The following is a 56,227-nucleotide window of genomic DNA, read 5'->3' as shown; positions in this document are numbered from 1 at the left end:
CCCGTATCAGATCACCATCGCGCACGAAGGCGATGGGACCTGCGTCCACCGCTTCGGGTGCCAGATGGCCGATGCACAGTCCGGTTGTGCCGCCTGAGAATCGACCGTCCGTCAAGAGTAGTACATCTTTTCCGAGGCCGGCGCCCTTGATGGCCGCCGTGATCGCGAGCATCTCGCGCATGCCGGGGCCGCCCTTGGGCCCCTCGTAGCGGATGACGACGACGTCGCCGGCCACGATCTCGCCGGCGGTCAGCGCGTCCATGGCGGCGCGCTCGCGCTCGAACACGCGGGCGGGGCCCTCGAAGGTCGCGGCGTCGAAGCCGGCCGTCTTCACGACCGCGCCCTCGGGGGCGAGCGACCCGTGCAGGATCGTGAGGCCGCCCGTCTCGTGGATCGGGTTGTCGAGCGTGCGCAGCACCTCGCCGTCGAGGGGCGGGAGGTTCAGCTCCTCGAGGTTCTCGGCCATCGTCTTGCCCGTGACCGTCAGCACGTCGCCGTGCAGGAGGCCCGCGTCGAGCAGCGCCTTCATGAGCACCGGCACGCCGCCGCGGCGGTCGACGTCGTTCATGACGTACTTGCCGAACGGCTTGAGGTCGCCGATGTGCGGCACCTTCGCGCCGATGCGGTTGAAGTCGTCGAGCGTGAGGTCGACCTCGGCCTCGCGGGCGATGGCCAGCAGGTGCAGCACGATGTTCGTCGAACCGCCGAGGGCCATGCCGACGGCGATGGCGTTCTCGAACGCCTTCTTCGTGAGGATCTGACGCGCGGTGATGCCGTGCTTCAGGAGGTTGACGACGGCCTCGCCGGAGCGGTGCGCGTAGTAGTCGCGACGGCGGTCGGCGGAGGCGGGCGATGCGGAGCCCGGCAGCGAGAGCCCGAGCGCCTCGGCCACCGAGGCCATGGTGTTGGCGGTGTACATGCCGCCGCAGGCACCCTCGCCGGGTGCGAACGCGCACTCGATGCGGTGGGCGTCTTCGGCGCTCATGGTGCCGGCCTTCACGGCGCCGACCGCCTCGAACGAGTCGATGATCGTGATGTCCTTCTCGGTGCCGTCGGAGAGACGGACCCACCCGGGCGCGATCGAGCCCGCGTAGAGGAAGACCGAGGACAGGTCGAGACGGGCCGCGGCCATGAGCATGCCGGGGATCGACTTGTCGCATCCGGCGAGGAGGACCGAGCCGTCGAGGCGCTCGGCCTGCATGACGACCTCGACGGAGTCGGCGATGACCTCGCGCGACACGAGCGAGAAGTGCATGCCCTCATGCCCCATCGAGATGCCGTCGGAGACGGACACCGTGCCGAACTGCAGCGGGTACCCGCCGCCGCCGTGCACGCCCTCCTTCGCGGCCTGCGCGAGGCGGGCGAGCGAGAGGTTGCACGGCGTGATCTCGTTCCACGAGCTGGCTATGCCGATCTGGGGCTTGTCCCAATCGGCATCACCCATGCCGACCGCACGGAGCATGCCCCTGCTGGTCATGGCCTCGATGCCATCGGTGACGGTGCGACTACGCGGTTTTGGATCGAACTCCGACATGGGTTCGAGTCTATTGCCAGCGGGAGGCGCCGTCGGTCGCCGCCTCCCGTGCCGTCGCCAGACGCTCGAGCAGGTCGGCGACGTCGTCGGGGTTGCGCACCCGGTACGCTGCGATCGACTTGCCCTGGCCGACCTTGACGCCGAGATCGCCGGATTCGAGCGCGGCGAACGCGTCCTCATCGGTCACGTCGTCACCGAGGTAGATCGCCGCGGTCGCGCCCGCGTGCTGGCGGAGCCTCGTGAACGACTCGCCCTTGTTCGTGGAGCGCACCGAGAACTCGAGCACCGACTTGCCGGTGCGCATGGTGATGCCGCCGAGCTCGGCGCCGACCCGCTCGCGGGCGGCGAGCTGCGCGGCGGCCGCGGCGCTCGAGGTGAGCCCTCGGGTGTGCAGGGCGAGCCCGGCGGGCTTGCGTTCGACGCCGACGCCCTCGTGCGCGGCGGCCACCTCGTCGAGGACCCGGGTCAGCTGCGCGAGCTTCAACTGCTCGGCGTCGCGGAGGTCGATGGTGATGGCGCCCGTGTCGAGCTTCAGCTCGACGCCGTGCGAACCGCTGAGCAGCATGCCCTCGCCCGGGTCGGCGACCGCGCCGAGGCTCTCGAGCGCTCGGCCCGACACCAGGGCGACGCGCGTGTCGGGCGACGCGAGCAGGCGCGCCATCGCCGCGTTCGCGCGGTCGGTCGCCCTGGCCTCGTCGGGCCGGTCGACGAGCGGCGCGAGCGTTCCGTCGAAGTCGAGGGCGACGAGCAGCCGCTCGGTCGAGGCGAGCTCCTCGATCGCCCGCTGCAGCGGCTCGGTGATGCCGGCCTGGATGATCCCGGCCCCGGTGAGGGTCTCGAGGAAGTCCGCCGACCACTTCGCCACGTCGTTGTCGATGACCCGGCGCCGCAGCGCCCGCATGCGACGGGCGCGTTCGCGCCGCGGCATCCGCACCGCCTCGACGATGGCGTCCTTCAGCCCCTCGATATCGTGCGGGTTGACGAGGACCGCCTGCCGCAGCTCGTCGGACGCCCCGGCGAACTCGCTCAGCACGAGCACGCCGTCGCCGTCGAACCGGCACGCGACGTACTCCTTCGCGACGAGGTTCATGCCGTCGCGGAGCGCGGTGACGAGCATCACGTCGGCCGCGAGGTAGAGCGCGACCATCTCGTCGCGGGGGTAGCCGTGGTGGAGGTACGCGATGGCCTGGTGCCCGAGCGTCGCGTGGTCGCCGTTCAGGCGGCCCACGGTGAGCTCGATCTCGTCACGCAGCTGCCGGTACGTCTCGACGCGCTCGCGCGACGGGCTCGCGACCTGCACGAGGGTGACGTCCTCGACCTTCAGCCGGTCGTCGCGCAGGAGCTCGCCGAACGCCTTCATGCGGTGGCGGATGCCCTTGGTGTAGTCGAGCCGGTCGACGCCGAGCATGATCGTCTCGGGGTTGCCGAGGCTCTCGCGGATCTCGGCCGCCCTCGCCTGCACCTCGGGCCGCCTCGCCATCTGCTCGAACCCCTCGGCGTCGATCGAGATGGGGAACGCGCGGGCGACCACGCGGCGCACCTCGGGGTCGTCGGACGCGGCGTCCTCCTTCGGCACGTCGATGACGGTGCCGTGGGTGCGGTAGCCGAACAGGCGGCGGACGGCGCGCGAGAAGTTGCCGGCGTCGGCGACCCGCTGGAAGCCGATGACATCGGCGCCGAGGAGCCCGTCGATGACCTGCCGACGCCAGGGCAGCTGCGAGTAGATGCCGTATGCCGGGAACGGAATGTGGTTGAAGAAGCCGATGACGAGATCGGGCCGCACCTCGCGCAGCATCTTCGGCACGAGCTGCAACTGGTAGTCCTGCACCCACACGACCGCGCCGTCGGACGCCGCCCGCGCGGCCGCCTCGGCGAACCGGCGGTTCACGCGCACGTAGGCGTCCCACCACTCGCGGTGGAAGGACGGCGGCGCGATCACGTCGTGGTAGAGGGGCCAGAGGGTGTCGTTGGAGAAGCCCTCGTAGTACTCCTCGAGCTCGGAGGCGCTGAGCGGCACGGGGATGATCGAGATGCCGTCGTGCTCGAACGGGTCGAACTCGCGGTCGGCGACGCCCGCCCAGCCGATCCACGCACCGTCGGCCGCCTTCATCACGGGTTCGAGCGCGGTGACGAGGCCGCCGGGGGAACTGCGCCATCCGGTGCTGCCGTCGGGCTGCTCCTCGTAATCGACGGGCAGGCGGTTCGACACGACGATCATGTCGTAGGCGTGATCGACGTACAGGTCGTCGGCGTCGGTGTGAACGGGGTTCATGCGGTCGGAGTCCCTCCTCGCGTTCGGAATCAGGCTACCGCGGCGCGGCGGACACCGCGGGCCGTGGCGTGCTCGCCGCACGGGGCATCCGTTGTCAAGGGGCGGCGGATGTCTCGCACGCGACCGCTTCCGGACGGTAGCGTTGCGGCATGCGCAAGTACCTGTTCAGCGGAGCCGTCCTCGGAGCGATCCTCAGCGGGGTGGGCGTGGTGCGTGCCACCGCGTCGGGCCCCCGCGACTGGCGGCTCGTGCTCATGTGGGTCTCATGGGCCGCGACCCTCGCCATCGCGATCGGCACGGTGGCCGAAGAGGCGAGCGACGGCGAGCTGACCGACTAATCTCGTGAAGACCGCCGTTCTCGGCGTGTTCACCGGCATCCCGGGCCGCTTGGGCCGACACTTGATGCAGCGCCGCGCGGCCCGAACCGCACGGTCCGATTCCCACGAGAGGGGCCACCGATGTTCCGCCGTTGGCGCAGAGCGAGGCTTGCCGCACAGGCCTCCGCGCACGCCGCCGCCAAGCCGCCGCGCCCCACCGCGGCCGACCTGCGCGGCGAACACCTCTTCGAGCTGTTGAACGCGAAACTGTCGGAGTTCATCGGCCCCAACGGCTCGTGGTCGCTCGTGCGCCGCGCCGAAGGCGACACCGATCGCATCTTCGACGCCGTGATCACGCATCAGATCTCGGCCGAGCTGACCCGTGCGGTGCTCGACGAGCGCGACGCGGTCGCGGTCGTGGTGCCCGCCGAGGCCGAGCCGATCGCGCTCACCTGGGAGCCCGCGCCGCTCGTGGTGTGGGCCGAGCCCGTCACCGGCGAGACCGCCGCGGACTCCGCAGAGGACCGCGAGACCCCGATCTACGCCGAGCACGAATTCGAGGCCCGCGCGGCCTGATCGGTCCGCGCCGCCTGATCGGTCCGCGTGACCGATCGGTGTCATCGGCGACGCCATCGGCATCGGTTCCTCCGGCCTCTCGATGCTCGCGGCGCATCCGACGTACGCCGTCCAAATTCGGCGCCCGATTCTTGTACGACGATCCGCGCGGCGCCCGAACGGTCTTCCCTAGCGTGATGAGTGGGCCGCACGGTCCGACTCCGCCACGATCAGAGGGATGCCGATGACCGCCACCGAGAACGCCGAACGCGTCGAGACGTCGCGCCCGCCGCGCCGCAGCACGGCGACCGACCTCGCCCAGATCGCCGTGTTCGCCGCGCTCATCGCGGCACTCGGCCTGCCCGGTGCGTTCTACGTCGGCGCGGCGGCCGTGCCGATCACGTTCCAGACGCTCGGCGTCATGCTCGCCGGCGCGATCCTCGGCGCACGCAAGGGATTCCTCTCGGTGCTGCTGTTCATCGCGCTCGTGGCGGCGGGGCTTCCGCTGCTCTCGGGCGGACGCGGGGGCCTCGGCGTGTTCGTCGGCCCGTCGGTGGGCTACCTGCTCGGCTGGCTGCTCGGGGCTGCCGTGATCGGCTGGGCCACGGCCCGACTGCTGCCGAAGTACCGCCTGTTCCCCGCCATCGCGTGGACCGCGCTCGGCGGTATCGTCGCCATCTACCTCGTGGGCGTGCCCGTCTTCGCCCTGATCACCGGCACCCCGTTCTGGGCCGCGCTCACGGCCTCGTTCGTGTTCCTTCCCGGCGATCTCGTCAAGGTCGTCGTCACGGTCCTCGTGGCGAAGGGCGTGCACCGGGCGTGGCCCGGACTGATCGCGCCCCGCTCGTGGCCCTGGGCTCGTCGCCGGGCGGCCGAACCGTCGGCATGAGCATTCGGCACGACGGCTCGGGCTGGCTCAACGGCCCGCCGCACGCGACCGCCCTCTCGTTCGGAGGCGTCGACGTGCGGTACGGGGAGCTCTCCGCCGCCGTGGCCGCGACCTCCCTCCCCCACGGCGACCGCCCGGTCGCGTGCCCGCCCGACGTCGACGCCGTGACGCTCGTCACCCGCGTGCTCGCAGCACTCGCGCAGGGGCGACCCGCGCTCATCGGCGTCGGCGAGGAGGACGTCGACGCTGCGGCATCCGACCTGCCCGCCGGAACCGAGCTGGCCCTGCTCACCTCCGGATCCTCCGGCGGCCGGCCGCGTCTCGTCGCCCGCACCAACCGCTCGTGGCTGGCCTCCGCGGGCCCGCTCGCAGGCGTCGCCGGCATCACCTCGGCCGACCGCGTGGCCGTCACCGGACCGCTGCACGTGTCGATGCACCTGTACGCGACGCTGCACGCGCTGTGGGCCGGGGCGACCGCGACCGATGAACTCGACGGCGCGACGATCGCGCATGCGACGCCGACCCGGCTCGCGCGCATGCTCGACGGCGACCGCTGCCCGCCGTCGGCCGTGGTCGCCGGCGCCGTGCTGAGCCCCGGGCTCCGGGCCAGAGCGCACGAACGCGGCATCCGCCTCGTCGAGTACTACGGGGCGGCCGAGCTCTCGTTCGTGCTCGCAGGGTCCGATGGCGGGCTCCGGGCCTTCCCGGGCGTCGAGGTCGAGGCACGACGCCGTCACGCGACGGATGCCGCACGAGAGCTCTGGGCCCGCTCCCCCTACCTCGCCCTCGGCGTCGTCGGCGGGGCCGGGCTCCGTCGCGACGACCGCGGATTCGCGACGGTCGGCGACCTCGTCGAACCCGGACCCGACGGCGGATGGCACGTGCTCGGCCGCGGGGACTCGGCCATCACGACCGCCGGGGCGACCGTGCTCGCCGAACACGTCGAGGAGCGACTGCTCGGACTGCCGGGAGTGCTGGCCGCCGCCGCGGTCGGCGAGCCCCACGAACTGCTGGGCCAACGCCTCGTCGCGGTCGTCGAACTCGACGAGGGCATCGCGCTCGACCAGGTCGCCGCAGCGGCTCGAACCTCCCTCTCCGGCGCGGAACTGCCCCGCAGGTGGTTCTCCGCGCCGGTGCCGCGGACCGACTCCGGCAAGGTCGCCCGCGGGGCGCTGCGCGACGCGATCGCCGCGGGCGAGCTGGGCCCGGGCCGCGTCGATGCGGGCCGGAGCGAGCCGGGCGGGTTCGGCGCAGGCGAAGTCACCGCCGCGACGGCAGCCGGAGGCGCCTCGTGACCCGCATCGCCGCCGACGACGCGACCCCCGTCATCCTCGCGGCGCGGCGCACCGCGATCGGCACCGCCGGCCGCGCGTTCTCGACGCACACCGTCGACGCGCTCGCGGCTCCGGTGCTGGCCGAGACGGCCAGGCTGGTGGCCCCGCTCGGCCTCCCCGTCGACGACGTCGTGCTCGGCAACTGCATGGGTCCCGGCGGCGACATCGCCAGGGTGAGCGCGCTGCGGGCCGGCCTCGGCTCCGAGGTGCCCGCGGTCACGGTCGACCGCCAGTGCGGTTCGGGGCTCGACGCCGTGCTCCAGGCCGCCTCCCGCGTGCGCGCCGGCGATGCCCGGCTCGTGCTCGCCGGCGGCGCGGAATCCGCCTCGACGGCGCCCCACCGCCACTGGCCGGACACCGGCGAGCGCTACTCGCGGGCGCCGTTCGCGCCCGCCGGAATGCCCGATCCCGACATGGGCCCCGCCGCCGACGACCTCGCCGCCGCGCTGGGCATCGGCCGGGCCCGCCAGGACGCGTGGGCGGCGAGATCGCACGCGCTCGCGGCATCCGCCGTCGAAACGGGGGTGTTCGACGACGAGATCGTCGCCGTCGACGGCATCGTCCGCGACGAGCGCCCGCGGGCCGGCATGGACGCGGCGCGGCTCGCCAGGTTCGCCCCCGTCTTCTCGAGCGGCGAGCACGCGACCGTGACCGCCGGCAACTCGTGCGGATTCTCCGACGGCGCCGCCGCGATGGCCGTGACCACTCGGCGTCTCGCGCGCGAACTCGGGCTCCCCGCGCTGCGCATCCTCGCGTCCGCGGTGGCCGGCACCGATCCGGCGCTGCCCGGCCTCGGCGCCGCGCCCGCCGCCGGGGCCGCGCTCCGTCGCGCGGGCCTGACGGCGCGCGACCTCGGCTTCGTCGAGATCACCGAGGCGTTCGCCGCGCAGGTGCTCGCCGTCTCCGACGACCTCGGACTGGACGAACGCCTCATCGGCGCCGACGGCGGGGCCATCGCCCTCGGGCACCCGTGGGGTGCATCGGGAGCGGTGCTGCTCGTCCGTCTCGCGGCGCGCATGGCGGTCTCCGACGACCCCCGCCCCGGCCTCGCCGCCTGCTCGATCGGCGGAGGACAGGGCGTCGCGATGATCGTGGAGCGGCTCTCATGAGCGGCATCGTGTTCGAGGGCGTCTCGCACGACTTCGGCGCCGAGCGGGTCGTCGAGGACGTCTCGCTCGACCTGCGCGAGCGGCGCGTCGGCATCGTCGGGGCGAACGGCTCGGGCAAGTCGACGCTCGCCCGCATGATCAACGGGCTCGTCGCCCCCACCGCGGGACGCGTGCTCGTCGACGGACTCGACGTCTCCCGTGAGGCCAGGGCGGTGCGTCGCCGCGTCGGCTTCGTCTTCACCAACGCCGACAACCAGATCGTCATGCCCACCGTGCGCGAGGACGTCGCCTTCACCCTGCGCCGCCACCGGCTCGACCGGGCGGATGCCGCGACCCGCGTCGACGCCGCCCTCGCGCGCTTCGGGCTGACCGAGCTCGCCGACCGCCCGGCGCACCGCCTCTCGGGCGGCCAGAAGCAGTTGCTCGCGCTCGCGTCGGTGCTCGTGGCCGAGCCCGGGATCGTCGTCGCCGACGAGCCGACGACGCTCCTCGACGCGCGCAACGCGCGCCGGATCGCCCGGTACTTCGCCGACCTCGATCAGCAGCTCGTCGTGGTCAGCCACCAGCTCGAACTGCTCGAGGACTTCGACCGGGTCATCGTCATGGAGCACGGCCGGGTCGTCGCCGACGACGTGCCGGGGGTCGCCCTCGAGGCCTACCGGACGCTGATCTCGTGAGCACGCGGCCATGATCGGCGTCTTCCATCCGGGCACCTCTGTCGTGCACCGGGCCCCCGCGCTCCTGAAGCTCGCCCTGCTCGCGGCATTCGTCACCGCCACGGCGCTCGTCGTCTCGCTCCCCTGGCTCGGCGCGGCATCCGTCGTCGTCGCCCTGCTCTTCCTCGTCGCCCGGGTGCCGGCACGCGCCGCGCTCCGGCAGATCGTGCCGATCCTCTGGCTGCTCGCGTTCGCGATGCCCGTGCAGGTGCTCTTCGGCGGATGGGAGGCCGCGGGCGTCATGGCGCTGCGCCTCGTGATCGCCGTGGCGCTCGCGGCGGTCTACACCCTCACCACGCCGGTGAGCGCGACGCTCGATGCGATGCAGACGCTGCTGCGGCCGCTCCGCCGTTGGATCGACGCCGATCGGGTCGGCCTCGCCCTCGCGCTCGCCATCAGGTGCGTCCCGCTGCTCGCGGACCTCGTCCGCGAGGTCATGGAGGCCAGGAAGGCGCGCGGCTCGGAAGGGTCGCTGCTCTCCCTCGCGGTGCCCGTGATCGTCAGGTCGCTGCGCACGGCCGAGCACCTCGGGGAAGCCCTCACCGCCCGCGGGTTCGACGACTGATCGACCCGCGGCGCGAGGCCGACACGCGCCGGGGACGGACGGCGGGCGCCCGGTTCGCGCGATGTCGGCGGAGCCCGGCAGAATGATCGACGGCCGATCGGCCGAGCACCGCGCCGACCGGAGGAACGCGACGCCATGATGGGCATCACCCACGCGACGAGCGGGGCCGCGGCGTGGATCGCCGTCACCAGCACGATGCCGGTCCTCGGCACCGGCGCCTACCCGCTCGACCCGGTGGGCGTGCTCGCCGGCACCGCCGTCGCCGCCGGTGCCGCGCTGCTTCCCGACGCCGACCACCACAGCGCGACCATCGCCCGTTCGGTGCCGGTGCTCGGCCGTCTCGTCGCCCGCACCGTCGGCACGCTCTCTGGCGGGCACCGTCAGGGCGCGCACTCGGCCGTCGCGGTCATCGTCGTCGCGCTCGCCGCCTGGGCGCTCACGCTGCTCACCGTCACGGTCGATGGAGCCGGCGGGGCCGATCGGGCCGACGGCCCCCACGGCATCTCGATCGGCGCCGGCATCGGAGCGGCCACGCTCATCTGCTTCGGCCTCAAGGCACGCGGCTTCGTGCGCAACTGGCCGGCGGCGTGGGTGCTCGGGGCGGCGACGGGCACGGCGATCGTCGTCTTCGCGCCCGAGCAGGTCGCCTGGTTCCCGCTCGCGGTCACGATCGGGTTCGTCGCCCACCTCGCCGGCGACTTCCTCACGACGGGCGGGGTGCCGGGCGTCCTCTGGCCGCAGGTCGTCCGGCCGCCGGAGCGGTTCCGCGAGATCCCGGTGGTCAACCGCCTCTGGCTCGCGAGCGGGCACGTGTCGCTTCCGCTGCTCGGCGACACGGGCTCGTTCCGCGAGAGCCTGCTCGGCGCTTCGCTCGGGCTCTACTGCCTCGCGAACTTCGCGTACGAGAGCCTTCGCCTGATCGGGTTCGCCGGCTTGGCGGGCACCTGAGCCTGCGGGCGATCCGCACGGCCGCCGGCGGTCCGTGGCAGGATCGCGGTGTGACCGAACGCCTGATGCTCCTCGACACCGCCTCGCTGTACTTCCGCGCCTTCTACGGCGTGCCCGACTCGTTGAAGGCCGCCGACGGCACCCCGATCAACGCCGTCCGCGGACTCCTCGACATCATCTCCCGTCTCGTGACCGACTACGAGCCCACGCAGCTCGTCGCCTGCTGGGACGACGACTGGCGACCCGGCTGGCGGGTCGAGCTCATCCCGAGCTACAAGGCGCACCGCGTGGTCGAGGCTCTCACCACCGGTCCCGACGTCGAAGAGACGCCCGACCCGCTCGTCGTGCAGATCCCGCTCATCCGCGAGGTGCTCGGCATCCTCGGCATCCCCATCGTCGGAGCGGCCGAGCACGAGGCCGACGACGTGATCGGCAGCCTGGCGACCGGGGCGGGCGTCCCGGTCGACGTGGTCACCGGCGACCGCGACCTCTTCCAGCTCGTCGACGACGCCCACGGCGTCCGCGTGATCTATACCGCGCGCGGCATGAGCAAGCTCGAGGTGCTGACCGACGCCTCCGTGGTGGGCCGGTACGGCGTGCTCCCCGAGCAGTACGCCGACTTCGCCGCGCTCCGCGGCGATGCATCCGACGGCCTGCCGGGGGTCAAGGGCATCGGCGAGAAGACCGCCGCGAGCCTGCTGCGCGATTTCGTCGACCTCGACGGCATCCGGGCGGCCGCGGCCGATCCGTCGACGGCGCTGTCCGCGACCATGCGGGCGCGCATCACCGACGCCGCCGCCTACCTCGACGTCGCCCCGACCGTCGTCGAAGTCGTGCGCGACCTCCGGTTCCCCGCGTTCGACGCGAGCATCCGCCCGCTCGACGATGCGGCGCTCGACGCGTTCGGGCGCTTCGCCGAGACCTGGAACCTCGGCGGCGCGGCGCCGCGCGTGCTGACGGCGCTCGGCAACGACTCGTAGCGACCCGCGGCATCCGCCCGACCCTCGCCGCGACACGTCGGATGCCCCGCGCGCGCCTCCTTGTCTGCGGCCGTCGAACGGCGATACAGTGCAGCGACCGCCGATGGGGGCGGTCCTGTCGGGGCATCGTCGAACTGGGGGGTTGCGATGGAGATCGCGCTCGTGGTCTTGCAGGGCATCGTCGTCATCGGGGCGATCGCGATGGGCGTCCGCACCGGCGGTCTGGGGCTCGGCCTCTGGGGCGTCGTCGGCACCGTGATCCTGGTGTTCGGCTTCCAGCTTCCGCCCGGTTCCATACCGATCGACGCCTTCTTCATCATCATCGCCGTGATCACGGCCTCGTCGGCGATGCAGGCGGCCGGCGGCATCGACTACCTCGTCTCGATCGCGTCGAAGATCATCCAGCGCAATCCGAAGCGGCTCACCTACGTCGCGCCGATCGTCGCGTTCGTCTTCACGGTGCTCTCGGGCACCTCGAACATCTTCTTCGCGCTCATCCCGGTCATCTACGAGACCTCGTACCGCAACGGGCAGCGGCCCGAGCGCGCACTCGCGGCGTCCACGGTCACCTCGGGCCTCGGCATCACCGCGAGCCCCGTCTCGGCCGCGATGGCGGCCTATCTCGTGCTCATGGACGGCACCGGTTTCGGGCTGCCGCAGATCCTGCTCATCACCGTCCCGGCCGCACTCGTCGCGTGCGTCGTCACCTCGCTGGTGCAGCAGCGCATCGGCAAGGACCTCCTCGACGACCCCGTGTTCCTCGCCCGGGTCAAGGAGGGCACCGTCGAGGTCCCGGCCGTGCTCCGCGCCGAGTACGAGGCCAAGGTCGGCGTCTCCGCCGGATCGGGCCCGGCCGACGGCGCCCCCGCCGCCCGCCCGAAGCTCATCGAGCACCCGGTTCCCGAGGGCGGCGCGATCTCGGCCTGGATCTTCGTCTCGGGCACGCTGCTCATCGTGCTCTTCGGCCTGTTCCCGGCGCTCCGCCCCGCGTTCCCCGACGAGTCGGGCGAACCCGTGCCGATCGGCATGTCGACCGTCATCGAGATGATCATGTTCACCGTGGCGCTCGTGATCATCCTGGCCCGCAAGGTCAAGCCCGCGAAGGTCGTGGAGCAGCCGCTCCTCAAGGCGGGCTTCGTCGCCGCCGTGGCGCTCTTCGGCATCGCCTGGATGGCCGACACGTTCATCGCGGCGAACCAGGAGACGATCATCGAGCCGCTCGGCGCGATGATCGAGGCCAACCCGCTCCTGCTCGCGGTCGCGCTGTTCGTCGTCGCCGGCCTCACGACCAGCCAGTCGGCGACCACGAACACCCTCATCCCGATCGCACTCGCCGCGGGCCTCGGGCCGGGCGTCATCACGGCCATGTGGCCATCACTCATCGGTGTCTGGCTCTTCCCGGCGAACGGTTCCCAGATCGCCTCGGTCGAGACCGACCTCACCGGTTCGACCAAGCTCACCCAGGTGCCCGTCTGGCACTCCTTCACGATCCCGATGCTCGTCTCGTGGGTCGCGGTCGTGCTGTCGGGCCTCGTCTTCCAGCTCCTCATCCCGGCCTGATCCGTTCGAGCGGAGCGCGCGCCGCCTCGGCTGCGCACTCCCCAGACCCACCCCACAGAGGAGGAAGCACATGTCCGACCCCCAGTCGATCAAGGAGGCCGCCGCGGAGCTCATGCCCGAGGTGATCGAGCGGCTCGAGACGCTCGTCCGCATCCCGTCGGTCGCGTTCCCCGGCTTCGACCCCGAGCCCGTCCACGCGATGGGCGCCGCCGTGGTCGAGCTGTTCGAAGCCGCCGGTGCGACCGGCGTTCGCCTGCTCGACGTGCCCGACGGGTACCCGTGCGTCTACGCCGACCTGCCCGGCCCCGAGGGCTCCCCCACCGTGCTCCTCTACGCCCACTACGACGTGCAGCCCGCGCCGAAGAGCCAGGGGTGGACGAGCGAGCCCTTCGAGCCCGTCACGAAGGACGACGGCCGCATCTACGGCCGAGGCGCGGCCGACGACAAGTCCGGCCTCGTCATCCACTACGGCACGCTGAAGCTCCTCGGCCCCGATCGCCCCTGCCGTGTGAAGATCCTCGTCGAGGGCGAGGAGGAGACGATCTCGCATCTCGAGGCGTTCGTCGAGGCGAACCCCGACCTGTTCGCCGCCGACGCCTACGTGATCGGCGACATCGGACCGCAACGCGTCGGACGCCCCGGCCTGACGACGGCCCTCCGCGGGGATGTCGCGTGCACGGTCACCGTGCGCACGCTCGCCAATCCCGTGCACTCCGGCATGTTCGGCGGCGCGGCCCCCGATGCGATGACCGCGATGATCCGCATCCTCGACACCCTCCACGACGAGAACGGCGACACCGTCATCCCGGGCGTCGACAGCGGGACCTGGGCCGGCGCCGACATGGACGAGGAGGTCTACCGCGACGGCTCGTCCATCCTGCCGGGGGTCGAGTTCCTCGGATCGGGCTCCCTCTCCGACCGGATCTGGATGAAGCCGTCGGTGACGGTGCTCGGCATGGATCTGCCGAACACGGCCGAGGCCTCGAACGTCCTGCTGCCCGAGGTGACCGCGAAGCTCTCCATGCGCATCGTCCCCGGCTCGGACGGCGACGCCCAGCTCGACGCGCTGATGGCCCACCTCCGGTCGCAACGCCCCTGGAACTGCGAGGTCGAGGTCGCCAAGGTCAAGGTCGGCCAGCCGTTCGCGGTCGATGAAGGGCACCCGGCGATCATCGCGGCCAACGACGCGCTGACCGCGGCCTACGGTGCGCCGGTCGAGTCGATCGGCAGCGGCGCGTCGATCCCGTTGGTCGCGTCGCTGAAGAAGGTCGCCCCCGACGGTGCGATCGTGCTCTGGGGCGCCGAGGACACGGCGCAGTCCCGCATCCACGCCTCGGACGAATCCGTCGACCCCGGCGAGATCGAGCGCATGATCGCGGCGCAGACCTTGTTCATCCAGGAGGTCGGATCGCAACGGGACTGAGTCCGTCGCGCAGCAGGACCCCGGCGGGCGCCGCCCGTCGGGAATCGGAGGAAGAGAAGGAACGGAGTACCGCGTGAGCGAGACCAAGACGATGTCGGGCTGGGTGGGATGGGTGGCCTTCGCGGCCGCGATCCTCATCCTCAACGGCGTGTTCAGCCTGTTGCAGGGAATCGTCGCCCTCTGGGGGTCCAACTTCTACTACGTCGTGGCCGACGGGACGCTGTTCCTGTTCGACCTGACCGGATGGGGCTGGTGGAACGTCATCATCGGCGCGGTGCTGCTGCTCGCCGGCCTCGCGCTGCTGACCGGAGCGACCTGGGCGCGCGTGATCGCGGTCATCGCCGCCGCGCTCAGCGCGATCGGGCAGTTGCTCCTGCTGCCGGCCCAACCGTGGTGGGCGATCATCGTCATCACGATCGACGTGCTCGTCATCTTCGCGATCCTCGTGCACGGTCGGGACCTGAAGGCCGAGCGCGACTGATCGATCGCCCCGCTCAGGGCGCACGAACCGATGGAGCCCCGGACCTCGCGCGAGGTCCGGGGCTTCGCCCGTGGCAAGAGAAAAGCCCCGAACCTGGCGAGAGGTTCGGGGCTGATCGTGCACCCCCTGGGACTTGAACCCAGAACCCACTGATTAAGAGTCAGTTGCTCTGCCAATTGAGCTAGAGGTGCATGGCCCCGTGCGATTTTCATCACCCCGGGCCGAGAGACAACGTTAGCAGGAGAGGGCGACTTGCGCGAATCGAGGCCGACGGACGGATGTCGCGCCCGAACGATAGCCTGAATCGCGTGACCGACCCCACGCCCAGCGAGCGCACGCCCCGCCGCGAACTCCTCGACGACCTCGAGCTCGCGCTCGAACTCGCCGACCTCGCCGACCGCATCGCGCTCGAACGCTTCCGATCCGCCGACCTCGAGATCGCGACGAAGCCCGACCGCACGTTCGTGACCGAGTCCGACCTCGCCGTCGAGCGGGCGCTGCGCGACCGCCTCTCCGAGGCGCGCCCGGCCGACGGCATCCTCGGCGAGGAGTACGGCCGCGACGACCGCGGCTCCCGGCAGTGGATCATCGATCCGATCGACGGCACCTCGAACTTCCTCCGCGGCGTGCCGGTGTGGGGTGCGCTCATCTCCCTCGCGATCGACGGCGAGCCGGTGGTGGGCGTCGCATCGATGCCCACCTTCGACCGCCGCTGGTGGGCGGCGAGAGGCCAGGGCGCCTGGACGAACACCGGGGGCGCGAACGATCGGTCCGCATCCGGCCGAGCCGCCGGACACGACTCGGCTGCCCGCCGCATCCGGGTCTCTGGGGTCGCCGACCTCGCCGACGCGTCGCTGAGCTTCCAGAGCATCGCGCAGTGGCGCGACGCGGGCCGCCTGCCCGCACTGCTCGCACTCGGCGAAGCCGTCTGGCGCGACCGCGCCTACGGCGACCTCTGGTCGTACATGCTGCTCGCCGAGGGGCTCGTCGACATCGTGGGCGAGTTCGACGTGAAGGAGTACGACCTCGCCGCGCTCGTCCCGATCGTCGAAGAGGCCGGAGGCGTCTTCACCTCGGTCGACGGCGCACCCGGTCACGCCCACGGCTCGGCGCTCGCGACGAACGGCCTGCTGCACGGGGCCGCACTGAGCACGATCGCCGGCGCCGCGGCATCCGACGCCCCTCGCTGATCCGATCGCGGCACCGACCGTCTGCACCGATCCAGAAGAACCAGGAGCACGCATGACCGATTCGACCGACCGGCGACCGTTCGAGGTCTGCCTCTTCACCGAGCCGCAGCAGGGCGCGAGCTACGACGAACAGCTCGCCCACGCGCAGGCCGCCGAACGGCTCGGCTTCGACGGCTGGTTCCGTTCCGACCACTACCTCCGCATGGGCGGCGGCGACCCGCTTCCGGGGCCGACCGACGCCTGGACCGCGCTCGCCGGGCTGGCCCGCGAGACCCGCCGCATTCGCCTCGGCACGCTCGTCTCCTCGGTCACGTACCGCGTGCCGGGCATCCTCGCGATCCAGGTCGCCCAGGTCGACCAGATGTCGGGCGGGCGGGCCGAACTCGGACTCGGCACGGGCTGGTTCGCCGAAGAGCACCGCGCGTACGGCATCCCGTTCCCCGAGAAGCGCTTCGGCATGCTCGAAGAGCAGCTCGCGATCGTGACCGGGCTCTGGGGCACGGTCGACGGCGGCTCCTTCGACTTCTCGGGCGAGCACTACACGCTCGCGGGCGCCCCCGCGCTCCCCCGGCCCGTGCAGCGCCCCGTGCCGGTCATCGTCGGCGGCGGCGGTCCGAGGCGCACGCCGGCGCTGGCCGCGCGGTTCGCGACCGAGTTCAACATCGGGTTCCAGGGCGAAGACGTCGTCGCCGCGAAGTTCGACGGCGTCCGGCGGGCCTGCGAGGCGATCGATCGCGACCCGGCCACGTTGAAGCTGTCGGTGGCGCTGCCCACCGTCGTGGCCGAGGACGATGCGACCTACCTCCGCCGACTCGCGGCGATCGACGCCGACCCCGACGAGTTCGCCGACGTGAACGTCGCGGGCACGCCCGAGGCCGCCATCGAGAAGATCGAACGCCTGCGCGGGCTCGGCGCCGACCGCGTGTACCTGCAGACCGTCGACCAACGTGATCTCGAGCATGTCGAGCTCCTGGGCACGGCGGTGCTCCCGCACCTCGACGGACGCGCATGACCGGCCCCGCGCCCGACATCGAACCCGGGCTCTACGAGCACTACAAGGGCAACCGATACGAGGTGCTCGAGCTCGCCCGCCACTCAGAGACCGAGGAATGGTTCGTGGTCTACCGGGCCCTCTACGGCGAGCACGGCGTCTGGATCCGCCCGGCCGGGATGTTCGTCGAGTCGGTCGAGGTCGGCGGCGCGGCGGTGCCCAGGTTCAGGCGCATCGACGCTGTGTGAGTCACGGTGACCGGTCGCGGCGACGGGCACGGCGGACCTGCGCCGCGCCGACCCGCACCGGAAACGCGAACGGCCGCCCCGAGGGACGGCCGTTCGCGTTCGATTTGCAACGTGCGACAACGGCCGATGGTGGAGATGGGGGGAATTGGGGCATATGAATGATCGACGTTCGGCATCGAAGACCGCGTAATCCTGTGGCTGCCAAGGGCATGCGCAAACAGGAACATGCACGAGGATTCGCCCACATTCACAGCAGACGCGGGCGACATATGGGCGATCCGACGGAGGCGATTCTCGACATCCAATCGGACGAGATCGGGGACCGGACAGCTCTACGATTCGGCCGCTCGGGTGTCTCGCTCGGCCAAGAGCTACGCCGCTCGGGTCGGCAGCACCAGCAAACTCGCGATGCCGCGCCCGGACCATGGTGCGCGTCGAGGTGCTCGCGCTCGCGGCCATGTCCTGCGCGATGAACTTGAGCGGGGCCAAGTTGACTGTGGATGCGATCCGGTAGAGCACAATGCCATCGTCGCGAGACTCGGTCGGCGTTCGTTCCGTGCTCGCGGACCCTGGCCAAGAAGGAAGCCAAGCCCTCCGGCTCACCGCCCTTGCGCGCCGACTATGAGATCGGATGCCGCGCCAAGCGTTCGAAGTTGAACTCGAGTCCGAGACTGACCGACCTGCCCTCGACCTCAGACGCCCGTCTCGCTCCTAACGCTCGCTCACGGTCGCGTCCCGCTTTGACAGCGCGGAGTCCCGACGGGTCCACGCGACGACCAGCAGCCCGACCGCAAGTACGACCGCGGCGGTCACAGCGACGTAGACGAGCACCCAACCCCAGCCGCCCACCGTGAAGGGGTTGAGGAACGGGTAGGGATACCACGGCCGTTCACCGGTGAGCGGGCTGACGATCAACGGCCCGCGCACAAGCGGGGCGCTGCCCTGAGGGAGTGCCTCGTTGCGCAGGAGGGCGTTGTAGACAAGACCGGTCACAACCATGTAAGTCGTGACACAGGCGAGTGCAATCGAGAGTGAGCGCGGCTGAGCACCTTCGCCCTTGTCGATCAGGCTGTGCACCCCTGCCCAACACAGCACTGCTGCTGACATCGCGTTAGACAGCACGGTGAAGAAGCTCAGAAAATTCGCGACCACCGTACCGACATCGCGACCGAGCTCCTCGGCCTTCGCAATCGAAGCTCCGAGCTGCGCCACGACCGCCGCAATTACGATTAGGGCCGCGAGAATGCGCAACCAGGGCCAGAGAGTGGTCGCAAATGTCGGATGGGCGCGGAGTGACCGCGCAGATCGAGCCGCCTTCATCGTCATCAACTACGCCATCCTGCGCCGGTGGCACCAGCGCGCACGGGCGTTGCCTCCAAGTCGGCGGCGACCTTCTCCCCCAGTTTGGCGACCACCCGCCACTGGCCGTCGACGAAGGCGAGGTTGAGGCAGTCCTGCATGACGCCGCCGAATATCTGAAGTTGGGGCTTCAGGAAGGCGAGGGTCGGCGAAGCCTGGTCGAACAACAAGATGTCGTCCTGGGCGTTCCCGACCAAGTGCCGCCGGCAAGGTTCGTCTCCGCACAATCTCCCGATACTCAGGGAATGGTCGGACGCTGAGTTCTCCGCCCTGGGCGGAGTACAGCAGGCACTTTCGGTGGGACACTCGGTCGACCAGATCGATGTCCTGGGTATGCAGTACGTCAAAATAGCCGTTCATGAGCGTGCGGATTCCTCTTTCCGCCTGGGCGAAGTCCACGGTCAGGCGCCGATTCAGGTGAGATCGTCGACGCGTGCGCCGGCATTCGCGCGAACGGATTCGATGCCATCCAGTGCACTGGCCTTTGCGTTGTATACCTCCGAAGCGGCGATGATTTGTCCATTCCTCGCCTTAGCCGGTAACGGTACTGCCCCGCCACGTCCTTATGGGCCTCGAACTTTCCTGTCATGCTGTCCCCTACCTACGGAGCCGCGCGTGTTGCGACAACAGACACCTCAATCAAAACGGGAAAAGCCTTCTGGCGCCCCCGAGGTGGGCCAATGTGAGCGCAGACTCGGCCAGACGCTCGCGAGGTGTTGAAACTGGCGACCTTTGCGACACAATCGCGGCACGGATGGGTGACGTCGCTCAGCCTTGCAGCTCACCGCGTCGGCGCATCCCGTCCAGCGCACGCAGGACGGAGAAGAGGACTCCGGCCGCGATGAGCGCGATCCCCCAGAGAAGCGCCTGCAGCGGCCACGGCACACCGGTCGGAGGAAGTCCGCTGCCCGCTGGTATCTCGCCGCCGTCGCCGCCGGCGGGCGGTGGGGCACCTGGATCGGGCGGTGGGGTCTCGCCGCCGTCGCCCGCTTCAGGTGCGACCGTGACCGAGATCTCGTCGTAGTTGTCATCGCTTGCGGCGTCGAGCGCCGCAGAGCCGACGAACGCGCCGTTCACGATCTCGGTGACGGTGGCTTCGGGCACCGCAGTGACCACGACTCGAGCCGAGTCTCCGACCGCGAGTGACGCGATCTCGCACGTGACGATCTGGATGCCCTCCGGGGCGGTAACCTGGCAGGTTCCGCCGGCGGCCGTGGCCGATGAGAAGACGAGACCATCGACGAGCGAGTCGCTCACGACGACCCGCGGCGCAGCCTGGGGGCCGCTGTTGACCACGTCGATCGCGAAGGAGATGGGCCGGCCAGCCGTGGGCGTCGGAGTGAGCACTGACTTCTTCACCGCGATGTCGGCGTTGACGAAGACATCGACGGTCGCGCTCGCAGTGTTGCTCGACTCGTCGGGGTCGGGGGTGTCGGAGGAGGCCTCGACGACGTTCGTGACAGGCCCCGGCTCAAGAGTCTCGGGCAGGTCGACGACGATCGTGACGGTCGCGGAGGCACCCGATGGAAGCGTCGCCAGGGCGCACGTGACGGTCGCGCCGTCGTCCGTGCAGACGAGCCCCTCGGATACACCGACCGAGCTCAAGATCGTGCCCGCCGGGACCGTGTCGACGATCTCCACAGCGGACGCGTCCGACGGCCCCGTGTTCGTGACGCCGATCGTGTAAGTCACCGACTCGCCCGCGGCCTGGGATGCGGCATCGGCCGTCTTCGTCACGACCAGGTCGGCCGACTGCACGATCCGCACGGGCGCATCCGACCGGTTGTTGGCGAAGTCGTAATCCCCCGTCGTCGGTGACGAAACAGCCGAGACGTTCACCACCTCGGCGGGCGACTGGGCCGGGTCGATAGAGGCTCCGACCCTCACTGTGCGGGTCTCGCCCGCGGTGAGTGTGCCGATCCCGCACGACACGAACACCGTGCCATCCTGTGTTGCGGGTGTGCAGGTGGGTTCCGACGCCTCAGGTTCGAACGTCAACTCCGCCGGGAAGAGATCTCCGACCTCGATCGTGACCGCGTCGGACGGCCCCGCGTTGGTGACGACGAGGCTGAATCCCGCGGTTCCTCCGGCGGCGAACTCCTCAGCGTCGGCGACCTTCACGATCGACAGGTCTGCGACCGGAACGACGTCGTTCGCGGCCTCCGCGCTCACCGTTGCCGCGATGGAGGAGGCAGCCGAGGCCGTGTTCACCACGCTGGGGGTGCCGGCCAGCGACGGGAGCGTCCTCCCCGAGAGCGTGATTTGCACCGGCGGTGGCTCGGGCATGCGACCGGGGCCCAGCACAGTGCCGAGGTCGCAGGATACCGTGCGGGGCGGGGTGATCGTGCACACCCCCTGGGTCGCTGACGCTGCCTCGACGACGAACCCCTCGGGCAGCGTGTCGGTGACGACGGTGTCGGGTGCATCCGCCGCGCCTTCGCGGGAGATGTCGAGCACGTTCGCGACCTCGATCTCGTAGGCGAAGCTGCCGCCGGGCACGACATCCGCGTCGCCGTCGCCGTCGACATCAGCCATTCCGGTCGCGGTCTTGGTGATCGAGAGCGTGGCGACAGGATCGGTGACCGTGATGGGCGCTTGCGACTCGTTGTCGGACGGGTCGCCGTCGGGGGTCACGGAGGTCACGGTAGCTGTGTTGACGTACTCGCCGGCAACGGCGTCGGATAGCGTCATGCCGTCCACCTGCACCAACCACGACGGTTCACCCGGCGCGAAAGGCGGGATATCGCCGAGCGGGCATTGCAGGTCTCCGCCGCTCGACGAGCACTGCGCGGTGATGTCCTCCGCGACACCATCGCGGATCACCCGCACCTGGTTGACGTGGAAGCGTGTCAACGTCGATGAGTCCACGAGTACGGCGTCACGCGCGACCGAGGGACCGTCGTTGCGCACGTCGATGGCGTAGCCCGACTGGGCGCCGGCCGGTGCAGCCGCGGGCGACGTGACGGTGAACTCGGGCAGATCGAGCGAGTACGTCTGCTTCGAGACGACCAGGTCGGCGTTTACAACCACCGGGTTCGTGCGGGCGGCGACATTGTTGTCGGAGACCGGGTCCACCCGCTCGGGGTCGGTGAGCGTGATAGACGCGGTGTTGGTGAGGAGCGCCCCCGGTTCGAGGTCGGCGTCCAGCCGTACGACGATCGGGAACACGGCCGCGAAGCCGACGGGCACGTCGGGTAGGGCGCAGCTCACCGTCGCAGGAGCCGCGAACGCGCACTCCGGAATCGATGACACGAAGGTGACGCCCACGGGCAGCACGTCGGTCACAACCGCGGTGGACGCATCGGACGGCCCGAGATTTCCCGCCGCGACGTAGTAGGTCACCTCCTCTCCAGCGACGAACGTGCGCGGGGGCTCGGTGGGCGCCTGGGTGGTGTCCCATTTGAGCGTGATCAGATCCGACACGGCACGAGACGTGATGGTGGCCGATGCCTCGTCGTTCGCGGGGGCGGGGTCGGTTGCAGCCGATGCCACGGATGCGGTGTTCACCGCGCCGGCGTCGAGATCGAAATCGGGCGGCACCGTCATCACGATGCCGACCGTCGCAGTCGCGCCGACGTCGAGGCTCCTGGCATCGCAGGTGAGGGTCGTCCCGGCCGCCGAGCAGGCAATGCCCGCACCAGGGTTCACTGCTGCGAGCACCAGCCCCGTGGGCAGAGAGTCGGTGAGCACCACGTCGGCGGCTGCGGAGGGGCCGCGGTTGGTCACGCCGACGGTGAACGTGACATCGGTTCCCGCAGCCGGCTGCACGGGGTCGGCGCTCTTCGTGACGGCGAGGTCGGCGACCGCCTGCACGGTCGCAGTGGCTGTGGAGGCGTCATCGGTGGAATCGGGGTCGGCCGTCGCGGTTTCGATGGATGCCGTGTTGGAGACATCCTCCGCGGGCTGCGTCGGAGAGACATCGGCCACGATCGTGATCGTGGCTGATGAGACCACTCCGGATCCATCGGGGCCGGGAAGATCGCCCAAGTCGCACGTCACCGCGGCGGCGATCTCGCAGGTACCGCGGCTCGAGATCGCTCGCACCGCAGTGAATCCGTCGGGAAGGACGTCTTCGAGGGCGACAGTGGACGCCGTGGAGGGCCCCACGTTGACGACCTCGACCGTGTAGGTCGCCTGGCCGCCGGCGACGATGTCGCCGACGGACTTCTCGACAGCGACGTCGGCCGAGGGCTCGGCGGCGCTGACGGTGGCGGTCGCCACGTTGTCATCGGGGTTGAGGTCGGCAGTCGCCGAGGAGACGGTGGCCGTGTTGAGGAGCGCGAGTGCTCCGGGTGCGTCAGGCGAGAGCCGCGCCTCGACCGTCATGGTGGCGGAGGCACCGGGAGCGAGTGCGGCCAGTTCGCACGTCGCCGCGGACGCCGCGAAGGTGCAGGTGGCCCCAGATAGGCTCGCCGCGGTGAGAATGAGGCGTTCGTCGCCCACCGCGTCGGCGATCACCACGTCGTCGGCCGACGAGGGGCCATCGTTGACGACTGTGATCGTGTAGCTCGTCGTCGCGCCGGGCACGACCTCGGTGTCGGCGGCATCCTTCGTCACGACGAGGTTGGCCGCCCGTGTAAGCGCCACGCTCGCGCCCGAGGTGTTGTCGCCCAAGTCAGGATCCGCTGTGGGCGACGAGACCGAGGCCACGTTGACCAGTGAGGCTGCGGTGGTGTCCGGTTGCGTCGCGAGCACGAGGGTGACGGTGACCACAGCCCCGGTTGCCAGCGACCCGAGCGCACACGTGACGACCGCTGCCCGTTCGTCGCACGAACCTTGCTCGGCGTCGATCGAGACGACCTCAGCGCCGACAGGAAGCCGATCCTCCACCACCACGTCCCGCGCGCTGTTCGGACCGTCGTTGGCCACCACGATCGTCGCCGTGACCTCGCCGCCGGCGAATGCGGGGTCGGGCTCCATCGTCTTGTCGACCGAGAGGTCTGCCTGAGCGGAGATCGCGATCTCCGCAGGCGCGACTACGTACGTGAGGTCGCGATCGAGGGTCTGCGCCGTGTAGTCGAGCACCGCGGCGTTCCGGAGCGTCGTACCGCCCGCATCCGGACCCACGAGCACGCGGACGGTCGCCGACCACACTCCGCCAACGGGAATCGTGCCCACGTCGCACTCCACGACCGAGCCTGCCCCCACACACGAGCCGCTCGACGGCGTCGCGGACACGAAGGTCGTGCCGGGTGGAAGCGTGTCGGTCATGGTCACGTCGACAGCGGGATCTTGCCCAGTGTTGGGGTATGTGAGGGTGTACTGAAGCTCGTCGCCGGGAAAGCCCGGGTTGCGGCCTGCCAGATCGACCACGGTCTTGGTGCTCGTGGTGAAGTCGGGCGCGAACAAGCGGATTGCTGTGGTGGCGACACCGGGGAAGTACCGGTCGCCAGTGCTCTCAAACGAGAGCGTCGCGCTCGTCGCACCGTTCGGGATGCCGTTCGCGGGGAGGTTCTTGACGTCGTAGCCGAGCATGTTCACGTGGGCGGGCGTTCGGGACGCGACGCTCGTGCCGTTGTCGTCATTGGTGCCGTTGAAGAAGTTGCTGCCGCGCGAGAGTGGCGTCGTCGAGAGCAGCGTCTCGTTGAGTCGGGCGTTGTCGCCCGACGTCGAGAAGTCGCCCTCGTAGGCGACCATCCCGAGTTGGGTGTCGACCGGACCGTTCACCGGCACGCGGAAGCCCGAGAGCACGACCTGCTGAGGTTCGTTTCGGCCGACATCGGCGAACCCATCGAACACCGTGAGGTTTCGGAGCGGCAGACTCGGAGCACGGAACACCACGACGAGCGACCATCCGGCGTAGCGGTCCTCCCCTGTCCCCGCCACCACGTTCGCTCCCCAGTACACGCCCTGACCGGCAGCCTGGACCAGGGCCGTGACATCGGCGAACTCCTGATACGCCTGGTCGCCGACTGTCGGGCCGAACCCCACCTGCGACGTGACGGTCTGGTAACTGCCCGCTCCGGGCAGCCGCAGCGACATCTGCTGACGCGCACCGCTGCCGATCTCACCGCCTGTGCCGCGCGACAACCGCGCTCCCCAGTAGAGTCCAGCCCAGAGAACCTCGGAGCCCGCGGGGCCGGCGACCGTCGCCGACGACGAGTTGAACGTTCCTGCCACCCCGTCGGTATCGAGGTTTGTCATCGCGAAGGAATTGTTGTTGAGGCTCGTCGTGCCCGCTCGCGCACCCGCGCACCGGGAGTCGGACGTCGGACACGACAGGAGGTTGTTGCCGAAGATGCGTATCGTGCCGTTGTCATCGGCCGAGAACCGGGCGGCGAAGGGCGCGATCGGCGCGGCCGTGGAGACCACGGGGACCATCGCCGCAATCAGTGCCACGACCACGGCGACGATGACGAACCTCAGGCGTCCGCTTTCTCTCCCCTCGAGCACAGTCACAACCTAGCGAGTCTGGCCGGACATGAAACAGAAGCGAGAGTTCCCGGATGCTTCCTCGTGAAATCCACTCTTTGCCACGGCTTCCCCCAACCGACTATGCGCCGCAGCTCTCGCGATCGCTTCTCAAGCAAAACGGAATGCACAGCGTCGCGGGGGTCGGGTGAGGCCACTTTTAGCGCAGAGACGGCCAACTGTGCTCGTCAGTGCATAGGCTGGCAGCGTGCTCAACGCGATCGCGGTACCCATCGTCGACCAGCTCGCCGTGTTCGAATTCGGAGTGATCTGCGAGGTCTTCGGTGGACGACGCAACGACCCCGATATCCCAGACTTCCAATTCCGCGTGTGCGGAGTTGAAGCCGGCGTACCGCTGACAACTGCGGCCGGACCTCAGATCACGCCGGAGTTCGACTTGTCGATCTTCGATGACGCCGACCTGATCGCCGTGCCCGCAGCATCTCTACGGACGAACTATCCCCCTGAACTGCTCGCCGCTCTCCGGCGCGCGGATGCCGAGGGCAAGACGATTCTGAGCATCTGCTCCGGAGCCTTCATTCTGGGGGCAGCGGGACTGCTTGACGGCAGAGACTGCGCGACGCACTGGAAGTACATCCATGAGCTTCGGGCGCGTCACCCGTCCGCCCGCGTGCACGAGGACGTGCTCTACGTCGAGGACGGCAACCTGATCACTAGCGCTGGCACCGCGGCCGGCGTCGATGCATCGCTGCACATCATCCGCAAGGAACTGGGAACGGTGGCGGCGAACACTCTCGCTCGCCACATGGTCGTCGCGCCGGTTCGAGACGGAGATCAGCGCCAGTACATCGAGCGCCCGGTACCACGAGACACGAAGGACGGCATCGCGCGCGTCCTCGAGTACATGGGCAGCAACCTCAGCACCGACTTCTCCATCACTGAACTGGCCGACCACACGCACATGTCTCGACGTAGCTTCACCCGTCGGTTCGCCCAGGAAACAGGCACCACGCCGATGAAGTGGCTCGCGGGTCAAAGGATGCTCGCCAGCCGGCGCCTTCTGGAGACGACGTCGTTGGACCTCGAGTCGATCGCGCGCGATAGCGGGTTCGGCTCGGCTTCGAGCATGCGCAAGCGCTACAGGGACCAGCTTGGGACCACCCCCACGCTCTATCGACGCGACCACCAGCGCATCCAGCCGCCCGCCTAGGCCCTGAGCGGACCAAACGGGCCGTTCCTCCGGCGGATCCCGCCATCCCTGCCGAATACTCTTCGCGCTGTTCTCGTTCACTCCAGGATCCTCGATGTGACCGATACATCGGTCGAAGGGGGCATCGTGGGCGTGCCAATTCGTCAAGAGGAACTGCAAGCGACTGCGGGCTCCCTTGGGGACGCGGTGTTCCGCAGCCCAAGTTCCTCGATCCTCGACGGACGTTGAAGCCAGGAGAATTCCTGCATTCGACCGACCTGGAGCGCTAGCCCGGCAAGCCCACGGTCTGCAAGCGTCGCCTTTCGCGCGCTCGGCGTGCTCGGCGTGCTCGGCGTGCTCGGCGTGCTCGGCGTGCTCGGCGTGCTCGCTGGCATCCTAGACACGGCTGTGCGCGTCGGACGCATGCCTCGAGCCGTCGCTCGCGGCGCTCAGAATCTACCCCCGAACCGGTCGCAGAAGCCGCGGCGCTACCTGACCCACAGCGAGGTCGTAGGCCTCGCCGAGGCGGCCGACAACGACACGCATAAGACCCTGATCCTCGTGCTCTCGTACTGCGTCCTCCGCTCTAGCGAAGCGTTCGGCGTGCACGTGAGCGACATCCTCCTCCCGAGAAACCGGATCCAGGTGCAGCGGGCGGCGATCGAGGTCGAAGGAACACGTGCTCGGCACCCCGAAGAACCGGGGGCGCCGGCTGGTGCCGTTCCCGACCTTCCTCGAGGACCCGCTCAAGCAGTTGTGTCGCGGCATGCGCGCCGACGATCTGGCCTTCACGACCTGCAGAGCAAGCATCTGCGTCGCGCGAACCCGCAGCCCGGTGGGAACTCGTGATTCACCACGGCGCTCGACGTCGCGGACAGAGTCCTGTTGGCGATTTGTGGGCGATTCGGTCTCGCGCTACCGCTCCGAAGACAAACGAAAGCCCCGCGATCCATACTCTCGTGAGGGATCGCGGGGCTTCAACGTGCGACAACGGCCGATGGTGGAGATGGGGGGAATTGAACCCCCGTCCATCGCTGAGTTTCCACGCCTTCTCCGGGCGCATCCTGTGCAAGCGTTCTGCTCGGCCCCGACCTTTGCCACAGGCACCTAAGTCGACAGGCCCAGCCTGAAGAAAGTCCCGTACGTCGCTCAGGCGACGACGCACAGCGAGTTTCCTAAATGACGCCAGCGACCGGGGCGGAAACGAACCCGGGCTGACGGACTATCGAGCTCGCTTAGGCAGCGAGGGCGAAGTCAGACTGCGACTTATTGGCAGTTATTGTTTTCCAGAGATCGTTTACGAGATAACCCTGGATCCTCGGCCCGCTTCTCGTGGGTACACAGACGATGTCGAAACCGATCATCCCCATGGACACCGCCCGGTCGTACCGGTTCGGCGAGCCGTTGTCGCACGCTGTGGAATTGCCAACTCCCGCGCGAACCCGGAGGTTGCGCGGCCTTACAGACTACAACACCGACGAGGCGGTGTCATTCCCGAGGACGCCGGATGCCACCGACATCCGACCGTCATCATTCATACGCCCGTAACCCACCGACGCGCGGGGCGACGTAACGTCCACACATGAGAACCGAGCAGGGCGACGAGCTGCGGATCGGCGGACCCGCCGACCGTCGGGCAGCCGAGGGGCACGAGTGACGGGCCGCGTCGACCCGTTCATCGGCACCGAGGTGACGACGCTGCCGCCGGCCACCGGGCTCGCGGCGAGGTGGTGGTGGCCGAAGCCGCAGGTGGGCAACACCCACCCCGGTGCCACGTACCCCCTCGGGATGGTCTCGGCATGCGCGTACTCGGGCGCCTACCCGACCGGCTACGGCCGCTACGACCTCATCACCGAGGGGGTGCCGACAATGATCCACGACCGGTCCGTGGCATCCGGATTCACGCACTTCCAGCAGTCGGGCACCGGGGCCATCCGCAAGTACTACAACTACTTCCGCGTGACCCCGATGCTCGAACCGCTCGACGTTCTGGGGCGCACCTGGGAGATCGGCGAGGAGTCGGCCGAACCCGGGTACTACTCGGCGACCCTCGACAGCGGCGTGCGCGGCGAGCTCACCGTGGGGCCGAAGTCGGCGGTCCACCGCTACACCTTCCCGCGCCACCGCGACGCCCGTATCGTGATCGACTTCTCGCTCGGCGGGCTCGGCATCCCCCACGGCGAGACGATCCCGCTGCGCGCCAGGCTCGAGTCGATCGGGCCGGGCATCGCCCAGGGCGAGATCGTCGTCGAGGGCACCCCGCTCGCCGTCTACATCGAGTGCGACGCCCACTCGTGGCGGCAGATGCTCTGGTACGACCGGCGGCTCATGCCGGGCGGCACCCGGCTCGCGTTCGATCACATCCGCCCGACCACGCTGCGCCCGTTCGGCCTCATGTGGGCGGGCCCGAGCGAACCCGGCGAGACCGTCGAGCTGCGCATCGGCTTCTCGCTGCGCGGCATCGATCAGGCCAGGGCCAACCTGCGCGCCGACCTCGGCGAGGGCCGCGAGCGGTTCTCGGTGCGGCGCGAACGCACGCGCAAGGTCTGGCGCAAGCAGCTCAAGTCGATCACGGTCGACACACCCAGCACCGACCGCGAGACCGTCTTCTCGACCGCGCTCTACCACTCGCTCATCAAACCGTGCCTCGCGCTCGACGAGAGCCCGTTCTGGCCGGCCGACGGTCCCTTCGTCTTCGACCTGTCGACCATGTGGGACATCTACCGCACCCAGTTGCCGTTGCTCACCGCGCTGGTGCCCGAGCGCGCCGTCGAACTCGGCAACGCACTGCTCACGATCTGCGAGGAGGAGGGCAACTTCCCGATCGGATACCGGATGGCGCGAGGAAGCGACCGCTTCTCGCGGCAGGGCAGCGCCCTCGCGCAGACCTTCCTCGCCGATCTCTGCCAGCTCGGCCTGCCCGGCATCGACTGGGACTGGGCGCTCGTGAACATGCACGCCGACCTCCGCCGCACCTACGGGGAGGATTTCCTGCTCCGCGGCTTCGCCGAGCCCATCAGCCATACGCTCGACCTCGCGCACGGGTACTGGTGCACGGCCAAGGTCGCCGAGCGAGTCGGCGACCGGGCGCTCGTCGAACAGTTCGGCGCGCTCGCCGCACAGTGGATCAACGCGTTCGACGTCGCCACGGGACTCCTGCGCGACTCGACGTTCTACGAGGGCAGCAAGTTCAACTACTCGTTCCGGTTGCTGCACGACATGCGATCGCGCATCGACCTCGCGGGCGGCGACGACGCATTCGTCGGCATGCTCGACGCGTTCTTCGGCTTCGGCGCCGAACCCGTGGTGCAACCCGGCATCCGCCCCTCGCTCGAGGAACTCGCGGCGGGGTACGCGCTCGGCCGGTTCGAGGGGCTGAACAATGAGCCCGACATGGAGGCGCCGTGGGCGTACCACTACGCCGGGCGCCCCGATCGCACGGCCGAGGTCGTGCATGCGGCGGTGCACCAGCAGTTCGGCACGGGCCGCGGCGGGCTGCCGGGCAACGACGACTCCGGCGGGCTGAGTTCCTGGTACGTCTGGGCGTCGCTCGGGCTGTTCCCCGTGGCCGGGCAGAACCGGTTCCTGCTGAACGCCCCGGCCTTCGCCGAGAGCCGCATCGCGATGGGCGGGGGCGAGCTCGAGATCGAGACGACCGGATTCGTCGAGCCGCGACGCGACGGCCCGCCGCAGTACGTGCAGGCCGCGACCCTGAACGGCGACCCGATCGACCGCACATGGCTGCGCGGCGACGAGGTGCATCGTGGGGGCCGATTACGCATCGAGCTCGGACCCGAGCCGAGCGCGTGGGGCACGAACGCCCGCCCGCCCTCGTTTCCGAGCTGACCCGGCATCGCTCCAGCACCGAAGGAAGGATTCGTCATGGGCAGCACGCCTCGCAACCGCCTCGTCATCGTCAACCGCGCCGACCCCGTGATCTGCGGCCACTCCGTCGAGGGGCGCAACCTCGCCGAGGTCGCCATCCGTCGCGGGTTCGACGAGGTGCGCATCGTCACCTGGCCGATCGAGCGCCTCGAGGCGACCGGCCTGCCGCTGAAACCGCTCGACACGATGCTGCCGTACAGCGACGGCATCATCGTCGAGCGGCCGGCACCGGTGGGCGACTACAAGGTGCCCGACGGTCGGTACGTCGCCGGCCTCACGGGCCGCCTGATCGAGCTGTTCACCGACGGCGTGCCGACGGTGTGCCTGTCGCTCTACCTGAGCCCGCACACGATCGCCGTGGCTGACGCGGTGCGCGCCGCGTGGAACACCGGCCTGCCGGTGAACGTCACGACCATCGCCGAGGCGGTGGGGTCGGATGTCACGAACGTGGTGCGCTCCTGCGTCGACGAGGGCCGCTTCGGCGCCGCGGCGCACGTGCTCTCGAGCTACCTCTCGCAGGACCACCTCGTCGCGGTGTCGCAGTACACGAAGGACCTCATCGTGTCGTCGTCCGCCGAGATCGACGCTGCGCACGGCACGGCGTTCGCCGAGCAGTGCCGTGCCCGCATCGGCATCTCGTACCCCGCCATCGACACGTCGGCGTACCTCGACCTCGACGACGCCGTCATCGAGGCCACGCTCGGGCTGCGCGGCCTCGAACGCGACGGGTACGTGCTCTTCCTCTCGCGCCTCGTCCGCGCGAAGGGCGTCGACGACCTGATCCGCGGGTTCGAGCGCGCAGCCGTCGACGCCTGGGTGAAGCTCGTGATCGTGGGCCGCGGGCCCGAGGCCGAGGAACTGCGGGAGCAGGCGGCGGCGTCGCCGATGGCCGACCGCATCGTGTTCCTCGACGACGTCGACGACGCCGAGAAGCCGTTCCTCATGGCCGGCTGCGCCGCCTACGCGCTGCCGAGCAAGCCTCGACCCGAGTTCGTCGAGACGTTCGGCATCGCGCTGGCCGAGCAGATGCTCGCGGGCGGCGGCACCGTCATCACGACCGACACGGGCGGCATCCTCGAGGCCGTCGGCGAGCATGCGACGATCGTGCCCGTCGAAGACCCCGACGCGATCGCGCACGCCATCGAGTCCGCGCTCGCGCTCTCGCCCGGCGAGCGGGCCGAGCGTGCGGCGGCGGCCCGCGCCCACGCCCTGCAGTTCGACCGGAGCATCGTGTTCGAGCGTCTCTTCGATCGCGCGAGTGCGCTGCCCGAGCGGATGCCGGTCTGACGGCCGCCCGGTTCCCGGCCGGATCCACGGGTGGATGCGGTGGACGCAGTGCGGACCGTCGACCGCGCCTCGCCCTCCGCGGTCAGTTCGCGGATGGGCTGATGAGCAAGCCTTCGAGGGCGGACAACTCGGCGAGCGTGAGGCCGTTGGCGAGCAGGTACTCGCGCGCCGACCCGTTCGCACGCTCGACGGACTCGATGACGCCCTCGATGGCCTCACGGGGGCTGCCGCCCATGAGCGTGCGGAGCGCCGGGGTGTCGGGAACGCCGTAGCGGCCGATCAGGCCGACCATCTCCTCGAGCCACTCGCCCGCGAGGTTGGCTTCGGTGCGCGCGTAATCGGCGATGACGGACTCGCGATCGACGCCGACCGCGAGCAGTGCGAGCGCGACGACGACGCCGGTGCGGTCCTTGCCGGCGGTGCAGTGCACGACGACGGCCCGATCGCCGGCAGACGCGATCTCGCGCACCGCGGCCACCACGACGGACGCGTGCTTGGTGACGATGCGCTCGTAGAGCTCTTCCAGCGAGACCCCCGCCGCACCCTGCGAGGCCCCCGAGCCCTCGAAGACCGGCAATCGCAGCACCTCGAGGCCGAGGCCGTCGATGTCGTCGGGCATGCGCTCGACCTCCTGCTCGTCGCGCAGGTCGATCACGATGCCGACGCCCAGCTCGGTGAGCTTGCGGCGGCCTGCCTCGCCGAGGCGGGAGAGACCGTCGGAACGGAAGAGCACGCCGTCGCGCACGGTGCCGGAGGCGGCGGGCAGACCGCCGACATCGCGGAAGTTGAAGGTGCCGGGCACGGGGATTCGAGTCGCGATGTCCATCGCGACGAGCCTACTCCGCGGCTCGCGCGAGCCGTCTGGGAGACTGCCGCGAACGGCGCCCCGGGTCAGTCGCCGAGGTTGCGCCGGCTCGAGATGGCCCGGTCGGCCTCGCGCTTGTCCTGCTTCTCGCGCAGCGCCTGCCGCTTGTCGTACTCGCGCTTGCCCTTGGCGACCGCGATCTCGACCTTGGCCCGGCCGTCGGAGAAGTAGATGCGCAGCGGCACGAGCGTGTAGCCGCCCTGCGCCGTGCGGTGGCTGATCTTCACGATCTCCTGCTTGTGCAGGAGCAGCTTGCGCTTGCGGCGGGGCGCGTGGTTGTTCCACGTGCCCTCGGTGTACTCGGGGATGTGCACCGCGTCGAGCCACATCTCGCCGCCGTCGATGAACGCGTAGCCGTCGACGAGCGACGCCCGGCCCTCGCGCAGCGACTTCACCTCGGTGCCCCAGAGCACGATGCCGGCCTCGTAGGTGTCCTCGATCGTGTAGTCGTGGCGCGCCTTGCGGTTGGTCGCCACCACCTGCTGACCGCGTTCCCTGGGCACGGCGCACTCCTTCTCGTCTGCGGATCGGGCTCGGACCGACCACCGGGTGCCCCGGGGCATCCGGAGCAGCCTTTCACTCTAGTGCACTCGGGACGGTTGCCGACGCGCGGCTCAGACCCGCAGATACCTCGTGATCGCGATGCCCGCGGAGACGGCGGCGAGCAGCACGCCGACGACCACGAGCAGCGGCACCACGAGCAGCGCGTCGCCCACGTCGACGAACGTGAACGAGAGGTTGTCGGCGAGGTAGCCCTGCACGAAGAAGTGCACGATCGCCACGACCGCCCCGCCCGCGAGCAGGGAACCGATGAGTCCGGCGAACACGCCCTCGAGCACGAACGGCGTCTGGATGAACCGGTTCGACGCGCCGACGAGTCGCATGATGCCGAGCTCCCGCCGGCGCGAGAACGCCGACAGGCGGATCGTCGTCGCGATCAGCAGCGCCGCGGCGACCAGCATGATGGCCGCAACGGCGATCGCCGTGTAGCTCGCGGCATTGAGCGCGTCGAAGATCTGGTCGAGATAGCGTCGCTGATCGACGACCCCCTCGACGCCGGGCATGCCTGCGAGCGATTCGACGAGCACATCGGACTGCGACGGATCGACGAGGTTGACCCAGAAGGTCTCGTTGAGCACCTCGGGCGTGACGTAGTCGGCCGCGGGCGTGCCCTCGAACTGCTTCTGGAAGTTCTCGTACGCCTGATCGTGATCCTCGAAGTAGAACTCGTCGATGTAGGGCGCGAGGGTGTCCGAGTTCAGCTGCGCCTCGATCGCGTCCTTCTGCTCGGGTGTCGCCTCCCCGTCGGCGCAGCTCGCCGTCGAGGAGAGGCCGGTGCAGAGGTAGACCGCCACCTGGGCGCGTTCGTACCAGTAGTTCTTCATCTGGCCGATCTGCAGCTGCAGCAGCGCCGCGGTGCCGACGAAGGTCAGCGAGATGAAGGTCACGAGCACGACGGAGATGACCATCGTGATGTTCCGGCGAAGGCCGTTGCCCGCCTCGGCGAGCACGAGTCCGAACCTCATCGCGTCGGACCCACTTCCTGGTCCTCGTCGCCCTCGCGCGGCCCGCCCGGGGCGCGGAGCCCCAGTCGCTCGGCGAGCGTCAGGTGCGCCGTGGCGTCGGCGGCCGCGGGCGCGGTGTCGGCGTCGTCTCCGTCGGATGCCTCGGCCCGGTCGCCGTCGGCGCCGCCCGAGCCTCGCGGGATGTCGATCGACGCCGTCGCGGCGGCGGTGATCTCGGCCGCGGCATCCGTCACCTCATCGGATGCCTCGGGCTCGACGTAGAGCGGCTGGCTCTGCTGCATCATCTCGGGCGTCACCTTCGGCGCTGCGGCGGTGACGGGCTCGCGCGGTTCGGTCTCGGGTGCCACGACGGGCACCGCCTCGGACTCGGCGCGCTTCTTCGCGCGGGCGGCGCGCTTGGTCTTCGCGGGCTTCGCCGAGGCCGCTTCCGAGGGCGCGTTCGCAGCGGCCGTCGCGGCCGCCGCAGTCGCAGCTGCCGCTGCGTCGACGTCGGTCGAGCCCACGCCTGCCGTGTCGACGGCGGCGGCGATCATGTCGTCGGGCACGTCGGCCGCCTCGTCCTCCGCGGGCAGCGTGCCGTCGACGGAACCGTAGCCGGCGGAACGCTCATCGCGCACGATGTCGCCGCCCGAGAGCTCGATGACGCGTCGGCGCATCTCGTTCACGATGCCGGCCTCGTGCGTGGCCATCACCACGGTCGTGCCGCCCGCGTTGATGCGTTCGAGGAGGGTCATGATGCCCGCGGAGGTGACGGGGTCGAGGTTGCCCGTGGGCTCGTCGGCGAGCAGGATCTGCGGCTTGTTCACGATCGCGCGTGCGATCGCGACACGCTGCTGCTCGCCGCCCGACAGCTCATGCGGCATCCGCTTGCCCTTGCCGTCGAGGCCGACGAGCTTCAGCGTCTCGGGCACCGCTGAGTGGATGTATCCGCGGGACTTGCCGATGACCCGCAGCGTGAACGCCACGTTCTCGTAGACCGACTTGTCGCGGAGGAGCCGGAAGTCCTGGAACACGACGCCGAGATCGCGCCGGAAGTAGGGCACCTTTCGGGTCGAGATCGAGCCCAGGTTCTGCCCGAGCACGTGGATCGTGCCCTTCGACGGCTTCTCCTCTTTGAGGATCAGCCGCAGGAAGCTGGACTTGCCGGAGCCCGAGGCGCCCACGAGGAACACGAACTCGCCGCGGAGGATCTCCACGCCGATGTCGTTCAGCGCGGGCTTCGCCTGCCCGGGGTAGGTCTTGGTGACGGAGTCGAAGCGGATCATCGCGTTCGAGCCTAGGCAGCCGCCACGCAAAAGCGGGCAGCGACACCGCGAATCGGTATCGCTGCCCGCGGATCGGGACGCGTGGCCCTCGGCGCCGGGTGGCTCAGCGGTTCAGTCGTCGTCTTTGCGCTTGCGCCACTTGATGCCCGCGGCGATGAGGCCGTCGAGGTCGCCGTCGAACACGGAGGCCGGGTTGCCGACCTCGTACCCGGTGCGCAGGTCTTTCACGAGCTGCTGGCCGTAGAGGAAGTAGGAACGCATCTGGTCGCCCCAGCTCGCGGTGATGGTGCCGGCGAGCTCCTTCTTCTTCGCGGCCTCCTCTTCGCGCTTGAGCAGCAGGAGCCGGGTCTGCAGCACGCGCATGGCGGCGGCGCGGTTCTGGATCTGCGACTTCTCGTTCTGCATCGAGACGACGAGACCGGTCGGGATGTGCGTCAGTCGCACCGCGGAGTCGGTCGTGTTCACCGACTGGCCGCCGGGGCCGGAGGAACGGAACACGTCGACGCGGATGTCGTTCTCGGGGATCTCGACCTCGACCGCCTCTTCCATCACGGGGATGACCTCGACGGCGGCGAAGCTGGTCTGGCGCTTGTCGGCGGAGCCGAACGGGCTGATGCGCGCGAGGCGGTGCGTGCCGGCCTCGACCGAGAGGGTGCCGTAGGCGTAGGGCACGTCGATCTCGAACGTCGCGGACTTGATGCCGGCGCCTTCGGCGTAGCTCGTGTCCATGACCTTGACCGGGTACTTGTGCCGTTCGGCCCAGCGCAGGTACATGCGCATGAGCATCTCGGCGAAGTCGGTGGCGTCGTCGCCGCCGGCGCCCGAGCGGATCGTGACGACGGCGCCGCGCGGGTCGTACTCGCCGTCGAGCAGGGTCTGCACCTCGAGTTGGCCGATGACCTCTTCGAGCGAGGCCAGCTCTTGCCGGGCTTCGGCGGCGGAGTCTTCGTCGTCCATCTCGAGGGCGAGCTCGATGAGCACGTCGAGGTCGTCGAGGCGCTGCTCGATCTCGGTGATGCGCTTCAGCTCGGACTGCCGGTGGCTGAGCGCGCTCGTCACCTTCTGCGCGGCGGCGGGGTCGTCCCAGAGGTCCGGCCTGCCGGCCTCTTCGGACAGACGGGCGATGTCGGCCTGGACGGCTTCGACGTCGACGACGGCGCTGATATCGCGGAAGGTGGAGCGCAGCGCGGCGATCTCCTGCGTGAGGTCAAGATCCAACATGGCCCCCCTAGCCTAGTCGGGCGCACGTCGGGCCGCCGCCGCGCCGGCACGGCGGGGTCGCCGGTGTAGCGTCGAAGGCGATGACCGTCACCACGCCCTCGTTCAGCTGGCGTTCGATCGTCCTCCCGGCCTACCTGCCGACGCTGCTCTTCTCGATCGGCGAGGGCGCGATCATCCCGGTCATCCCGGTCGTGGCGACCGAGCGCGGCGCCTCGATCGCGCTTGCCGGGCTGATCGCCGCGATGATCATGGTCGGCGAACTCCTCGGCGACCTGCCGGCGGGCTGGCTCGTCGCCCGCATCGGCGAGCGTGCGTCCATGATCGGCGCGTCGGCGCTGGCCGCGATCGGCGTGCTCGTCGCCCTGCTCTCCCCCACGCTGCCCGCGCTCGGCATCGGGATCCTCCTCGTCGGGCTCGCGACGGCGGTGTTCGGCCTCGCGCGGCATGCGTTCCTGACGAGCTATGTCCCCGAGCGGGTGCGGGCTCGCGCGCTCTCGACCCTCGCGGGCGTGTTCCGCGGGGGCTGGGCCGTGGGCCCGTTCATCGCAGCGGCGCTGCTCGCCACGACGGGGGCGAGCGAGAACGTCTTCTGGGTGCTCGTCGCGGCCTGCCTCGTGGTCGTCGTCGTGCTGCTCGTGCTTCCCGATCCCGAGCGCGTGTTCGGCTCCGCCAGGCAGACGCGGGCAGAAGCGTCGGATGCCGCGGCCGCGTCCCGTGCTCCCGGCGGCGCCGAGGCGACCGAGAGTCCCGGTCGCCGCGAGGCCGATGCGGCGTCGCACGGCGTCTTCCGTGCGATCGCGACGCATCGTGCGGTGCTCGCGCGCATCGGCACGGGGGTCGGGCTGCTCGCGGCGTTGCGCGCGAGCCGCATGGTGATCCTGCCGCTGTGGGCGGTCTCGATCGGCATGGCTCCCGAGGCGGCGGCTCTCGTGATCGGCGTGTCGGCGACGATCGACTTCGCGCTCTTCTACGTCAGCGGGCAGGTCATGGACCGGTTCGGGCGTCTGTGGAGCGCGATCCCGGGCCTGCTCGGCTTGGGCGTCGGGCATCTGGTGCTCGCGTTCACGCGTGATTCCCCGGCCGCCGGGGTGTGGTTCACGGTGATCGCGCTGCTGTTCGGCGTCGCGAACGGGCTGTCGAGCGGCGTGATCCTCACGCTCGGGGCCGATCTGGCGCCGAAGGCGAACCCGGCGCCGTTCCTGGGTGCGTTCCGCACCATCGCGGATGCCGGTCAGGCCGGCGCTCCGCTCGCGATCGCGGCGCTCATCTCGGCGTCGTCGATCATGGTCGCGAGCGCGACGATGGGTGTGCTCGGCTTCGTCGGCGCGGCGATCCTGTGGCGCTACGTGCCCCGGTACGTGCCGCACGCCGGTGCGCGGCCGCCTGGGAAGCCGGTCAGTGGAAAACCGAGCGCGCCGTCGCCGTGACCTCGATGGGCACGCTGAGCGGCAGCAGGTCGGTCGAGATCGGCGAGTGCCATTCGCCGCGCAGGGTGACCGTGGAGCTTCGTCCGTCGTGCGAGACGGCGGTGACGAGTTCGACGCCGTCGGCGCCGGCCGCGTCGCCGAGGTACGTCGCGGCGGCCTGCCGAACCGCGTCTGATCGGAGCTCGAGGTCGAGGGTGTCGTCTCGGAGGGAGACGGCATCGAGATTCCAGGCCTCGGCCCCGGCGAGCGCTGCGGCGTCGGCGAGCGTGAAGAGGCGTTTGCGCTCGAGATAGAGCGAGGATGCGGCGACGACGACGAACACGATAAGAATCGCGAGGACCGACAGGAAGATGGCGATGAGCAGGGTCGAGCCCTCTTCGTCGGCGGCGGAGCGGCCACCCCCGCGCCGCCTCATCGGGCCACCGCGAATCGCGACACCTGGGCTGTCGCCGTCGCCTCGACCGGAACGCTCGTGAGCGTCGCACCGAACATCTCGGGCGCGAGCGGGAGCGGGATGCGTGCCCGCACCGAGACCTCGACGCGTTCGCCGGCCTGATCGCAGGTCGCCGTCTCGCAGTCGATGGTGACGGCGGCGGAACTCGCGTCGACGCCGTAGTCGTCGAGGATGATGCGGACCGCCGATTCGATCGAGCCCGGACCCGCCGAGGAGGCGCCGCCGGCCGACAGGCGGGCGGCGTGCCGCGCAGCGCCCTCGACCGCGAATGCTCCCGCCTGGATCGCCGACATGCTCAGGATCAGGTAGACGATCGGCACGAACAGGAGCAGACCGACCGTGAGGAACTCGAGGGAGGCCGAGCCCGCCTCGTCTGCCGCCGCTCGCAGGCCGTCTCGCGCGGTTCGGCGCACCTCAACCCACGGATTCGAGCGGCGCATGCCCCTCGACCTCCAGTCCGTTCGCGACGCCGATGAGGCCGATGACCGGGAGCGTGGCCCGCACCGTGATCTCGACGCCGGGGACGCCGCCGATCGAGGCGGTCGCGCCGGTGACGTCTTCGGCGTACGTCGACGAGATCGCCGCGGCGATGAGGTCGCGTGTGCGCTCGGCGCCCTCGGCGGGCGACGCTCCGGCGAGCGCGGCGAAGCGAGCCCCCTCTGCGGCCGCGTCGAGCAGGGTGTTGCGCACGTGCAGTGCGAGCGCGAGCTGCACGACGGCGAGCGCGAGCACGACCAGGAGCACGCCGACGAGGGTGAACTCGGCGATCGCCGAGCCGCGTTCATCGCGCATGGGACCGGCCAGCCCCCGGAACCTCCCGCGCACGCCCGCCGGGCCGGGCCTGGCAGTCAGATTCCGCTGACCCGATCGATCGCCTGCTGGAAGACGCCCTCGAGCGCCGGACCTGCGAGACCCCAGATCAACAGCACCAGCCCGGCGGTCATGAGCGTGATGAGCACCCAACCGGGCACGTCTCCACGCTCCTCGTCGAGGCGGGCGAAGGTTGCGAGCAGGGAGCGCATGGTGAGTCCTTTCAGCGGCGATCGACGAGCGCCGCGGGGTATCGGGATGGATGAGGTGCATCAGAAGCCCGTCTGCAGCACGAGGTAGCCGGGAAGCAGGGCGAAGGCGATGGTGATGGGGAGGATGAGGAACACGAGCGGCACGAGCATCGCGATCTCTTTGCGTCCGGCGAGCTCGATGATGGTGCGCTTGGCCTGTTCGCGGGCGTCACCGGCCTGGGCGGCGAGCACCGACGCGAGCGGGGCTCCGCGGTCGAGGGCGCCGAGCACCTGGTCGAGGGCACGGGAGAGCGCGGCGTGATCGAGGTCGTCACGGAGTTCGCTGATCGCCGTCGTCATCGGCACACCGGCACCGACGGCCGCGACCACCGCCGCGAACTCGCGCGAGAGCTCGCCGGAGCCGGTGCGGGCGACCCTTCGGATCGCGTCGAGCATGCTCTCTCCGGCGGTCAGGCTCAGGGTCAGGAACTCGAGCACGGTCGGCAGTTCGTCGGTGATGCGCGCCAGTCGTTGCCGCGCCCGACGCTGCAGGACCCATTCGCGGGCCAGCACTCCGCCGACGGCCGCGAGGAGCGGAGTCGCCACGCGGACGGAGGCGGGCAGCATGGCGAGACCGGGCGCCCAGAGCGCGAGGCCCGTCGCGACGGCGAAGGACGTCGCGCCCCACGCGAGCTGCTCGGCCCGGAAACGCTCGACGCCGATCGACTCGCCGGCCTGTCGAAGTCGACGGGCGATCACGTCGCCGCCGCCCAGCCAGTTCGCCACGAGCCCACGGATCCGTCGCTCGAACGGACCGAAGACGACGCCGAACACCGGGCCGGGATCGGCGGGACGACGCGCGAGCATGGCTCGCGCCTCGTCGGAGACGTCGGCGACGTAGGGCGCGACGCGTTCGGCCAATCGCGGCCGCCCGATGCGCGGGATCGCGCTCACCACGAGCCAGGCACCGACGCCGAACACGACACCGATGAGCAGGGCGACCGCGGCGGTCGCGTTCAGCGGAACCATCGCCGCTCCTCGGGGAGACGACCGAGCGCGGTCATGGACAGGTATGCGACGACCGTGACGATGACGCCGACGACGATGAGCACGGCACCGGCCGGCGAACTGTAGGCGACGAGCGTCTCGGGCCGCGACGAGAGCACGACGAGCAGCGCCCACGGCGCGGCCACGCCGAGCCGCGCGGCATTGCGGATCCAGGACTGCCGCGCGACCACCTCGGCGCGCAGCGCCGCGTCTTCGCGGAGGTAGCCGGCGAGACTGCGGAGAACGGCGGTCAGCTCAGTTCCGCCGACCTCGCGGGCCATGCGGAGCGTCTCGAGGATGCGGTCGCTCACGGGATCGGCGAGCGTCGCCTTCAGCGCGTCGAGACAGCGGCCGAAGTTGCCGGTGCGCTGGTACTCGGCGTCGAACTTCGCGAACGCCGGCCGGGTCGACGCCGGACCGAGCGAGCCGAGCGAGCCGACGCTCTCGGGAAGCGGCATGCCGGAGCGGACGGAAGCCACGAGGTGGTCGACCACGTCGGGCCATACGGATCGGTTCGTCGCCCGCCGCCGGTCTGCGCGCGCCTTGATCGCGAGCGGCGCGGCAGCCGCCCCGAGCAGGGCGGCGACGACGGTGATGGTGGGGACCTGCATGACGGCATGCGCGATCGCGCCGAGCGCGACCGAGATCACGACGCACACGATCAGGATGACGGGAAGCGGCACGTCGGCGAGCCCGGCGAGCGAAAGGTCGTCACGCAGCCGCCTGCCGATCGCCGACGGGCGTCGCTCGACGGCTCCGGCGTTCGCGGGCCACAGGATCGGTGCGACGACGAGGAGCAGGCCGACGCCGAGGAGCGCCCCCACGACGAGGCTCATGCGCTCACCCCGCCGACCGCACGCCCGGGTTCGGCGACGACGAACTTCTCTGCGCGTCGAGGTCGGAGGCCGGTCGGCCGGAGCTCGCCGTCGACGGTCGTGAACAGCGGATCGGCCTCGACGGCGCCGAGCGAGGTCTCGCCCGTCGGCGCGACGATCTCGACGACCCGGCGTCGGCCACGCGCATCGATGCCGAGATGGACCACGAGGTCGATGCACCCGGCCACGGTCGGCACGACGAAGGAGGCGTCGATGTTGCGGCCCGCGAGGAGGGGAAGCGTGCAGAGCTTCGTGAGCGCGTCACGCGCCGAGTTGGCGTGGATCGTGCACATGCCGGGCAGGCCCGAGTTGAGGGCGATGAGCAGATCGAGGCTCTCTGCTTCGCGCACCTCGCCGACGATGAGGCGGTCGGGCCGCATGCGCAGCGACTCCTTGATGAGACGCCGTAGCGAGATCTCGCCGGTGCCTTCGAGACTCGGTTGCCGGCACTGCAGCGAGACGAGGTCGCGCACATCGAGATCGAGTTCGAACGTCTCCTCGATCGTGATGACGCGTTCGTCGACGCGAGCCGCCGACATGAGGGCGTTCAGCATCGTGGTCTTGCCCGTGTGGGTCGCCCCGGAGACGAGCGTGTTCGCACCGGCGACGACGCTCGCGCGAAGGAAGTCGGCGGCCTCGGCGGTGAGCGAGCCGAGGCCGACGAGCGCCTCGAGCGTTCGGATGCGCCGCTGGAACTTGCGGATGTTCACCGCCCAGTGGGCGCGGGCGACATCGGGGATCGCGACGTGGAGGCGCGAACCGTCGGGAAGCGACGCGTCGACGAACGGCGAGCTCAGGTCGACACGTCGGCCGCTGTGCTGGAGCATGCGCTCGACGAGCTCGCGCACTTCGCGATCGCCGAGCACGACCGTCGTGAGTTCGGCGACGCCGTTGCGCGCGATGAAGACGCGGGTGGGGCCGTTGATCCAGATCTCTTCGACGCCCGGGTCGTCGAAGTAGGGTTGCAGCGGCCCGTAGCCCGTGATGGCCGCCTCGACCTCTCGCACGGTGGCGAGCTCGTCGATGGGCTGCGAATGCGTGCCCGCCAGTGCGCGCTCGCTGTAGCGCCGCACCTCTTCGCGCGTGAATCGTGCCGCCGCGGTGCCGTCGCGCGTGAGGTCGACGCCCTCGCGCAGCACGCGGGTGCGCACGCGGTCGGTGATGGTGCGCACGGCGTCGGTCATGCCCACCATCTTGGATGACCCCTGCACGGGAGCCGCGGAGTTATCCACAGACCTCGCGCGGCGGCATCCCCTCACGGCATGCCCGACCGCTCAACCCGGGTCGGCCCGGCCCCGCCCGGCCCGCTCCGCCGCCCGTGCGTCGCCCGCCCGCGCCTAGACTGAACGGGCACTCGCGGGAGTGGTGAAATCGGCAGACACGCAGGATTTAGGTTCCTGTGCCTTCGGGCGTGAGGGTTCAAGTCCCTCCTTCCGCACTCGTTCGACGTCGCCGCGGCCCCGGTCAGTCGAGCACGGGCGGATGCCGCGCCGTCGGGCTCGAGGCCAGCCAGCCGACCTCGGCACCGCGTTCGAAGAAGTGGCGAAAAGCGTAGACGATCGGATTCCACAGGGTCGGGTCGATGTGCTCCCCCGTCGGGTCGAGGATCGCCGGATCGGCGTGCACGCGCAGCACCTCGGCCTCGACCATGAGGTAGCTGCCGTCGAGTCCGGGCGTGGTGCGTCGCACGCGCGCCTCGAACTGCAACCGGCACTCGAGCACTCTCGGCGGCACCACGAGCTCCGACGGCTGGGGCGTCAGACCCGCCGCGGCGAACTTGTCGCGTTCGAACCGGTAGCGGCGCCGCTTGCCCTCGGGCACGGGGTCGCGCCCGGTGAGGCTCGACAGCCGCACGAGCGAACGCCACAGGTCGCCCGACGGGAAGTTGACCGTGATGTCGGGCCGTTCGCGCAGGTTGGCCGCCGTCTGCCCGTCGACCTCGATGCCGAGCACGAGCATGCGGCCGAGCGCCCAGTACGACGAGGCCGGCGCGAGGTTCGGCGTCCCGTCGGGGTTGCCGGTCGCGATCAGGTAGGCGGGCGTGCCGACGTAGAGCACGCTCGGCTCGACGACGACGTGGCGTTCGGAGGTCACCAGCTGAGACTATTGGGGCGTGTCTGACGCCCCGTCGAATGTGACGCCGCCCGACGGCGGCGACGCCGTGTGCTGGCTCTCGCGGGTCTGCGACGAGTGCGGCGCCCTCGTCGAAGGCGTCGGCTCGACCCCCTGCTGGCGGTGCGGCACCGTGCTCGCGCGCGACTGACGCCGAGGAGGCGTCGAGGCGCGGCTCAGACCGACGGCGGGCCGGCCTCGAGGCGTGCCCGTGCTCGCTCCTCGATCTGCGCGGCGGGCACGCTCCAGTCGGACTCGAGCCACCAGGTGACGCCCGCCTCGGCCCATGGCCGGACGGTGTCGGCCGCGGCCGCGGCATCCGTGCTGCTCGTCGTGCCCTCTTGGGTGATGGCATACGGGCGGTCGGCGATGCCCGCCGCCTCGCGCTCGCGTCGGATCCAGGCGATGGCCTCGGCCGCGACCTCGGGGGTGTACCCGGATGCCTCGGGCGTGATCTCGACGCCGGGCGGCGCGTAGTTCGGGATCCACCCGTCGGCGAGCGCGGCACGCCGCATCGACTTCGGCCGGGGCCACACGCCGACGACCCAGGTGGGGATGCCCGGCCGCTGCACGGTGGGCGGAGGGAGCATGCGGTCGGTCTTCGCCGCGCGGTAGTGGGCGCCGTCGTAGGAGAACGGCTCGCCGCGCCAGAGGTGCCCGAGCAGGTCGAGCGACTCGTCGAGCCGTTCGGCGCGCTCGCGGCGGCCGGGATCGGACTCGAAGAGCCAGAACCGCGGCTCGACGGCCTCGGGAACGCCGAGCCCCGCCGAGAGGACGACCCGACCGCCCGAGAGTCGGTCGACCGTCATCGTCTGGCCTGCGAGCTCCCACGGCCGGCGGCGGGGAACGGGCGTGAGCATGGTGCCGAGCCGGATGGCCGTCGTCGTCACGGCGGCGGCCGCGAGGGTCGCCCACGGATCGGTCGCCCAGATGCCCTCCCACACGAAGAAGCCGTGCCAGCCGTGCCGCTCGGCGAGCGCGGCGAGGTCGACCGCAACCACGGGATCGTCACCGGTGTAGATGAACCCGAACTCCATGCGGGTGACGCTACCCGCGACGTCCGACATCTCGTGACACGCGAGCAGGCGGCGGCTACGCTGTAAGGTAAGCCTTACCTCCGAACCCGATGAAGGATCCGCCCGATGACCATCGCACCCCCCGCCGAGACCGCATCGGCCACCGAACCGCTCGACGTCGCTGCCCTCGTGCGCGCCGCGACCGCCGAAGACCACCGCAACGCCGAGACGCGCGGGTTCATCACCAGGCTCATGGGCGGCGAGCTCTCCCTCGACGACTACACGCGCTACCTCGCGCAGTTCGCCTGGGTCTACGAGGCGCTCGAGGCGCGCGGGAGCCGCGAGGGCGATCCCGAGGTCTTCGACCCGACGCTCGCACGCCTCGACGCGATCGAGGCCGACCTCGCCGCCCTCGGCGCCGCAGACTGGCGCGAGACCCACCCGCCGCTGCCGGCGACGACGGCCTACGTCGCGCATCTGCACGAGGTCTCCGACGACGACGTGCGCTACCTCGCGCACCACTACACGCGCTACCTCGGCGACCTCTCGGGCGGCCAGGCGATCGCCGCGCTCGTCGGCCGGCACTACGGCGCGACCCCCGAGCAGCTCAGCTTCTACGACTTCGACCTCGGCGACGAGGGGCCGGTGCGCTACAAGCGCCGCTACCGCGAGGCCATGAACGCCCTCGCGCTGCAGCCCGGTCAGGTCGACGTGCTCATCGACGAGGCCAAGGCCTCCTTCCGCTTGAACGGGGCGATCTTCGAGGCCCTCGCGGCCTGACGCCGAGCCCGTCCGGGGCTGCGCGAAGACGCGGCGCCGGGGCATCCGTTCGCCGAGCGGATGCCCCGGCGCCGCGTCTCATCCTCCGGGATGATTTCAGGGTTCTCCCCCAGTCGGCAGGCGGATCGGGCCGGTAGACTTCAGCGACACCACGCCGCCGGCGACCTGGCATCCGCCGTGTCCGACGACAGGAGCACGTTCCCCGTGATCAACACCGCACTCATCCCATGGCTCGATCCCGAGACCATCATCGGCGGCGCCGGGCCGTGGGCGCTGCTGGTCGTGTGCGCGATCGTCTTCGCCGAGACCGGGCTCCTCGTCGGGTTCCTCCTCCCGGGCGACACGCTGCTCGTCATCTCGGGCCTGCTCACCCACACGTCGCTCGTGTTCGGCGTCGACATCTGGTGGGTGTGCCTGGCCATCGGATTCGCGGCCTTCCTCGGCGGCGAGGTCGGCTACCTCATCGGCCACAAGGCGGGCCCGGCGGTCTTCGAACGCAAGGAGTCCGGCGTCTTCAGCGTCAAGAACGTCGAGCGCACGAACGCCTTCTTCGAGCGCTTCGGCGCCCTCGCCATCATCCTCGCCCGCTTCGTGCCCGTCGTGCGCACCTTCGCCCCGGTCGCCGCGGGCGTCGGCCACATGAACTACCGCAAGTACACGCTGTACAACCTGATCGGCGCGCTCATCTGGGGTGCGGGGCTCACCTACTTCGGCTTCCTCCTCGGCTACATCCCGCCCGTCGCCGACTTCGTCAAGGAGTACATCGACCTCATCCTGCTCGCCGCGGTCGGCGGCACGGCGCTCATCACGCTGTGGCACTACCTCCGCGAGCGGTCGAAGGCCCGCAAGGCCGAGTCCGCGGGCGAAGACGTCATCACCGACGAAGACGAGGCCGAGCACCTCGTGCTCGATGCCGATGTCTTCGAGCGCGGGCCCGAAGACCACCGCGAGCGCTGAATCGAGCGGATGCCGCGAGCTAGCGGTGCGAGCCCTGTTCCTGCTCCGCACGGCCGGCCGGTTCGAGCTGGAATGTCGAGTGCTCGACGTCGAAGTGCTCGCTGAGGCATCCGCCGAGTGCGTCGAGCAGGGCTCCGGTGCGTCCTGAGGCGAACACGTCGGGCTCGACCTCGACGTGGGCCGAGAACACCGGCTGGCCCGAGGTGATCTGCCAGACGTGCACGTCGTGCACCGCCACCACGCCGGGCGTGCCGAGCAGGTGCTCGCGGATCTCGGCGACATCGGTGTCGGCCGGGGCCGATTCGAAGAGCACGTGCACGACGTCGCGCAGCAGCGAGATGGCGCGCGGCACGATGAGCACCGCGATGCCGATCGAGGCGATGGGGTCGGCCGCGTCGAACCCGGTGAGCACGATCACGACCGCGGCGGCGATGACGAGCACCGAGCCGATGAGGTCGCCGAGCACCTCCAGGTAGGCGCCGCGCAGGTTGATCGAGTCCTTCGCGCCGCCGCGCAGCACGAGCATCGCGGCGATGTTCGCGACGAGCCCGGCGATGCCGACGAGCAGCATGCCCCCGCCCGCGACCTCGTGCGCCTCGCCCGAACCCCCCTCGACGAGGCGCGTGATCGCCGAGACCGCGACCGTGACCGCGACCACGGTGAGGATCACCCCGTTGACGAGCGCCCCGAGCACCTCGGCCCGCCGGTACCCGTAGGTCTGGCGGTCGGTCGCGGGTCTGGACGCGACGAACGCCGCGACGAGCGCCACGACGAGTCCGATGAGGTCGCTCGACATGTGGCCGGCGTCGGCGAGCAGCGCCAGCGAGCCGGTGAGCACGGCCCCGACGACCTGCACCACCAGGAACGCGCCGATGATCGCGATCGCGATCCAGAGCCTGGTGCGATTCGCCGCGCCGTGCGCATGGGAGTGATCGTGCGAATGAGCCATCACGTCCAGCGTAGGCGCGGATGCCGCGTCGTGCCGGTGATGGGAATGAGTCGCGTTCTCAGCGACGCCGGGCTGGACGGAATCAGGAGGTCGGCTCGCCGATGAGTGCGGCCACCCGCTCGAGCTCGGGCAACAGCTCGACGAACGCGAGGGCGCGATGGCTCATCGCGTTCTTCTCCTCGGGCAGCAGTTCGGCCGCCGTGCGTTCGAGGCCGTCGGGCTCGAAGACGGGGTCGTAGCCGAATCCGTGGGAGCCGCGCGGCTCATAGGTGATCTCGCCGCGCCAACGCCCCTCGGCGACGAACTCGGAGCCGCCCGCGATGAGCGGATCCGGCACGACGAGCGCGATCGTGCACCGGAACTCGGCCCCGCGATTCGGTCGGGCGATGTCGCTCAGCTGATCGAGGAGGAGTCGCCGGTTCGCCTCGTCGCCGGCCCGGTGCCCCGCCCAGCGCGCCGAGAGGATGCCGGGGGCTTCGCCCAGCACGTCGACCACGATGCCCGAGTCGTCGGCGAGGGCGACGCGCCCGGTGTGCGCCGCCGCCGTGCGCGCCTTGATGAGGGCGTTGGCGGCGAACGTCACGCCGTCTTCGACGGGCTCGGGCCCGTCGTACGAGACGACGACGGCCTGCGGCATCCGCTCGCCGATGATGCGCTGGAACTCGGCGACCTTGTGCGCGTTGTGGGTCGCGAGCACGAACTCGAGGCTCATGCGCGGGAGAGCGACTCGGCGAGCACGGCCTGCTGGATCTCGGTCAGCGACGCGGTGCCGGCGAGCGCGAGGTCGAGCAGCGCGTCGAGCTCGCGGCGGTCGAACGGCGCGCCCTCGGCGGTGCCCTGCACCTCGACGAAGAGCCCGCGACCCGTCGCGACGACGTTCATGTCGGTCTCGGCGCGCACGTCCTCGACGTACGCGAGGTCGAGCATGGGCGTGCCGTCGATGATGCCGACCGACACGGCCGAGACGGTGTCGATGAGCGGCGTCGCCTTCTGGCCGATGAACTTCTTGCCGCGCGCCCACTCGATCGCGTCGGCCATGGCGACGTACGCGCCGGTGATCGCCGCGGTGCGCGTGCCGCCGTCGGCCTGGAGCACGTCGCAGTCGATCTGGATCGTGTTCTCGCCGAGCCCCTTCATGTCGACCACGGCGCGCAGGCTCCGGCCGATGAGGCGGCTGATCTCGTGCGTGCGGCCGCCGATGCGGCCCTTCACGGCCTCGCGGTCGTTGCGCGTGTTCGTGGCGCGCGGCAGCATGGCGTACTCGGCGGTGACCCAGCCCTTGCCCTTGCCGGCCAGCCATCGCGGGACGCCGTTCGTGAAGCTCGCCGTGCAGAGCACCTTCGTGCGGCCGAACGAGATCAGCGCGCTGCCCTCGGCGTGCTCGCTCCAGCCGCGCTCGATGCGCACCTCGCGCAGGTCGTCGGGGGCGCGGCCGTCGGCGCGGACGATGGGGGCGGATGCCTCGGTCATGCGTTCTCCTGTCGAAGTCGGCCGCGCTCGATGACGGCGCGGTCGGGGATGGTCACGGCACCCGTGTGCACGAGCTCGACGCTCGGGATCTCGGGGGCGATGAGTCGGTGGGCGAGGTCGAGGAACGCGCTCGTGGAGCCGCCCGTCGCCTCGTAGCGGTAGGTGGGCGGTGTCGCGGCGCGGCGCTCCATGCCGGTGCTCACCAGCACGCGGTAGACGTCGTTGGCGGTCTCGACGTCGCTCGACACGAGCGACACCCGCTCGCCCATGACGTACGAGATCGCACCCTTCAGGAACGGGTAGTGCGTGCAACCGAGCACCAGGGTGTCGACGTCGGCCGTGCGGAGCGGCGCGAGGTACTCCTCGGCGACGGCGAGCAGTTCGTCGCCGCTCGTGACGCCCGCCTCGACGAACTCGACGAACCGCGGGCAGGCGACCGTGTGCAGGTCGAGGTGGGGCGCGGCCGCGAACGCGTCGTCGTAGGCGCGCGACGAGATCGTGCCGGCCGTGCCGATGACCCCGACCCGGCCGTTGCGGGTCGTCGCCACGGCACGGCGCACGGCCGGCTGAATCACCTCGACCACCGGCACCTCGTAGCGTTCGCGCGCGTCGCGCAGCATGGCGGAGGATGCCGTGTTGCAGGCGATGACGAGCATCTTCACGCCCTGCGCGACGAGGTCGTCGAGGACCGCGAGCGCGTAGCCGCGGACGTCGGCGATGCGCTTCGGGCCGTACGGCGAGTGCTCGAGGTCGCCGATGTAGAGGATCGACTCGTTGGGCAGCTGGTCTTTCACGGCTCGGGCCACCGTGAGCCCGCCGACGCCGGAGTCGAAGATCCCGATCGGTGCATCCGTCACAACTGACCAGCTTAGGCGAGGGCGGCGTGACCACGCCCACCGGGCAAGTAGGCTGACCGGGTGACCGGGTCAGCTGCGTTGTTCACCGATCGATACGAGCTCACCATGGTGGATGCCGCGCTCCGCGACGGCACCGCGCATCGGGAGAGCCTCTTCGAGGCCTTCGCGCGCCGCCTGCCCGACGGTCGCCGCTACGGCGTCGTCGCGGGCACGGGCCGCCTGCTCGAGTTGATCGATCGCTTCCGCTTCGAGGACCCCGAGCTCGACTGGCTGCGCGAGCACGAGGTCGTGCGGCCCGAGACGCTCGACTGGCTCGCCGACTACCGTTTCAGCGGCGACATCCACGGCTACCGCGAGGGCGAGGTCTACTTCCCCGGGTCCCCGCTGCTCAGCATCGAGGCGAGTTTCGCCGAGGCCGTCGTGCTCGAGACGCTCGTGCTCTCGACCCTCAACTTCGACTCGTCCGTCGCGAGCGCCGCGGCCCGCATGGCGTCGGTCGCGCTCGGCAGGCCGATCGCCGAGATGGGGTCGCGGCGCACCAACGAGCGTTCGGCCGTCGCCGCCGCGCGTGCCGCGTACATCGGCGGCTTCGACGCGACCTCGAACCTCGAGGCGGGCCGCACCTGGGGCATCCCGACCATGGGCACCGCCGCGCACGCGTTCACCCTGCTGCACGACTCGGAAGAGGATGCCTTCCGGGCGCAGGTCGCGGCATTCGGCCCGAAGACCACGCTCCTCGTCGACACCTACGACATCCGCGAGGGCGTCGAGCTCGCGGTGCGCGTGGCCGGGCCCGAGCTCGGCGCGGTCCGCATCGACTCCGGCGACCTGCCCACCGTGGTCGCCGCGGTGCGCGAACAGCTCGACGACCTCGGTGCGGTGCACACGAAGATCACCGTCACGAGCGACCTCGACGAGTTCACCATCGCCGGCCTCTCGGGGGCACCGGTGGATTCCTACGGCGTGGGCACCTCGGTCGTCACCGGATCGGGCGCGCCCGCCGCGGGCATGGTCTACAAGCTGGTCGCCCGCCGCGACGACGCGGGCGAGTGGGTCGCGGTCGCGAAGGCCTCGACGGCGAAGGCGAGCGTCGGGGGGCGCAAGAACGCGGCTCGACGGCTCGATTCCACGCGAACCGCGCGCGAAGAGCTCGTCTTCGTCGGAGACGGGCCCGGCGGTGCGGCCGAGTTCGAACCGGGCTCGCGTCTGCGCGCGCTCATGGTGCCGCTCATGCGCGACGGCGTCGCGGATGCCGCCCACCTGGGCACCGCCGGCACCGCGGCCGCGCGGGCGCATCGCGCGGAGGCGATGCAGGAACTGCCGATCGAGGCGTTCCGTCTGGGCCGCGGCGAGGCCGCGATCCCGACCAGCTACCGGTGAGGCACAGCCTGGCGGCCGTCCGGTGACGCGTCTGCCGAGGCCGGAGCCGAGTCGGGCTCAGCCCTTCTTCATGCGCTCGTAGATCTCTTTGCAGGTCGGGCACACCGGGAACTTCTCGGGGTCGCGGCCCGGGGTCCACTTCTTGCCGCAGAGCGCCTTGACCGGCTTGCCGGTCATCGCGGACTCGAGGATCTTCTCCTTCTTCACGTAGTGCGAGAAGCGCTCGTGATCGCCAGGCTCGATCGCCTCGTCTTGCAGGAGCTTCTCGAGCTCGCGGTCGAGGACCGAGGTGCCGCCGCCCGTGGAGTCGGGGTCGGCGATGCTGGCGGAGACGGGCGCGATCATGACCCGATTCTACGTGCTCCGGGCGCAGGCCCGGCCGTGCCCGATCAGGCGCGCAGCGCCGAACCGAGGATCTCGGGCCCACGCCGATCGAAGATGCGCCCGCCCGCGAGGATGCCGACGACGAGCACCAGCAGGCCGGCACCGGTGCCCGCCATGAACGAGAGCGCGTGCCAACGGACGTCGTCGGTGAGCCCGAGGTAGGCGAACCAGACCGCGGGGGCGGCGACGAGCGCCGAGCCGAGCATGGTGAGCGACTGCACGAGCGCCGAAACGGTCCCGGTCGACTGCGGCTGTTGGAACGGCGAGTCCCCCGGCTTGACCGCGGGATACGGGAGCCAGGCCGAGCCGATCGATCCGATGCCGAGCCCGCCGAGCAGCAGCGCGGTGCTCACGCCGATGAGCGAGGGCAGCACGGTGTCGTCGTCGAGGGCCAGGAGCGTGACCGCCGACCCGACGCCGATCACGAGGACGCCGCCGACGAGCACGGGCACGAGACGGCCGAGCCGGTCGGCGGAACCCCGCACGCCGGAGACGATGTGCAGCCAGACGGCGGTGCTGTCGTAGGCGGTGTCGTTGTGCAGGGTCCAGCCGAGCAGCAGGCACACCAGCGGGACGGGGATGAGCGCGGTCACCCCGATGGGGAACCCGGCGAGCGTCAGCGGCACGAGCACCAGCAGCGGCACCAGCGGGAGCATCACGAGCGAGACCCAGTACCGTGCGTCGCGACCCCAGTACGTGAAGCTGCGCGCGGCCACGGCTCCGGCCGGCGTGTGCGGCATGCGGTCGAACCAGCCGAGCCCGCGGTACTGTCTGGCGGACGCCTCCCGACCCGGGGTGACGAGCATGCGCGAGACGAGCGCGCGCCATGCGAGCCACAGCACCCAGAGGCTCGCACCGGCGATCAGCAGTTTCAGGACGGCGGGGCCCCACAGGCCGGAGGCCGCGTCACCGGGCACGGCGAACGCGGCGCCGAGCGGCGTCCAGCCGAGCAGTCCGGCGATGCCCTCGAGCACCAGCAGGCCGTTCTCGGCCCAGTCGATGCTCAGCAGCACCACGATCACAGGCGACAGGGCCACCACGACGACGAGGCCGAGGACCCCGCCGATCTCCTTCGCACGCCGCGTGGACAGCAGCAGGGACGCGATCGAGGTCGCCACCCGGCTGAAGAGCAGGCACGTGGCGAAGGCGAGCGCGGCGCCGACGATCGCGAGCAGCGTCTCGCCGATGCCGCGCGACCACGTCACGACCGTGCCGAGCAGCACGATGCCGAGCGCCGTCGCCGGGATGCCGATCGCGGCGGACAGCGCGAGGCCCAGGGCGAGCGTGCGGTCGGGGATCCCGAAGAGGGCGAAGCGCCGCGGGTCCATCGTGTCGTCGATGCCGAAGAGGAGCGGGAACACGATGAATCCGAGCATCGTCGCACTGCCGGCGACGATGAGCACGTCGCGGATGACCGCGACCTCCTCGACGGTGCGAAGGCCCACGAGCGCGGCGAACAGCAGCGCCGCGAGGCCCAGCCCGTAGACGAGTCCCAGCGAGACGCCCACGACCTGCCATGGGCTGCGCTGGAAGATGTTGCCGAGCAGGCGCAGTTTCAGTCGGAGAAACTGTGCAACCATTCCATGCCTTCCGCTGCCGAGCGCCCGCCGGCGAGTTCGACGAATCGATCTTCGAGGGTCTGTCCGGCGCGGACCTCGTCGAGCGTTCCGGATGCCAGCACCCGGCCGCCCACGATGATGGCCGCCGAGTCGCACACCCGCTCGATGAGGTCCATGCCGTGGCTGGAGAGCACGACCGTGCCGCCGCCGCCGACGTACCGCTCGAGGATGTCCGTCAGGTTCGCGGCCGAGACCGGGTCGACCGACTCGAACGGTTCGTCGAGCACGAGCAGCCGGGGCGCGTGGATCATGGCGCAGGCGAGCGCGATCTTCTTCGTCATGCCCGCCGAGTAGTCGGCGACGAGCCGGTCGACGGCGTCGTCGAGTCCGAAGGCCGCGATGAGGTCGGCGCTGCGCTCGCGGACGGTGCGGTTGTCGAGCCCGCGCAGCGTTCCCGAATAGGAGAGGAGCTGGGCGCCGGTGAGCCGGTCGAAGAGCCGGAGCCGGTCGGGCAGCACGCCCGTGGCGCGCTTGGCCGCCTGCGGGTCGGCCCACGCGTCGACGTCGTTGATGCGCACGGTGCCCGCGTCGGGTCGCAGCAGGCCGGTGACCATCGACAGCGTCGTGGTCTTGCCCGCGCCGTTCGGTCCGACGATGCCGTAGAAGGAGCCTGCCCGCACGTCGAGCGAGATGTGGTCGACCGCCGTGTTGCCGCCGAACTGCTTGACGAGTCCGTCGACCGCGAGCACGCGCGGGGCGTCGGCGGGCGGCGCGGCCCTGGCGACGCGGAGCGTGCGCTTCTTGCGCGGCGAGGACTTCTTCACGCTCGACTTCGACGTCGCCGCGATCACGGCGACCGCGACGTCGTGCGATCGGTCGGCCTCTGCCTCCCGGACCGCATCCGCCGTGGGAGCGGCTGCGACCGCGGCCCGGTCTTCGGCTGCGGGCTCGGGTCGGGCCTCGGCCTCGGGTGCGGCGTCGGCGTCGGCCGCCGACGCGGCCTCCGCCGCGAGCGCGACCTCGGGCACGACGACGACGGGCTCGGGCTCGGGCTCGGGCTCCGGCTCCGGCTCCGGCTCCGCCGCGATCACGGGTTCGGAGGCGACCTCGACCTGCGGGGCGGCATCCGCCTCGGGTGCGGCCTCGGCCGTCGGTGAACCCGTCGAGGCCGCAGCATCCGCCCCGGCCGTCGCCGCTGCAGCGGTCGCCGCTGCACCCGAACGCGAGGAGAACCGGGACTTCTTCGCCTCGGGCGCCACGGTGCGCTCGGTCGTCGTCTCGTCGACGGCATCGACCGCGCCGGCATCGGCCACCGCCGGGGGCACGGTCTCGACGACAGGCGCGGGGGGCGCCGGGGGCGCGGGAGCCGCAACGGGCTTGCGCGCCGGCCGCTCGGCCGCCGTGGTCTCGGTGGCCGTCGAGGCCGCGACGCGCTGCGTCTGCCGCTTCTTCGCGGCGTCGGACGCCGCGCGGCTGCGCGCGCTCGGCGCATCGGTCTTGACGGTCGCGCGCGTCGAACGCGCGGATCTCGCCGAGGTGCTGCGCGCGGATGCCGCACCCGCCGACGCCTCGCGGGATGCCGCGGTGCGCTTGGAGACCTGCTCGGGCTCGGGGCTCTGCGCGGCGTCGCCGGTCGGCTTGTCGGAAGCGGTGCCGGAGGTGCGCTTCGCGGGCGCGCGCTTGACCGGCGGCTTCTTCGCGGGGGCGCGCTTCGCGGGGGGCTTCGCCGCGGACGCGCCGGCGGGGGCATCCGCGTCGGAGCCGTCGGATGCGGCATCGGGCGCCGGGGCGGCGGCCGTCTTCTTCGCGGCCGGACGGCGTGCGGCGGGGCGCTTGGCCGGCGTCGACGCACCGGAGCCGCCCCCGCCGGGGCGCGCGCCGGTCGCTCCCCCCTCGGCAGACACCCCCGTGCCCGTGCCTTCGGGAGTTTCGTCGTCGTGTTCTGAGCGCGAAACGGAAGTCACCCAGACAACCTACCAACCTCAGTGCTCGCGGCGCGCCCGAGAGCGGCTCGGCGCGCCCTCGGCCGCTGTGCATTCCCTGTGCACCGCATCACGATCCGACTACGACCGAGAACTCGTTCAGCGCGATCCACCCCCCGCCCGCTACGCTGGAGATCGGCATAACGGTGTGTCTTCAACAGATCTTCCGGATGAACCGCACGTAAATTCTCGTCACGAGCCACGCTCGATCGGGGTTTCGCGGAGTCCGAACCATCGAAGGAGAAGCAATGACCACCCAGATCGTGATTCTGGCGGCCGGCATGGGGAGCCGGCTCGGGCGATCCCTCCCCAAGCCGCTCACCGAGCTCAGCGACGGCCGCACCATCATGCGCCAGCAGTTCGACAACATCGAGCACGCGTTCGGTTCCGCCGCCAACGTGACCATCGTCGTGGGCTACAAGCTCGAGCACATCATCGAGGCGTTCCCGCAGGCATCCTTCGTCTACAACGAGGAGTACGACCAGACGAACACGTCGAAGTCCCTCATGCGCGCGCTGCAGGCCTCGCAGTCGGGCGGCGTGCTCTGGATGAACGGCGACGTCGTCTTCGACCCGCGCATCCTCGACCGCGCCCTGCCGTTCATCGCACGCGACCAGTCGTTCGTCACGGTGAACCACGCCAAGGTCTCCGACGAAGAGGTCAAGTACACGATCAGCGCCGAGGGCTACGTCAAGGAGCTGTCGAAGACCGTCAAGGGCGGGCTGGGCGAGGCCGTCGGCATCAACTACATCTCGAGCCGCGACAAGGCGGCGTTCCTGGCGCACCTGCGACGCGTGGGCGACCAGGACTACTTCGAGCGCGGCCTCGAGCTCGCGATCGAGAAGAACGGGCTGCTCGTCGAGCCGATGGACATCTCCGACCTGTACGCCGTCGAGATCGACTTCGCCGAAGACCTCGAGCGGGCCAACCACTTCGTGTGATCACGAGGCGCTGCGTCGCAGCACCACAGCAGTGAAGAGCGGATGCCACGCGGCATCCGCTCTTCGCATGTCTGCGGCGACCCGGCGCGGTCGAGGGCTCAGGGCGCGTCGGCGCCGGCCTGCGCGACGCCCGCGCGGGCGAGCCTCGCCGCGATGACCCGGCCGATCCAGGTGAACAGCACGGGGCTCAGCACCCAGAGCGGCAGGGCGATCGCCCACGCCCACACCGTGTAGTGCTCGGCCCCCAACGCGAAGAAGACGCCGACGGCGAGCACGAGGCCCGAGAACACCGCGGCGATGTAGAACATCCACGGCTGCCACCGGCGGTACGCCGTGATGAGGAACGGCAGTTCGACGAGCGCGCCGACGAGCAGGCCGGTGCCGACGAAGCGCCCGATCCACCAGGGCGCGAAGACCGCGCCCACGAGTCCGGCGATGACGCCGGCGAGCACCGCGGTGCCCGGGCGCTTCAACAGGGCGAGCGCCACGATGCTCGGGAGGAAGTGCGCGCCCACGGTGATGCCGTAGAACAACGGCCCGAACGCCGCGAAGGCCGCGGCGAGGTAGCCGGACGCGCCTGCGACGAGCCCGCCGCCGACGCCGATGGCCGCGCAGCTCAGCAGGACCCGGGTGGTTGTTCGCCGCACGGCGCTCCTCTCAAACGGCGCCTCGAGCGGCGCCGCTACAAACCTACCGCCGCGCGGCATCTACGATGAGATCGTGATGAGCACCGCCTCGGTCGCCTACGGCGACGCCCACCCGCTGCAGCGCACCAGGTGGTCGCGCTACCGGCATTCCCTCTGGCTGCTCACGACGCGCGACCTCAAGGTGCGCTACTCGACCTCGGCGCTCGGCTACGTGTGGTCGGTGCTCGACCCGCTCGTGATGGCCGGCATCTACTGGTTCGTCTTCACGCAGGTGTTCGACCGCCCGGTCGGCGCCCAGCCCTACATCG

The 56,227-nt window shown here is 70.6% G+C and carries 54 protein-coding genes, 2 tRNA genes, 1 other RNA gene and 1 pseudogene (2 of these 58 running past the window's edge); 27 read left to right on the top strand and 31 right to left on the bottom strand.

Annotated features, from left to right (window positions below; all coding sequences use genetic code 11):
- Positions 1-1,534, bottom strand: partial view of a dihydroxy-acid dehydratase gene (gene ilvD, locus GQQ92_RS02300; RefSeq protein WP_156997604.1) — the 5' portion only. 161 nt of this gene lie to the left of the window's left edge; the window shows 1,534 of its 1,695 coding nt (coding positions 1-1,534); it begins with the start codon at positions 1,532-1,534; its stop codon lies off the left edge, out of view.
- A 10-nt stretch (positions 1,535-1,544) separates the two neighbouring features.
- Positions 1,545-3,806 carry a bifunctional alpha,alpha-trehalose-phosphate synthase (UDP-forming)/trehalose-phosphatase gene (locus GQQ92_RS02295; protein WP_197738039.1) on the bottom strand — a complete coding sequence of 754 codons (2,262 nt, stop codon included), beginning with the start codon at positions 3,804-3,806 and terminating at the stop codon, positions 1,545-1,547.
- A gap of 149 nt (positions 3,807-3,955) precedes the next feature.
- Between GQQ92_RS02295 and GQQ92_RS02290 the strand changes: the two genes are divergently transcribed.
- From GQQ92_RS02290 to GQQ92_RS02235, 12 genes are all read left to right on the top strand, one after another.
- Positions 3,956-4,144 carry a hypothetical protein gene (locus GQQ92_RS02290; protein WP_156997603.1) on the top strand — a complete coding sequence of 63 codons (189 nt, stop codon included), beginning with the start codon at positions 3,956-3,958 and terminating at the stop codon, positions 4,142-4,144.
- Positions 4,145-4,264: 120 nt separating this feature from the next.
- On the top strand, positions 4,265-4,699 hold the full coding sequence (locus tag GQQ92_RS02285) for a hypothetical protein (protein ID WP_156997602.1): 435 nt from the start codon (positions 4,265-4,267) through the stop codon (positions 4,697-4,699).
- 223 nt (positions 4,700-4,922) lie between these two features.
- Complete coding sequence (locus GQQ92_RS02280) at positions 4,923-5,567, top strand: biotin transporter BioY (protein ID WP_156997601.1); 645 nt, start codon at positions 4,923-4,925, stop codon at positions 5,565-5,567.
- A complete protein-coding gene (locus GQQ92_RS02275) occupies positions 5,564-6,862 on the top strand; it encodes a class I adenylate-forming enzyme family protein (protein WP_156997600.1) in 1,299 nt (432 codons plus the stop codon). The genes GQQ92_RS02280 and GQQ92_RS02275 overlap by 4 nt, the downstream gene beginning before the upstream one ends.
- Positions 6,859-8,010 carry a thiolase family protein gene (locus GQQ92_RS02270; protein ID WP_156997599.1) on the top strand — a complete coding sequence of 384 codons (1,152 nt, stop codon included), beginning with the start codon at positions 6,859-6,861 and terminating at the stop codon, positions 8,008-8,010. Before GQQ92_RS02275 ends, GQQ92_RS02270 begins: the two co-directional genes overlap by 4 nt.
- On the top strand, positions 8,007-8,687 hold the full coding sequence (locus tag GQQ92_RS02265; protein WP_156997598.1) for an energy-coupling factor ABC transporter ATP-binding protein: 681 nt from the start codon (positions 8,007-8,009) through the stop codon (positions 8,685-8,687). Before GQQ92_RS02270 ends, GQQ92_RS02265 begins: the two co-directional genes overlap by 4 nt.
- A gap of 10 nt (positions 8,688-8,697) precedes the next feature.
- The gene (locus tag GQQ92_RS02260; protein WP_156997597.1) at positions 8,698-9,291 is read left to right on the top strand and encodes an energy-coupling factor transporter transmembrane component T family protein; all 594 of its coding nucleotides are present in this window, start codon (positions 8,698-8,700) and stop codon (positions 9,289-9,291) included.
- 135 nt (positions 9,292-9,426) lie between these two features.
- Positions 9,427-10,239, top strand: a complete 813-nt coding sequence (locus tag GQQ92_RS02255; protein WP_156997596.1) for a metal-dependent hydrolase — start codon at positions 9,427-9,429, stop codon at positions 10,237-10,239.
- A gap of 50 nt (positions 10,240-10,289) precedes the next feature.
- On the top strand, positions 10,290-11,219 hold the full coding sequence (locus tag GQQ92_RS02250; protein ID WP_156997595.1) for a 5'-3' exonuclease: 930 nt from the start codon (positions 10,290-10,292) through the stop codon (positions 11,217-11,219).
- 147 nt (positions 11,220-11,366) lie between these two features.
- Entirely contained in the window at positions 11,367-12,779 is a 1,413-nt protein-coding gene (locus tag GQQ92_RS02245; protein WP_156997594.1) for an anaerobic C4-dicarboxylate transporter, read from the top strand.
- Positions 12,780-12,849: 70 nt separating this feature from the next.
- Positions 12,850-14,202, top strand: coding sequence for a M20/M25/M40 family metallo-hydrolase (locus tag GQQ92_RS02240; protein ID WP_156997593.1), 1,353 nt, complete (start codon positions 12,850-12,852; stop codon positions 14,200-14,202).
- Between the two features lie 73 nt (positions 14,203-14,275).
- Positions 14,276-14,683 carry a DUF7144 family membrane protein gene (locus tag GQQ92_RS02235; protein WP_156997592.1) on the top strand — a complete coding sequence of 136 codons (408 nt, stop codon included), beginning with the start codon at positions 14,276-14,278 and terminating at the stop codon, positions 14,681-14,683.
- Between the two features lie 118 nt (positions 14,684-14,801).
- Here the strand turns inward: GQQ92_RS02235 and GQQ92_RS02230 are convergent.
- Positions 14,802-14,874: transfer RNA gene (locus GQQ92_RS02230), tRNA-Lys, on the bottom strand.
- 87 nt (positions 14,875-14,961) lie between these two features.
- On the opposite strand from GQQ92_RS02230, the gene GQQ92_RS02225 reads away from it, so the two are divergent.
- Genes GQQ92_RS02225 through GQQ92_RS02215 form a run of 3 tightly spaced genes read left to right on the top strand, consistent with a single transcriptional unit; the run spans position 14,962 to position 17,112 of the window.
- Positions 14,962-15,873 carry an inositol monophosphatase family protein gene (locus GQQ92_RS02225; protein ID WP_156997591.1) on the top strand — a complete coding sequence of 304 codons (912 nt, stop codon included), beginning with the start codon at positions 14,962-14,964 and terminating at the stop codon, positions 15,871-15,873.
- A gap of 52 nt (positions 15,874-15,925) precedes the next feature.
- On the top strand, positions 15,926-16,885 hold the full coding sequence (locus tag GQQ92_RS02220) for an LLM class F420-dependent oxidoreductase (RefSeq protein ID WP_156997590.1): 960 nt from the start codon (positions 15,926-15,928) through the stop codon (positions 16,883-16,885).
- The gene (locus tag GQQ92_RS02215; RefSeq protein ID WP_156997589.1) at positions 16,882-17,112 is read left to right on the top strand and encodes a DUF1653 domain-containing protein; all 231 of its coding nucleotides are present in this window, start codon (positions 16,882-16,884) and stop codon (positions 17,110-17,112) included. The genes GQQ92_RS02220 and GQQ92_RS02215 overlap by 4 nt, the downstream gene beginning before the upstream one ends.
- A 711-nt stretch (positions 17,113-17,823) precedes the next feature.
- Here GQQ92_RS02215 and GQQ92_RS02210 read toward each other — a convergent pair.
- From GQQ92_RS02210 to GQQ92_RS02195, 5 genes and pseudogenes are all read right to left on the bottom strand, one after another.
- Complete coding sequence (locus tag GQQ92_RS02210) at positions 17,824-18,438, bottom strand: Pr6Pr family membrane protein (RefSeq protein WP_232057437.1); 615 nt, start codon at positions 18,436-18,438, stop codon at positions 17,824-17,826.
- Positions 18,438-18,641: a hypothetical protein gene (locus GQQ92_RS16720; RefSeq protein WP_232057436.1), complete on the bottom strand. Its 204-nt coding sequence runs from the start codon at positions 18,639-18,641 to the stop codon at positions 18,438-18,440. Before GQQ92_RS16720 ends, GQQ92_RS02210 begins: the two co-directional genes overlap by 1 nt.
- 25 nt (positions 18,642-18,666) lie before the next feature.
- Positions 18,667-18,870 (bottom strand): annotated as a pseudogene (locus tag GQQ92_RS16980) (nuclear transport factor 2 family protein); the annotation flags it as partial.
- Between the two features lie 14 nt (positions 18,871-18,884).
- Positions 18,885-18,983 (bottom strand): DUF1508 domain-containing protein, encoded by a 99-nt coding sequence (locus tag GQQ92_RS16715; protein ID WP_232057509.1) that lies wholly within the window; start codon positions 18,981-18,983, stop codon positions 18,885-18,887.
- 256 nt (positions 18,984-19,239) lie between these two features.
- The gene (locus tag GQQ92_RS02195; protein ID WP_197738038.1) at positions 19,240-24,615 is read right to left on the bottom strand and encodes a DUF11 domain-containing protein; all 5,376 of its coding nucleotides are present in this window, start codon (positions 24,613-24,615) and stop codon (positions 19,240-19,242) included.
- Between the two features lie 475 nt (positions 24,616-25,090).
- On the opposite strand from GQQ92_RS02195, the gene GQQ92_RS02190 reads away from it, so the two are divergent.
- Positions 25,091-26,053 carry a GlxA family transcriptional regulator gene (locus GQQ92_RS02190; protein WP_156997586.1) on the top strand — a complete coding sequence of 321 codons (963 nt, stop codon included), beginning with the start codon at positions 25,091-25,093 and terminating at the stop codon, positions 26,051-26,053.
- Positions 26,054-26,368: 315 nt separating this feature from the next.
- Entirely contained in the window at positions 26,369-26,881 is a 513-nt protein-coding gene (locus GQQ92_RS02185) for a site-specific integrase (protein ID WP_156997585.1), read from the top strand.
- A 149-nt stretch (positions 26,882-27,030) separates the two neighbouring features.
- Here the strand turns inward: GQQ92_RS02185 and ssrA are convergent.
- Positions 27,031-27,400, bottom strand: a transfer-messenger RNA (tmRNA) gene (ssrA, locus tag GQQ92_RS02180).
- A 285-nt stretch (positions 27,401-27,685) separates the two neighbouring features.
- Between ssrA and GQQ92_RS02175 the strand changes: the two genes are divergently transcribed.
- Entirely contained in the window at positions 27,686-29,878 is a 2,193-nt protein-coding gene (locus tag GQQ92_RS02175) for a glycoside hydrolase domain-containing protein (protein ID WP_156997584.1), read from the top strand.
- Between the two features lie 36 nt (positions 29,879-29,914).
- Positions 29,915-31,204, top strand: a complete 1,290-nt coding sequence (locus tag GQQ92_RS02170) for a glycosyltransferase family 4 protein (protein ID WP_156997583.1) — start codon at positions 29,915-29,917, stop codon at positions 31,202-31,204.
- Between the two features lie 82 nt (positions 31,205-31,286).
- On the opposite strand, the gene GQQ92_RS02165 is transcribed toward GQQ92_RS02170, so the two are convergent.
- The 5 genes from GQQ92_RS02165 to prfB all read right to left on the bottom strand — a co-directional run bounded on the left by GQQ92_RS02165 (position 31,287) and on the right by prfB (position 36,081).
- Positions 31,287-32,030, bottom strand: a complete 744-nt coding sequence (locus GQQ92_RS02165) for a tyrosine-protein phosphatase (protein ID WP_156997582.1) — start codon at positions 32,028-32,030, stop codon at positions 31,287-31,289.
- A 65-nt stretch (positions 32,031-32,095) separates the two neighbouring features.
- On the bottom strand, positions 32,096-32,572 hold the full coding sequence (smpB, locus tag GQQ92_RS02160; protein WP_156997581.1) for an SsrA-binding protein SmpB: 477 nt from the start codon (positions 32,570-32,572) through the stop codon (positions 32,096-32,098).
- Between the two features lie 111 nt (positions 32,573-32,683).
- Positions 32,684-33,595: a permease-like cell division protein FtsX gene (gene ftsX, locus GQQ92_RS02155; protein ID WP_156997580.1), complete on the bottom strand. Its 912-nt coding sequence runs from the start codon at positions 33,593-33,595 to the stop codon at positions 32,684-32,686.
- Complete coding sequence (ftsE, locus tag GQQ92_RS02150) at positions 33,592-34,860, bottom strand: cell division ATP-binding protein FtsE (protein WP_156997579.1); 1,269 nt, start codon at positions 34,858-34,860, stop codon at positions 33,592-33,594. Before ftsE ends, ftsX begins: the two co-directional genes overlap by 4 nt.
- A gap of 111 nt (positions 34,861-34,971) precedes the next feature.
- Complete coding sequence (gene prfB, locus GQQ92_RS02145; protein ID WP_156997578.1) at positions 34,972-36,081, bottom strand: peptide chain release factor 2; 1,110 nt, start codon at positions 36,079-36,081, stop codon at positions 34,972-34,974.
- Between the two features lie 80 nt (positions 36,082-36,161).
- On the opposite strand from prfB, the gene GQQ92_RS02140 reads away from it, so the two are divergent.
- Positions 36,162-37,508, top strand: coding sequence for an MFS transporter (locus tag GQQ92_RS02140; RefSeq protein ID WP_156997577.1), 1,347 nt, complete (start codon positions 36,162-36,164; stop codon positions 37,506-37,508).
- Here GQQ92_RS02140 and GQQ92_RS02135 read toward each other — a convergent pair.
- From GQQ92_RS02135 to GQQ92_RS02110, 7 genes are read right to left on the bottom strand one after another with little or no spacing between them, the layout of a single operon-like run.
- Positions 37,477-37,923: a pilus assembly protein TadG-related protein gene (locus GQQ92_RS02135; RefSeq protein ID WP_156997576.1), complete on the bottom strand. Its 447-nt coding sequence runs from the start codon at positions 37,921-37,923 to the stop codon at positions 37,477-37,479. The genes GQQ92_RS02140 and GQQ92_RS02135 overlap by 32 nt on opposite strands.
- Positions 37,920-38,375, bottom strand: coding sequence for a hypothetical protein (locus tag GQQ92_RS02130; protein WP_156997575.1), 456 nt, complete (start codon positions 38,373-38,375; stop codon positions 37,920-37,922). The genes GQQ92_RS02135 and GQQ92_RS02130 overlap by 4 nt, the downstream gene beginning before the upstream one ends.
- 1 nt (position 38,376) lies before the next feature.
- On the bottom strand, positions 38,377-38,754 hold the full coding sequence (locus tag GQQ92_RS02125) for a TadE/TadG family type IV pilus assembly protein (RefSeq protein ID WP_156997574.1): 378 nt from the start codon (positions 38,752-38,754) through the stop codon (positions 38,377-38,379).
- Between the two features lie 56 nt (positions 38,755-38,810).
- The gene (locus tag GQQ92_RS16480; protein WP_197738037.1) at positions 38,811-38,984 is read right to left on the bottom strand and encodes a hypothetical protein; all 174 of its coding nucleotides are present in this window, start codon (positions 38,982-38,984) and stop codon (positions 38,811-38,813) included.
- A 60-nt stretch (positions 38,985-39,044) separates the two neighbouring features.
- The gene (locus GQQ92_RS02120; RefSeq protein WP_156997573.1) at positions 39,045-39,992 is read right to left on the bottom strand and encodes a type II secretion system F family protein; all 948 of its coding nucleotides are present in this window, start codon (positions 39,990-39,992) and stop codon (positions 39,045-39,047) included.
- Positions 39,980-40,846 carry a type II secretion system F family protein gene (locus tag GQQ92_RS02115; protein WP_156997572.1) on the bottom strand — a complete coding sequence of 289 codons (867 nt, stop codon included), beginning with the start codon at positions 40,844-40,846 and terminating at the stop codon, positions 39,980-39,982. The genes GQQ92_RS02120 and GQQ92_RS02115 overlap by 13 nt, the downstream gene beginning before the upstream one ends.
- The gene (locus GQQ92_RS02110; protein ID WP_156997571.1) at positions 40,843-42,069 is read right to left on the bottom strand and encodes a CpaF family protein; all 1,227 of its coding nucleotides are present in this window, start codon (positions 42,067-42,069) and stop codon (positions 40,843-40,845) included. The genes GQQ92_RS02115 and GQQ92_RS02110 overlap by 4 nt, the downstream gene beginning before the upstream one ends.
- Before the next feature lie 172 nt (positions 42,070-42,241).
- On the opposite strand from GQQ92_RS02110, the gene GQQ92_RS02105 reads away from it, so the two are divergent.
- Positions 42,242-42,323, top strand: a tRNA-Leu gene (locus tag GQQ92_RS02105).
- A 26-nt stretch (positions 42,324-42,349) separates the two neighbouring features.
- On the opposite strand, the gene GQQ92_RS02100 is transcribed toward GQQ92_RS02105, so the two are convergent.
- Complete coding sequence (locus tag GQQ92_RS02100; protein WP_197738036.1) at positions 42,350-42,979, bottom strand: flavin reductase family protein; 630 nt, start codon at positions 42,977-42,979, stop codon at positions 42,350-42,352.
- Between the two features lie 19 nt (positions 42,980-42,998).
- Here GQQ92_RS02100 and GQQ92_RS02095 point away from each other — a divergent pair, with 19 nt between their 5' ends.
- The gene (locus GQQ92_RS02095; protein ID WP_156997569.1) at positions 42,999-43,148 is read left to right on the top strand and encodes a hypothetical protein; all 150 of its coding nucleotides are present in this window, start codon (positions 42,999-43,001) and stop codon (positions 43,146-43,148) included.
- A 25-nt stretch (positions 43,149-43,173) separates the two neighbouring features.
- On the opposite strand, the gene GQQ92_RS02090 is transcribed toward GQQ92_RS02095, so the two are convergent.
- Positions 43,174-44,034, bottom strand: coding sequence for an LLM class flavin-dependent oxidoreductase (locus tag GQQ92_RS02090; RefSeq protein ID WP_156997568.1), 861 nt, complete (start codon positions 44,032-44,034; stop codon positions 43,174-43,176).
- 105 nt (positions 44,035-44,139) lie between these two features.
- Here GQQ92_RS02090 and GQQ92_RS02085 point away from each other — a divergent pair, with 105 nt between their 5' ends.
- A complete protein-coding gene (locus tag GQQ92_RS02085; RefSeq protein ID WP_156997567.1) occupies positions 44,140-44,793 on the top strand; it encodes a biliverdin-producing heme oxygenase in 654 nt (217 codons plus the stop codon).
- Between the two features lie 204 nt (positions 44,794-44,997).
- Positions 44,998-45,750 (top strand): DedA family protein, encoded by a 753-nt coding sequence (locus GQQ92_RS02080; RefSeq protein ID WP_156998125.1) that lies wholly within the window; start codon positions 44,998-45,000, stop codon positions 45,748-45,750.
- A gap of 19 nt (positions 45,751-45,769) precedes the next feature.
- Here the strand turns inward: GQQ92_RS02080 and GQQ92_RS02075 are convergent, their stop codons facing one another.
- From GQQ92_RS02075 to murI, 4 genes are all read right to left on the bottom strand, one after another.
- Positions 45,770-46,699 (bottom strand): cation diffusion facilitator family transporter, encoded by a 930-nt coding sequence (locus tag GQQ92_RS02075; protein ID WP_156997566.1) that lies wholly within the window; start codon positions 46,697-46,699, stop codon positions 45,770-45,772.
- Between the two features lie 82 nt (positions 46,700-46,781).
- Complete coding sequence (rdgB, locus tag GQQ92_RS02070) at positions 46,782-47,411, bottom strand: RdgB/HAM1 family non-canonical purine NTP pyrophosphatase (protein ID WP_156997565.1); 630 nt, start codon at positions 47,409-47,411, stop codon at positions 46,782-46,784.
- Positions 47,408-48,169: a ribonuclease PH gene (gene rph / locus GQQ92_RS02065; protein WP_156997564.1), complete on the bottom strand. Its 762-nt coding sequence runs from the start codon at positions 48,167-48,169 to the stop codon at positions 47,408-47,410. Before rph ends, rdgB begins: the two co-directional genes overlap by 4 nt.
- Entirely contained in the window at positions 48,166-49,026 is an 861-nt protein-coding gene (gene murI, locus GQQ92_RS02060) for a glutamate racemase (RefSeq protein ID WP_156997563.1), read from the bottom strand. The genes rph and murI overlap by 4 nt, the downstream gene beginning before the upstream one ends.
- Positions 49,027-49,086: 60 nt before the next feature.
- Between murI and GQQ92_RS02055 the strand changes: the two genes are divergently transcribed.
- The gene (locus tag GQQ92_RS02055) at positions 49,087-50,406 is read left to right on the top strand and encodes a nicotinate phosphoribosyltransferase (protein WP_156997562.1); all 1,320 of its coding nucleotides are present in this window, start codon (positions 49,087-49,089) and stop codon (positions 50,404-50,406) included.
- Positions 50,407-50,463: 57 nt separating this feature from the next.
- Here the strand turns inward: GQQ92_RS02055 and GQQ92_RS02050 are convergent, their stop codons facing one another.
- The 3 genes from GQQ92_RS02050 to GQQ92_RS16710 are packed head-to-tail and all read right to left on the bottom strand — an operon-like array spanning position 50,464 to position 54,253.
- Positions 50,464-50,751 carry a DUF3039 domain-containing protein gene (locus GQQ92_RS02050; protein WP_156997561.1) on the bottom strand — a complete coding sequence of 96 codons (288 nt, stop codon included), beginning with the start codon at positions 50,749-50,751 and terminating at the stop codon, positions 50,464-50,466.
- A gap of 44 nt (positions 50,752-50,795) precedes the next feature.
- Positions 50,796-52,370, bottom strand: coding sequence for a hypothetical protein (locus GQQ92_RS02045; RefSeq protein ID WP_156997560.1), 1,575 nt, complete (start codon positions 52,368-52,370; stop codon positions 50,796-50,798).
- Positions 52,346-54,253, bottom strand: coding sequence for an ABC transporter ATP-binding protein (locus tag GQQ92_RS16710; RefSeq protein WP_232057435.1), 1,908 nt, complete (start codon positions 54,251-54,253; stop codon positions 52,346-52,348). Before GQQ92_RS16710 ends, GQQ92_RS02045 begins: the two co-directional genes overlap by 25 nt.
- A gap of 326 nt (positions 54,254-54,579) precedes the next feature.
- Here GQQ92_RS16710 and GQQ92_RS02035 point away from each other — a divergent pair, with 326 nt between their 5' ends.
- Entirely contained in the window at positions 54,580-55,272 is a 693-nt protein-coding gene (locus tag GQQ92_RS02035) for a phosphocholine cytidylyltransferase family protein (RefSeq protein ID WP_156997559.1), read from the top strand.
- 98 nt (positions 55,273-55,370) lie between these two features.
- Here GQQ92_RS02035 and GQQ92_RS02030 read toward each other — a convergent pair whose 3' ends face one another.
- Positions 55,371-55,919: an ECF transporter S component gene (locus tag GQQ92_RS02030; RefSeq protein WP_197738034.1), complete on the bottom strand. Its 549-nt coding sequence runs from the start codon at positions 55,917-55,919 to the stop codon at positions 55,371-55,373.
- Positions 55,920-55,995: 76 nt separating this feature from the next.
- Here GQQ92_RS02030 and GQQ92_RS02025 point away from each other — a divergent pair, with 76 nt between their 5' ends.
- Positions 55,996-56,227 carry the beginning of an ABC transporter permease gene (locus GQQ92_RS02025; protein ID WP_156998123.1) on the top strand. 581 nt of this gene lie beyond the right edge of the window, so the window shows 232 of its 813 coding nt (coding positions 1-232); it begins with the start codon at positions 55,996-55,998; the stop codon falls past the right edge of the window.

It is taken from the genome of Agromyces terreus (assembly GCF_009749465.1).
Lineage (GTDB): Bacteria > Actinomycetota > Actinomycetes > Actinomycetales > Microbacteriaceae > Agromyces > Agromyces terreus.
The sequence above is the reverse complement of the archived record's forward strand: the minus strand, read 5'-3'. Positions and strand labels throughout refer to the sequence as shown.

Bases quoted from the DNA above. Each gene is read 5' to 3' on its own strand.
- GQQ92_RS02295 (WP_197738039.1), bottom strand. From the start codon at position 3,806: ATGAACCCCGTTCACACCGACGCCGACGACCTGTACGTCGATCACGCC.
- GQQ92_RS02290 (WP_156997603.1), top strand. From the start codon at position 3,956: ATGCGCAAGTACCTGTTCAGCGGAGCCGTCCTCGGAGCGATCCTCAGC.
- GQQ92_RS02285 (WP_156997602.1), top strand. From the start codon at position 4,265: ATGTTCCGCCGTTGGCGCAGAGCGAGGCTTGCCGCACAGGCCTCCGCG.
- GQQ92_RS02280 (WP_156997601.1), top strand. From the start codon at position 4,923: ATGACCGCCACCGAGAACGCCGAACGCGTCGAGACGTCGCGCCCGCCG.
- GQQ92_RS02275 (WP_156997600.1), top strand. From the start codon at position 5,564: ATGAGCATTCGGCACGACGGCTCGGGCTGGCTCAACGGCCCGCCGCAC.
- GQQ92_RS02265 (WP_156997598.1), top strand. From the start codon at position 8,007: ATGAGCGGCATCGTGTTCGAGGGCGTCTCGCACGACTTCGGCGCCGAG.
- GQQ92_RS02260 (WP_156997597.1), top strand. From the start codon at position 8,698: ATGATCGGCGTCTTCCATCCGGGCACCTCTGTCGTGCACCGGGCCCCC.
- GQQ92_RS02255 (WP_156997596.1), top strand. From the start codon at position 9,427: ATGATGGGCATCACCCACGCGACGAGCGGGGCCGCGGCGTGGATCGCC.
- GQQ92_RS02245 (WP_156997594.1), top strand. From the start codon at position 11,367: ATGGAGATCGCGCTCGTGGTCTTGCAGGGCATCGTCGTCATCGGGGCG.
- GQQ92_RS02240 (WP_156997593.1), top strand. From the start codon at position 12,850: ATGTCCGACCCCCAGTCGATCAAGGAGGCCGCCGCGGAGCTCATGCCC.
- GQQ92_RS02225 (WP_156997591.1), top strand. From the start codon at position 14,962: ATGTCGCGCCCGAACGATAGCCTGAATCGCGTGACCGACCCCACGCCC.
- GQQ92_RS02220 (WP_156997590.1), top strand. From the start codon at position 15,926: ATGACCGATTCGACCGACCGGCGACCGTTCGAGGTCTGCCTCTTCACC.
- GQQ92_RS02215 (WP_156997589.1), top strand. From the start codon at position 16,882: ATGACCGGCCCCGCGCCCGACATCGAACCCGGGCTCTACGAGCACTAC.
- GQQ92_RS02210 (WP_232057437.1), bottom strand. From the start codon at position 18,438: ATGACGATGAAGGCGGCTCGATCTGCGCGGTCACTCCGCGCCCATCCG.
- GQQ92_RS02195 (WP_197738038.1), bottom strand. From the start codon at position 24,615: ATGACAAACCTCGATACCGACGGGGTGGCAGGAACGTTCAACTCGTCG.
- GQQ92_RS02170 (WP_156997583.1), top strand. From the start codon at position 29,915: ATGGGCAGCACGCCTCGCAACCGCCTCGTCATCGTCAACCGCGCCGAC.
- GQQ92_RS02165 (WP_156997582.1), bottom strand. From the start codon at position 32,030: ATGGACATCGCGACTCGAATCCCCGTGCCCGGCACCTTCAACTTCCGC.
- ftsX (WP_156997580.1), bottom strand. From the start codon at position 33,595: ATGAGGTTCGGACTCGTGCTCGCCGAGGCGGGCAACGGCCTTCGCCGG.
- ftsE (WP_156997579.1), bottom strand. From the start codon at position 34,860: ATGATCCGCTTCGACTCCGTCACCAAGACCTACCCCGGGCAGGCGAAG.
- prfB (WP_156997578.1), bottom strand. From the start codon at position 36,081: ATGTTGGATCTTGACCTCACGCAGGAGATCGCCGCGCTGCGCTCCACC.
- GQQ92_RS02140 (WP_156997577.1), top strand. From the start codon at position 36,162: ATGACCGTCACCACGCCCTCGTTCAGCTGGCGTTCGATCGTCCTCCCG.
- GQQ92_RS02135 (WP_156997576.1), bottom strand. From the start codon at position 37,923: ATGAGGCGGCGCGGGGGTGGCCGCTCCGCCGCCGACGAAGAGGGCTCG.
- GQQ92_RS02125 (WP_156997574.1), bottom strand. From the start codon at position 38,754: ATGCGCGATGAACGCGGCTCGGCGATCGCCGAGTTCACCCTCGTCGGC.
- GQQ92_RS16480 (WP_197738037.1), bottom strand. From the start codon at position 38,984: ATGCGCTCCCTGCTCGCAACCTTCGCCCGCCTCGACGAGGAGCGTGGA.
- GQQ92_RS02120 (WP_156997573.1), bottom strand. From the start codon at position 39,992: ATGGTTCCGCTGAACGCGACCGCCGCGGTCGCCCTGCTCATCGGTGTC.
- GQQ92_RS02115 (WP_156997572.1), bottom strand. From the start codon at position 40,846: ATGAGCCTCGTCGTGGGGGCGCTCCTCGGCGTCGGCCTGCTCCTCGTC.
- GQQ92_RS02110 (WP_156997571.1), bottom strand. From the start codon at position 42,069: ATGACCGACGCCGTGCGCACCATCACCGACCGCGTGCGCACCCGCGTG.
- GQQ92_RS02090 (WP_156997568.1), bottom strand. From the start codon at position 44,034: ATGGAGTTCGGGTTCATCTACACCGGTGACGATCCCGTGGTTGCGGTC.
- GQQ92_RS02085 (WP_156997567.1), top strand. From the start codon at position 44,140: ATGACCATCGCACCCCCCGCCGAGACCGCATCGGCCACCGAACCGCTC.
- GQQ92_RS02075 (WP_156997566.1), bottom strand. From the start codon at position 46,699: ATGGCTCATTCGCACGATCACTCCCATGCGCACGGCGCGGCGAATCGC.
- rdgB (WP_156997565.1), bottom strand. From the start codon at position 47,411: ATGAGCCTCGAGTTCGTGCTCGCGACCCACAACGCGCACAAGGTCGCC.
- rph (WP_156997564.1), bottom strand. From the start codon at position 48,169: ATGACCGAGGCATCCGCCCCCATCGTCCGCGCCGACGGCCGCGCCCCC.
- GQQ92_RS02050 (WP_156997561.1), bottom strand. From the start codon at position 50,751: ATGATCGCGCCCGTCTCCGCCAGCATCGCCGACCCCGACTCCACGGGC.
- GQQ92_RS02045 (WP_156997560.1), bottom strand. From the start codon at position 52,370: ATGGTTGCACAGTTTCTCCGACTGAAACTGCGCCTGCTCGGCAACATC.
- GQQ92_RS02035 (WP_156997559.1), top strand. From the start codon at position 54,580: ATGACCACCCAGATCGTGATTCTGGCGGCCGGCATGGGGAGCCGGCTC.